40 protein-coding genes and 2 pseudogenes are annotated in these 47,717 nt (G+C 73.5%); 21 read left to right on the top strand and 21 right to left on the bottom strand.

Annotated features, from left to right (window positions below):
• Positions 1–160 precede the first annotated feature (160 nt).
• The gene (locus EES43_RS01735) at positions 161–1,459 is read left to right on the top strand and encodes a DUF6986 family protein (RefSeq protein ID WP_124271737.1); all 1,299 of its coding nucleotides are present in this window, start codon (positions 161–163) and stop codon (positions 1,457–1,459) included.
• A gap of 20 nt (positions 1,460–1,479) precedes the next feature.
• Here EES43_RS01735 and EES43_RS01730 read toward each other — a convergent pair whose 3' ends face one another.
• Entirely contained in the window at positions 1,480–2,508 is a 1,029-nt protein-coding gene (locus EES43_RS01730) for a LacI family DNA-binding transcriptional regulator (protein ID WP_124267002.1), read from the bottom strand.
• A 196-nt stretch (positions 2,509–2,704) separates the two neighbouring features.
• On the opposite strand from EES43_RS01730, the gene EES43_RS01725 reads away from it, so the two are divergent.
• Positions 2,705–3,634 (top strand): ROK family protein, encoded by a 930-nt coding sequence (locus tag EES43_RS01725; protein ID WP_124267001.1) that lies wholly within the window; start codon positions 2,705–2,707, stop codon positions 3,632–3,634.
• Between the two features lie 140 nt (positions 3,635–3,774).
• Here EES43_RS01725 and EES43_RS30470 read toward each other — a convergent pair whose 3' ends face one another.
• The gene (locus tag EES43_RS30470; protein WP_164493101.1) at positions 3,775–3,945 is read right to left on the bottom strand and encodes a hypothetical protein; all 171 of its coding nucleotides are present in this window, start codon (positions 3,943–3,945) and stop codon (positions 3,775–3,777) included.
• A gap of 226 nt (positions 3,946–4,171) precedes the next feature.
• Between EES43_RS30470 and EES43_RS01720 the strand changes: the two genes are divergently transcribed.
• The gene (locus EES43_RS01720; RefSeq protein WP_124267000.1) at positions 4,172–5,209 is read left to right on the top strand and encodes an NUDIX hydrolase; all 1,038 of its coding nucleotides are present in this window, start codon (positions 4,172–4,174) and stop codon (positions 5,207–5,209) included.
• Between the two features lie 49 nt (positions 5,210–5,258).
• On the opposite strand, the gene EES43_RS01715 is transcribed toward EES43_RS01720, so the two are convergent.
• Entirely contained in the window at positions 5,259–6,623 is a 1,365-nt protein-coding gene (locus EES43_RS01715; RefSeq protein WP_124266999.1) for a dipeptidase, read from the bottom strand.
• 192 nt (positions 6,624–6,815) lie between these two features.
• Between EES43_RS01715 and EES43_RS01710 the strand changes: the two genes are divergently transcribed.
• Positions 6,816–8,030, top strand: a complete 1,215-nt coding sequence (locus tag EES43_RS01710; RefSeq protein WP_124266998.1) for a geranylgeranyl reductase family protein — start codon at positions 6,816–6,818, stop codon at positions 8,028–8,030.
• Positions 8,031–8,173: 143 nt separating this feature from the next.
• Here EES43_RS01710 and EES43_RS01705 read toward each other — a convergent pair whose 3' ends face one another.
• From EES43_RS01705 to EES43_RS01695, 3 genes are all read right to left on the bottom strand, one after another.
• Entirely contained in the window at positions 8,174–9,070 is an 897-nt protein-coding gene (locus EES43_RS01705; RefSeq protein ID WP_124266997.1) for a hypothetical protein, read from the bottom strand.
• A complete protein-coding gene (locus tag EES43_RS01700) occupies positions 9,067–10,323 on the bottom strand; it encodes a glycosyltransferase family 4 protein (RefSeq protein WP_124266996.1) in 1,257 nt (418 codons plus the stop codon). The genes EES43_RS01705 and EES43_RS01700 overlap by 4 nt, the downstream gene beginning before the upstream one ends.
• A gap of 192 nt (positions 10,324–10,515) precedes the next feature.
• A complete protein-coding gene (locus tag EES43_RS01695; protein WP_124266995.1) occupies positions 10,516–10,971 on the bottom strand; it encodes a nitroreductase/quinone reductase family protein in 456 nt (151 codons plus the stop codon).
• Between the two features lie 186 nt (positions 10,972–11,157).
• Here EES43_RS01695 and EES43_RS01690 point away from each other — a divergent pair, with 186 nt between their 5' ends.
• Positions 11,158–11,877, top strand: a complete 720-nt coding sequence (locus EES43_RS01690) for a TetR/AcrR family transcriptional regulator (RefSeq protein ID WP_124266994.1) — start codon at positions 11,158–11,160, stop codon at positions 11,875–11,877.
• Positions 11,878–11,913: 36 nt separating this feature from the next.
• Here EES43_RS01690 and EES43_RS01685 read toward each other — a convergent pair whose 3' ends face one another.
• Positions 11,914–13,035, bottom strand: a complete 1,122-nt coding sequence (locus EES43_RS01685) for an MFS transporter (protein ID WP_124266993.1) — start codon at positions 13,033–13,035, stop codon at positions 11,914–11,916.
• 342 nt (positions 13,036–13,377) lie between these two features.
• On the opposite strand from EES43_RS01685, the gene EES43_RS01680 reads away from it, so the two are divergent.
• Positions 13,378–14,592, top strand: a complete 1,215-nt coding sequence (locus EES43_RS01680; RefSeq protein WP_124266992.1) for an ROK family protein — start codon at positions 13,378–13,380, stop codon at positions 14,590–14,592.
• 80 nt (positions 14,593–14,672) lie between these two features.
• On the opposite strand, the gene EES43_RS01675 is transcribed toward EES43_RS01680, so the two are convergent.
• Together EES43_RS01675 and EES43_RS01670 are read right to left on the bottom strand one after the other, a co-directional pair.
• The gene (locus tag EES43_RS01675) at positions 14,673–15,191 is read right to left on the bottom strand and encodes an ATP-binding protein (RefSeq protein WP_206429976.1); all 519 of its coding nucleotides are present in this window, start codon (positions 15,189–15,191) and stop codon (positions 14,673–14,675) included.
• Between the two features lie 298 nt (positions 15,192–15,489).
• Positions 15,490–15,807, bottom strand: a complete 318-nt coding sequence (locus EES43_RS01670) for a hypothetical protein (RefSeq protein ID WP_124266991.1) — start codon at positions 15,805–15,807, stop codon at positions 15,490–15,492.
• A 229-nt stretch (positions 15,808–16,036) separates the two neighbouring features.
• Here EES43_RS01670 and EES43_RS01665 point away from each other — a divergent pair, with 229 nt between their 5' ends.
• Positions 16,037–17,170, top strand: a complete 1,134-nt coding sequence (locus tag EES43_RS01665) for a PLP-dependent cysteine synthase family protein (RefSeq protein ID WP_124266990.1) — start codon at positions 16,037–16,039, stop codon at positions 17,168–17,170.
• Positions 17,171–17,209: 39 nt separating this feature from the next.
• Here the strand turns inward: EES43_RS01665 and EES43_RS01660 are convergent, their stop codons facing one another.
• The 4 genes from EES43_RS01660 to EES43_RS01645 all read right to left on the bottom strand — a co-directional run bounded on the left by EES43_RS01660 (position 17,210) and on the right by EES43_RS01645 (position 20,901).
• Positions 17,210–17,689, bottom strand: coding sequence for an SRPBCC family protein (locus EES43_RS01660; RefSeq protein ID WP_124266989.1), 480 nt, complete (start codon positions 17,687–17,689; stop codon positions 17,210–17,212).
• A 61-nt stretch (positions 17,690–17,750) separates the two neighbouring features.
• Entirely contained in the window at positions 17,751–19,319 is a 1,569-nt protein-coding gene (locus EES43_RS01655; RefSeq protein WP_124266988.1) for an SDR family oxidoreductase, read from the bottom strand.
• Positions 19,320–19,455: 136 nt separating this feature from the next.
• Positions 19,456–19,899 (bottom strand): SRPBCC family protein, encoded by a 444-nt coding sequence (locus EES43_RS01650; protein ID WP_124266987.1) that lies wholly within the window; start codon positions 19,897–19,899, stop codon positions 19,456–19,458.
• Between the two features lie 165 nt (positions 19,900–20,064).
• Positions 20,065–20,901: a DeoR/GlpR family DNA-binding transcription regulator gene (locus tag EES43_RS01645; RefSeq protein WP_124266986.1), complete on the bottom strand. Its 837-nt coding sequence runs from the start codon at positions 20,899–20,901 to the stop codon at positions 20,065–20,067.
• Between the two features lie 362 nt (positions 20,902–21,263).
• Between EES43_RS01645 and EES43_RS01640 the strand changes: the two genes are divergently transcribed.
• Positions 21,264–23,567, top strand: a complete 2,304-nt coding sequence (locus tag EES43_RS01640) for a hypothetical protein (protein WP_241192600.1) — start codon at positions 21,264–21,266, stop codon at positions 23,565–23,567.
• Here EES43_RS01640 and EES43_RS01635 read toward each other — a convergent pair.
• The 4 genes from EES43_RS01635 to EES43_RS01620 all read right to left on the bottom strand — a co-directional run bounded on the left by EES43_RS01635 (position 23,537) and on the right by EES43_RS01620 (position 28,293).
• Complete coding sequence (locus tag EES43_RS01635) at positions 23,537–25,978, bottom strand: right-handed parallel beta-helix repeat-containing protein (RefSeq protein WP_124266984.1); 2,442 nt, start codon at positions 25,976–25,978, stop codon at positions 23,537–23,539. The genes EES43_RS01640 and EES43_RS01635 overlap by 31 nt on opposite strands.
• A gap of 218 nt (positions 25,979–26,196) precedes the next feature.
• Complete coding sequence (locus EES43_RS01630; RefSeq protein WP_124266983.1) at positions 26,197–26,805, bottom strand: Rv1733c family protein; 609 nt, start codon at positions 26,803–26,805, stop codon at positions 26,197–26,199.
• A gap of 294 nt (positions 26,806–27,099) precedes the next feature.
• The gene (locus EES43_RS01625) at positions 27,100–27,585 is read right to left on the bottom strand and encodes a DUF6643 family protein (RefSeq protein ID WP_124266982.1); all 486 of its coding nucleotides are present in this window, start codon (positions 27,583–27,585) and stop codon (positions 27,100–27,102) included.
• A gap of 309 nt (positions 27,586–27,894) precedes the next feature.
• On the bottom strand, positions 27,895–28,293 hold the full coding sequence (locus tag EES43_RS01620; RefSeq protein WP_124266981.1) for a transglycosylase family protein: 399 nt from the start codon (positions 28,291–28,293) through the stop codon (positions 27,895–27,897).
• 697 nt (positions 28,294–28,990) lie between these two features.
• On the opposite strand from EES43_RS01620, the pseudogene EES43_RS01615 reads away from it, so the two are divergent.
• The 3 genes and pseudogenes from EES43_RS01615 to EES43_RS01605 form a co-directional block, all read left to right on the top strand.
• Positions 28,991–29,329, top strand: a pseudogene (locus EES43_RS01615) (VOC family protein); the annotation flags it as partial.
• A gap of 376 nt (positions 29,330–29,705) precedes the next feature.
• Complete coding sequence (locus tag EES43_RS01610; protein WP_124266980.1) at positions 29,706–30,104, top strand: hypothetical protein; 399 nt, start codon at positions 29,706–29,708, stop codon at positions 30,102–30,104.
• On the top strand, positions 30,098–32,875 hold the full coding sequence (locus EES43_RS01605; protein WP_124266979.1) for a LuxR family transcriptional regulator: 2,778 nt from the start codon (positions 30,098–30,100) through the stop codon (positions 32,873–32,875). The genes EES43_RS01610 and EES43_RS01605 overlap by 7 nt, the downstream gene beginning before the upstream one ends.
• Before the next feature lie 208 nt (positions 32,876–33,083).
• Here EES43_RS01605 and EES43_RS01600 read toward each other — a convergent pair.
• A pseudogene (locus EES43_RS01600) lies at positions 33,084–33,301 on the bottom strand (transposase); the annotation flags it as partial.
• 225 nt (positions 33,302–33,526) lie between these two features.
• Between EES43_RS01600 and EES43_RS01595 the strand changes: the two are divergent.
• The 4 genes from EES43_RS01595 to EES43_RS01580 all read left to right on the top strand — a co-directional run bounded on the left by EES43_RS01595 (position 33,527) and on the right by EES43_RS01580 (position 37,698).
• Positions 33,527–34,324, top strand: a complete 798-nt coding sequence (locus tag EES43_RS01595; RefSeq protein WP_124266978.1) for a hypothetical protein — start codon at positions 33,527–33,529, stop codon at positions 34,322–34,324.
• A gap of 24 nt (positions 34,325–34,348) precedes the next feature.
• Positions 34,349–35,095: an outer membrane protein assembly factor BamB family protein gene (locus EES43_RS01590; RefSeq protein WP_124266977.1), complete on the top strand. Its 747-nt coding sequence runs from the start codon at positions 34,349–34,351 to the stop codon at positions 35,093–35,095.
• A gap of 273 nt (positions 35,096–35,368) precedes the next feature.
• Positions 35,369–36,157, top strand: a complete 789-nt coding sequence (locus EES43_RS01585) for a hypothetical protein (RefSeq protein ID WP_124266976.1) — start codon at positions 35,369–35,371, stop codon at positions 36,155–36,157.
• A gap of 245 nt (positions 36,158–36,402) precedes the next feature.
• A complete protein-coding gene (locus EES43_RS01580) occupies positions 36,403–37,698 on the top strand; it encodes a cytochrome P450 family protein (RefSeq protein WP_241192308.1) in 1,296 nt (431 codons plus the stop codon).
• Between the two features lie 62 nt (positions 37,699–37,760).
• Here EES43_RS01580 and EES43_RS01575 read toward each other — a convergent pair whose 3' ends face one another.
• Positions 37,761–38,942: a glycosyltransferase gene (locus EES43_RS01575; RefSeq protein ID WP_124266975.1), complete on the bottom strand. Its 1,182-nt coding sequence runs from the start codon at positions 38,940–38,942 to the stop codon at positions 37,761–37,763.
• Between the two features lie 58 nt (positions 38,943–39,000).
• Between EES43_RS01575 and EES43_RS01570 the strand changes: the two genes are divergently transcribed.
• The 5 genes from EES43_RS01570 (at position 39,001) to EES43_RS01550 (ending at position 43,727) form a co-directional block, all read left to right on the top strand.
• Positions 39,001–39,786 carry a glutamate racemase gene (locus EES43_RS01570; RefSeq protein WP_124266974.1) on the top strand — a complete coding sequence of 262 codons (786 nt, stop codon included), beginning with the start codon at positions 39,001–39,003 and terminating at the stop codon, positions 39,784–39,786.
• A gap of 69 nt (positions 39,787–39,855) precedes the next feature.
• Complete coding sequence (locus EES43_RS01565) at positions 39,856–40,431, top strand: hypothetical protein (protein WP_124266973.1); 576 nt, start codon at positions 39,856–39,858, stop codon at positions 40,429–40,431.
• 86 nt (positions 40,432–40,517) lie between these two features.
• On the top strand, positions 40,518–42,113 hold the full coding sequence (lnt, locus tag EES43_RS01560; RefSeq protein ID WP_124271734.1) for an apolipoprotein N-acyltransferase: 1,596 nt from the start codon (positions 40,518–40,520) through the stop codon (positions 42,111–42,113).
• A gap of 20 nt (positions 42,114–42,133) precedes the next feature.
• Entirely contained in the window at positions 42,134–42,622 is a 489-nt protein-coding gene (locus tag EES43_RS01555) for an NUDIX hydrolase (RefSeq protein WP_124266972.1), read from the top strand.
• 175 nt (positions 42,623–42,797) lie between these two features.
• Positions 42,798–43,727, top strand: coding sequence for an oxidoreductase (locus tag EES43_RS01550; RefSeq protein WP_124266971.1), 930 nt, complete (start codon positions 42,798–42,800; stop codon positions 43,725–43,727).
• Positions 43,728–43,781: 54 nt separating this feature from the next.
• On the opposite strand, the gene EES43_RS01545 is transcribed toward EES43_RS01550, so the two are convergent.
• Positions 43,782–45,068 carry a low temperature requirement protein A gene (locus tag EES43_RS01545; protein ID WP_124266970.1) on the bottom strand — a complete coding sequence of 429 codons (1,287 nt, stop codon included), beginning with the start codon at positions 45,066–45,068 and terminating at the stop codon, positions 43,782–43,784.
• Positions 45,069–45,266: 198 nt separating this feature from the next.
• On the opposite strand from EES43_RS01545, the gene EES43_RS01540 reads away from it, so the two are divergent.
• The gene (locus tag EES43_RS01540; protein WP_124266969.1) at positions 45,267–46,052 is read left to right on the top strand and encodes an SAM-dependent methyltransferase; all 786 of its coding nucleotides are present in this window, start codon (positions 45,267–45,269) and stop codon (positions 46,050–46,052) included.
• 139 nt (positions 46,053–46,191) lie between these two features.
• Here the strand turns inward: EES43_RS01540 and EES43_RS01535 are convergent, their stop codons facing one another.
• A complete protein-coding gene (locus tag EES43_RS01535; protein ID WP_124266968.1) occupies positions 46,192–47,661 on the bottom strand; it encodes a SulP family inorganic anion transporter in 1,470 nt (489 codons plus the stop codon).
• Positions 47,662–47,717: the final 56 nt, after the last annotated feature.

Here is a 47,717-nt window from a genome sequence, read left to right as displayed (position 1 = left end):
TCCCCCACGCGTACACGCCTCTGGGCCGCACGGTGAACCCCGCCGCGCGGCCCAGAGGCGTTCGGGCGACCGTTGACGCAGGTCCGGCGGACTTATAACTTCACTATACGGATTGTTGATTCCGGTGAGCGGAAACGGCGAGAGCGTGGAGGGTGCGGCCATGGGGCAGCGGGAGAAGGTGGCGACGAGCCTCGCCGGTACGGTCGGCGCGGAGATCAGCGCCTCCCTCACGGCGGTCGACGCGGAGCTGGCCCGCCGCTACCCGGGCGACCCCGGCACCCGCCAGCCCGTGCACACCGTCTACGTGCCCGGCGACGCCTTCGAGCCCGCCACCCTCCGCTCCTGGGGCGATCAGGCGCTGGCCGCCCTCGATGAACACGCCCCCGACGCCGCCGCGTTCGCCGCCGTCCTCGGCATCCCCGAGGAACTGGCCGGGCCGGTCCACGACCGTGTACGCGCCAAGCTGGAGCGCGAGCCCGTGGAGGACCTGCGCATCGACTTCGAGGACGGCTACGGCCTCCGCCCGGACGCCGAGGAGGACGAGGCCGCCGCCCGCGCCGCCCGCCTGGTCTCCGAGGCGTACGCGAACGGCGCCGCCGCCCCGTACGCCGGCATCCGGATGAAGTGCATGGAGGCCGGCGTGCGAGACCGGGGCATCCGCACCACGGACGTCTTCCTCACCGGGCTCATGGCGGCGGGCGGCCTGCCCGACGGGCTCGTGCTGACCCTGCCCAAGGTGACGTACCCCGAGCAGGTCACCGCCTTCGCGCGGCTGCTCGAAGCCTTCGAGCGGGCCCACGGCCTGGACGCCGGGCGGATCGGCTTCGAGATCCAGATCGAGACCAGCCAGTCGATCCTCGCCGCCGACGGGACCGCCGCCGTCGCCCGCATGATCGACGCCGCGCGGGGCCGGGCGACCGGACTGCACTACGGCACCTTCGACTACAGCGCCTGCGTCGGCGTCAGCGCGGCGTACCAGGCCCCCGACCATCCGGCCGCCGACCACGCCAAGGCCGTCATGCAGGTCGCCGCGGCGGGCACCGGCGTACGCGTCTGCGACGGCTCCACCAACGTGCTGCCCGTCGGCCCCACCGCCCAGGTCCACGAAGCCTGGCGGCTCCACTACGGCCTCACGCGCCGCGCTCTGGCCCGCGCCTACTACCAGGGCTGGGACATGCACCCCGGTCACCTGCCGACGCGTTACGCGGCCGTCTACACCTTCTACCGCGAGGGCCTGGAACCGGCCGCCGCCCGGCTCGCCGCCTACGTCGCGAAGGCGGGCGGCCACGTCATGGACGAACCGGCCACGGCCAAGGCCCTCAGCGGCTACCTGCTCCGGGGCATCGACTGCGGTGCGCTGGACACCGCTGAGGTGGCCCGGCTCACCGGCCTGACCCGGGCGGACCTGGACGCGTTCGCGTCGCCGCGCCGGGGCGGCCCGACCGTGGCGGCTCCGTAGCCGGCCAACGGCGAGCGGGCTCAGGCGGGCGGCAGTTCGCCCGAACCGCGCGGGATCAGCGTGGTCGGCAGTTGCACCCGGGCAGGGGCGTGGTCGGCGCCGTCGAGGCGGCGGAAGAGGTGTTCGGCGGCGGTCCGGCCGACCGCTGCCGCGTCCTGCGAGATCACCGTGATCCCCAGCAGGTCGGCCAGCTCGATGTCGTCGAACCCGACCAGGGCCACCGGCCGTTGCCGCTCGGCTATCACCCGGACCGCCGTCACCGTCACCCGGTTGTTCCCCGCGAACAGCGCGGTGACCGGCTCCGGCCCCGCCAGCATCTCCTCGACGGCGCGCCGGACCCGGTCGGGGCCGGTGGTGCCGAGCGAGACCCAGGCGTCCCGGACGCCGATCCCCGCGTCGGCCATGGCCGCGTGATAGCCGCGCAGGCGCTCGGTCGCCGTGTGGATGCGGGGCTGGTCGCCGACGAAGCCGATCCTGCGGTGGCCGTGCGCGATGAGGTGGGCCACGCCCTCGCGGGAGCCCCCGAAGCTGTCGGACAGCACCATGTCGGCGTCGACGTGGCCGGCCGGCCGGTCCACGAAGACCGTGGCGACGCCCGCCTTTATCTCCGGCTCCAGATAGCGGTGGTCGTCGCCCGCCGGGATCACGATCAACCCGTCCACGCGCCGCGCGCACAGGGCCAGGACCAACTCCTGCTCCCGCTCGGGGTCTTCCGCGCTGGAGCCGTTGATGAGCAGCGCGCCGTGCGCGCGGGCCACCTCCTCCACGGCGCGGCTCAGCGGTCCGTAGAAGGGGTCGGCCAGATCCTCCAGGACCAGGCCGATGGACGCCGTACGGCCCTTGCGCAGCACGCGCGCGCTGTCGTTGCGGCGGAAGCCGAGCGCGTCGATCGCCTCCTGCACCCGGCGTTCGGTGTCCGGTGTGACGCCGGGCTCGCTGTTCACCACCCGGGACACCGTCTTGAGCCCCACGCCCGCGCGGGCCGCCACGTCCTTCATGGTCGGCCGGTTGCCGTATCGGGTCTCGGAATGACGGGCGGTCCGGTCCACTGTGCGTTGTCCTGTCGTCGGAAACGGGCGGAATGCGGGCGGCTCCGCGACGGCCGCGGACGGGCTGCGGAGGCAAACGGAGGCTGTGGCGTCGAGCATAGGCCCTGGACAACGTTGTCAACAGGAGGGAGACGGTGCAGACTACTGACGGAAGCCGCAGGTCCCGACACTTCACTCATCCGGAGAACCCACACCGATGCATACCGACCTCGTCGCCGCGCTCGACATCGGGGGAACCAAGATCGCCGGCGCACTGGTCGACGCCGGCGGAACCCTCCTCGCACGGGCGCAGCGGCCGACGCCCGCCCAGCAGGGCGCCGAGGCGGTGATGGGCGCGGTCGAGGACGTGCTGGGCGAGTTGACGGCCTCTCCGCTGTGGGAGCGGGTGGGATCCGCCGGCATCGGCAGCGCCGGTCCCGTCGACGCGTCCACGGGCACGGTCAGCCCGGTCAACGTGCCCGGCTGGCGGGACTTCCCCCTGGTGGAGCGGGTGCGCAAGACGACCGGCGGGCTGCCGGTCACGCTGGTCGGCGACGGGGTCGCCATGACGGCGGCCGAACACTGGCTGGGAGCCGCGCGCGGATACGACAACGCCCTGTGCCTCGTCGTCTCGACCGGAGTGGGCGGCGGGCTCGTCCTCGGCGGGGCACTGCACCCCGGCCCCTCGGGCAACGCCGGCCACATCGGTCACATCAGCGTCGACCTGGACGGCGACCCGTGCCCCTGCGGGGGGCGCGGCTGCGTCGAACGCATCGCCAGCGGACCGAACATCGCCCGCCGCGCCCTGGAAGGCGGGTGGCGGCCCGGTCCGGACAGCGACGCGACCGCCGCCTCCGTCGCGGTGGCTGCCCGCGCGGGCCACCCCGTCGCCCTCGCCTCGTACGAACGCGCGGCCCAGGCGCTGGCCGCCGGAATCGCCGCCACCGCCACGCTGGTCGAGATCGACATCGCGGTGATCGGCGGGGGAGTGGCCGGCGCGGGCGACGTGCTCTTCGCGCCGCTGCGCCGCAGCCTGCGCGACTACGCCACGCTCTCCTTCGTGCGACGGCTGGACGTGGCGCCCGCCGTGATGGGCACGGACGCGGGTCTGGTCGGCGCGGCTGCGGCGGCCATCGCGGCACGCTGAGATCGGGAGGTGCCGTCAGGCCGCCGACTGCCGCGCGGCGGCGGCGGTTCGACGGCGGACCCCGGCGCGACGACGGCGCGGACGCGGCGCGGCCGGGGCGCCAGCGGTCCGCCGGGGGCCGGTCGTGGAGCAGGCAGTCCTCAGCGGTCCGCCGACGGCTGCTCCACGACCACCAGGAAGGCGTCCTGGTCCAGGTTCATCACGACCTCCGCGGCCATGCCCTCGCCGCGCCGCGCCGCCGCGAACTGCTCAGCGGCCCGGCTGCCGCGGGGGTCTCCCGCCGGAAACTGTTCGAGAACCGTCCGCCGCACGGCGCACCTCCCTGTACCCGCGGGCCCTGCCGTCGGCCCGGCGACTGCCTGCTCCAACGACCCCGGCACGTCATCGTTACGGGTGCCCCGAAAGCCCGCCCCGTACCGTGGGAGTGCCCGAAAGAGGCCGGATGACCTCATCGCGGCGAGGCTGTCGCCGCGGCGGGGTTTCCGCGGCAGGGTGTTGCGGGCAAGCCACAGGGGGCTACGGAAGAGGGGGAAAACCGTGATCGTCTGGGTCAACGGCGCGTTCGGTGCGGGCAAGACCAGTGCCGCGGGCGAACTGATCGATCTGATCCCGAACAGCACGCTGTACGACCCGGAGCTCACCGGGGCCGGGCTGCGCGCCCTGCTCCCGCAGAAGCGGCTGGCGGAGGTCGACGACTTCCAGGACCTGCCGATCTGGCGGCGGCTCGTGGTGGACACGGCCGCCGCGCTGCTCGCCGAGGTGCCCGGCGTGCTGGTGGTGCCCATGACGCTGCTGAGACAGGAGTACCGCGACGAGATCTTCGGCGGACTGGCCTCCCGGCGCATTCCCGTCCGGCATGTACTGCTCTCACCTGAGGAAACGATCCTGCGTGACCGGATCGCGGACCGGGTGGAGTTCCCCGAGGACGTCGAGCGCAGCGAGCGGGCCCGGCGATGGGCCTACGAGCACATCGCCCCGTACCGCGACGCCCTCGGCTGGATCACCGAGGACGCCCATGTGATCGACAACAGCGCCCTCACACCGCGCGCCACGGCCGGGCGGATCGCCGAAGCCGTCCGCAGCGGGGCCGCCGGGGCCTGCGAGATAGTGCAGAGCCCCGCACCGACCGCCGAGACGGTCGCCGCCGCCGTGCTGCTCTTCGACGAGCAGGACCGGGTGCTGCTCGTCGACCCCACCTACAAGCCGGGCTGGGAGTTCCCGGGCGGCGTCGTCGAGGCGGGCGAGGCCCCCGCGCAGGCAGGAGTGCGGGAGGTGGCCGAGGAGATCGGGATCCGCCTCGACCGCGTGCCGTCCCTGCTGGTCGTGGACTGGGAACCGCCCTGCCCGCCCGGTTACGGCGGGCTGCGCTTCCTCTTCGACGGCGGACGGCTGCGCTCCGAGGACGCGGCACGGCTGCTGCTGCCCGGCGCCGAACTGCGCGGCTGGCGCTTCGTCACCGAGCAGGAGGCGGCGATGATGCTGCCTCCCACCCGGTACGAGCGCCTGCGCTGGGCCCTGCGGGCCCGGGAACGGTCGACCGTGCTCAACCTGGAGGCCGGTGTTCCGGTGGGCTGAGAACCCGCCCCCGTGGCAGTCGGCCGGTTCCGGTGCGGGCCGGTCCGGATCAGCCCTTCCGGGACTCCGCGTAGTTGCGCAGGAACAACGCCTCGGCGACCGACAGCCGCTCCAGCTCCTCGGGCGACACGCTCTCGTTCACCGCGTGGATCTGCGCCTCCGGCTCGCTGAGGCCGATCAGCAGGATCTCCGCCTCCGGGTACAGCTCCGCGAGCGTGTTGCACAGCGGGATCGAGCCGCCCATTCCGGCGGACTGCATCTCCTGGCCCGGGTACGCCTCGCGCATGGCGTCCGCCATCGCCGCGTACGCCGGGCTCGTGAGGTCGGCACGGAACGGCTGGCCCTGGCCCACCTGCTCCACCGAGACCCGCGCGCCCCACGGAGCGCGCGACGTCAGGTGCGCGGTGAGCAGCTTCGTCGCCTCGGCGGCGTCCTGGCCGGGCGGCACCCGCAGGCTGACCTGAGCCCGCGCGCTCGCCTGCAGCGACGGCGTCGCGCCCACCACCGGCGGGCAGTCGATGCCGATGACGGTGACGGCGGGACGGGCCCAGATCCGGTCCGCGACCGTCCCGGCGCCGATCAGCTCCACCCCGTCCAGCACCTTGGCGTCCTTGCGGAACTCCGCCTCCGGGTACTGGAGGCCGTCCCAGTCGGCGTCTCCGGTCAGCCCGTCGACCGTCGTCGTCCCGTCCTCGGCGCGCAGCGAGGCCAGCAGCTGGATCATCGCGGCCAGCGCGTCGGGGGCGGCGCCGCCGAACTGCCCGGAGTGCAGGTTCCCTTCGAGGGTGTCGAGCCGCACCCGCAGCATCGTCATCCCGAGCAGCGTCGCGGTGACCGTCGGCACCCCGGCCCGGAAGTTGCCCGTGTCCCCGATGACGACGGTGTCGGCGGCCAGCAGGTCCGGGTGCGCCTCCGCGTACCGCTCCAGACCGCCGGTGCCCTGCTCCTCGGAGCCCTCGGCGATCACCTTCACCGAGACGGGGACACCGCCGTTCGCCTTCAGGGCGCGCAGCGCGAGCAGGTGCATGATGAACCCGCCCTTGCAGTCGGCCGCGCCCCGGCCGTACCAGCGGCCGTCCCGCTCGGTGAGCTCGAACGGCGGGGAGACCCACGCCGACTCGTCCAGCGGAGGCTGCACGTCGTAGTGCGCGTAGAGCAGGACGGTGGGCGCCCCGGCCGGGCCGGGCAGGTAGCCGTAGACGGACCGGGTGCCGTCCGGAGTGTCCAGCAGCTCCACATCCGTGAAGTCCTCGGCGCGCAGCGCGTCCGCGACCCAGTCCGCCGCCGCCTCGCACTCGCTCTTCGGGAACTGCGCCGGGTCGGCCACCGACCGGAACGCCACCAACTCGGCCAGCTCCGCCCTGGCGCGGGGCATCAGCGAAGCCACGGTCTCGGAAATCGGACGGGCGGTCATGGGCACGCTCCTCGTGGGTGCGACGTTATGGGGAGGGCGCGTGTACGCGCCCCGGCGCGGCACCGTTGATCCGGCGTCGCGCGCTGGACGGAATCGTGGTCGATCCTCCCACAGGGGGGCTTGGCCGGAACGCGCCGTAGGATGCCGTGAGCAGCTTGGGGCCACTGGTCGGATCGGGAGCAGAAGCACATCGTGAGCAGCGAGAACGCAGACGCCGGACGTGAGCACGAAGAGTCGTTTGTCTGGGACGTCGTCGTGGTCGGCGCCGGACCGGCCGGCGCATCGGCGGCGTACGCGGCAGCCGTCGCAGGGCGACGGGTCCTGCTGCTGGAGAAGGCGGAACTGCCGCGCTACAAGACCTGCGGCGGCGGCATCATCGGGTATTCCCGCGACGCGCTGCCGCCGGGCTTCGAACTGCCCCTGAAGGACCGCATCCACGCGGTGACCTTCTCGCTGAACGGGAAGCTCTCGCGCACCCGCCGCTCCCGGCGCATGCTCTTCGGGCTGATCAACCGCTCCGAGTTCGACGCGGGGCTGGTCGAGGAGGCGCAGAAGGCCGGCGCCGAACTGCGCACCGGGGCCTCGGTGGTGCGCGTGGAGCAGCACGGGCCGGCGGTGCCCGACCGGCGCACCGTCGCCGTGGTGCTGGCCGGCGGCGAGACGGTGCTGGCCCGCGCGGTCGTCGGAGCGGACGGCAGCGCCGGCCGGATAGGAGCACACGTCGGGGTCAAGCTGGACCAGGTCGACCTCGGTCTGGAGGCGGAGATCCCGGTCCCGCGGACCGTGGCGGAGGACTGGGCGGGCCGGGTCCTGATCGACTGGGGCCCGCTGCCCGGGAGTTACGGCTGGGTCTTCCCCAAGGGCGACACGCTGACCGTCGGCGTCATCTCGGCGCGCGGCGACGGCGCGGGCACCAAGCGGTATCTGGAGGACTTCATCGCGCGGCTCGGCCTCGCCGGGTTCGAACCGGCGGTCTCCTCCGGGCACCTGACCCGCTGCCGCAGCGAGGACTCGCCGCTGTCGCGCGGCCGGGTCGTGGTGTGCGGGGACGCGGCGGGGCTGCTGGAGCCGTGGACGCGCGAGGGCATCTCCTTCGCGCTGCGCTCGGGCCGGCTCGCCGGCGAGTGGGCGGTCCGGATCGCCGAGGCGCACGACGCGGTGGACGCCCGGCGTCAGGCCCTCAACTACGCCTTCGCCATCAAGGCCGGGCTCGGCGTGGAGATGGGCGTCGGCCGCCGCATGCTCAAGCTGTTCGAGTGCCGCCCCGGGATGCTGCACGCGGTGCTGACCGGCTTCCGCCCGGCGTGGAAGGCCTTCGCCGGGATCACCCGCGGCACGACCTCGCTGGCCGAACTGGTCCGCACCCACCCGCTGGCGCAACGGGCCCTGAGCGCAATCGACCGCTAGGGATCCGTCGGAGGTCCCCCGCGGTGCGGGAGGAGGCGCAGCTCCCTGCACCGACGACGAAGCTGCGGCCCGGCGGTACCGCTCTCTGCTCTCTGCCCTCGTCTCTCGTGCGGGAGCGGACAGCCGCCGCCGGGCGCCGGCCTTCACCGGGTGCTCGACCGGGCGACCTCCACGGACAGGTCGTTGTCGACCGTGTAGTACGGGCGCGCCGTCATCCCGCCGAGGACGGCGGCCGGGTAGACGAAGACGGCCTTGCGGTCCGCCATGTCGTCCAGCAGCCGGGCCACCCGGATGCGCGGTGCGCCGGCGGCCGGGCGGACGTCCACGTCCCAGACGGCGGGCCCGGCGTCGTCCGCCAGCAGCTCCCGGAAGCCGACGGTGAACGAGAAGTCCTGGCCGCCCTCGGGCCGGAGCGCGGTCTGCCGTACGGCGGCCTCCTGGCCCCGTCGCCGCAGGACCGCCGCCGCGCCCTCGCCCAGCCGGGCGCCGAACAGCCGGGCCGTCACGGTCATCGCGTCGTCCGAGAGGACGATCCTGCCGGCCTCCGCGTGCGCGGCCCGCAGCCAGGCCCGTACGGCGAGCCGGCCGTCCTTGGTGGCGTACGGGATCCGGACCGCCAGCGGGACGGCCCGGCCGCCGTTCCGGCCGGGCCCGCCGTACGCGCCGGGTCCGCCGGGTCCGCCGTCCGCGCCGTCCGCGCCGGACACGAGCGCGCGCAGATCGCGCAGACCCGGCAGCAGCGGTGTGCGCTCGTCCTCGGGCGCGCCGACGAGGTAGGCGTCCCAGCGGCCTTCCTCCAGGGCGGGGGCCGTCTCCAGCACGGCCCGCCACTGGCCCCGGCCCTCGGGCTCCAGTGCGAGGAGGCGGCCGGTCTTCTCCGGCTTCCCCTTCTTCGGGCGCGGTTGGAGCAGCAGCCGGGGGTGTTCCGGGGCGGGGTGCGGCAGCCGTAGGCGGACGGTGAGCCGTCCTTCCTCGTCCACGGTCACGTCCGCGCGGGGCTTGTCCACCGGTGCGTTCCTGTCGTCGTCGATGCCGCTCATGGGCGCGCCTTCCGTACGGTCCTCACGACGCTGCTGGCCGCGACCAGCACGGTGTCCCTGGCCGCGTAACCGCCGCTCACCAGGGCGTGGTCCGTGCCGCGCGACACCGGCCGGCGCTCGCTCCGGGCCGCCAGCAGTTCCTCGAAGAGCCGCTCGGCCTGGGCCACGACCCGGTCGGGGGCGTAGCGCCGGGAGTTGTCCAGCGCGGTGCGTCCCATGCGGCGGCGCAGTCCGTCGTCGCGTACGAGGTCCAGCAGGGCGCCGGCCAGCGCGTCCCGGTCTCCCACGGGGACCAGCCGGCCGTCCTCGCCGGGGGCGATGATCTCGCCGGGGCCGTAGGCGCAGTCGGTGCTCACGACGGGTAACCCGCAGCGCATCGCCTCGACGATGGTCATGCCGAACGGCTCGAAGTTGGACGTGGCCGCTCCGATGGAGCCCTTGACCCACTCCGCTTCCATCGGGGTCACCGCGCCCATCAGGAACACGTTGTTGTACAGCCCGAGCCGGTCGATGAGGGCGCGCAGCCGCTCCTGCTCCTCGCCCTTGCCGTAGATCCGCAGCTTCCAGTCGGGCCGCTCGGCGGCGACCGCGGCGAAGGCCTCGATCAGGAGGTCGAACCGCTTCACCGGCACCAGGCGTCCGGCGGCCAGCACGACGCGCTCACGGCCGTCGGCCGGCGGGAGGGCCGGGGCCGGGACGCTGTTGGGCAGTGCCTGCACCCGTACGCCCGGCAGCCGCATCTTGCGCCGGTAGGCGCGGGCGTCGGCCTCCGTGACGGGGGTGATCGCGTCGAGGCGCGGATAGGCCCGGCGCAGCGCGTTGCGCAGGCGGGGCGGGTGGTTGTCGAGCGTGAGGTGTTCCTGTCCGACCCGGACCGTCCGCTCGGGGGCCTGGAGGGCCAGGTGGACGTTGAGGCCGGGGCGGGTGCCCACGACGACGTCGGCGTCGAGCGACGCCAGTGCCTCGCCGATGCGTTCGTCGGTGAGCGCGCTGTACTGCCGGTAGCGGTATTCGGACGACGGGAAGACCGTCGCCGGAGTCAGATGCCGCGGGTCGTTCTTCTCGTACCGCAGATCCACCAGGGGCCGCAGCCGCACGCGCGGGTCGGGGGTGAGGTTCGGCCGCTCCCGGTGCCGGAGGGCCGAGATGATCTCCACGTCGTGCCGATCGGCCAGCGCTCGGGCCAGGTTGAACGTGGTGGTGATCGTGCCTCCTATTCCATACGCGTTGTGCAGGAGAAACGAAATCTTCATACCGTGTACGACGGGATGTGCCCGAGGAAGGTTGCCTGCGCGACCCCGTGACGAGGACGGGGTTCCCCGGCTGTGGTCCGACGGCCGGCCGGTCACCTGACGCACTGTCGGATCCGGTCGGCGGCCGGGCGTCGGCAGCGGTGCCGTGGCGCGGCCGGCAGTGGTGCCGGGATCGGTCTGCTTCCGGTGGTCTCAGGGCTCGACTGAGATGCGGAAGACCGGGTGGTCCGGGCAGGCGGCCAGGATCTCGGCGTCCGTCGACTTCGCCGTGATGCCCTGGAAGTACTGGTCGACCTCCCAGCCCCAGCGCTCCAGGTAGGCGCGGACGATCCGGGCCTTGCGCTCGTCGTCGGCGATCTCCGCGGCGGAGAAGGCGCGCGTCCTGCGGCCCACGCGCAGTTCGCCGCCGCCCGCGACGCGCATGTTGCGCACCCACTGGGAGTGGCCCCGGGCGGATACGAGGTAGCGCTCCCCCTCGTAGGAGTGCGGGTTGACCGGGATGCGCTGCATCCGGCCGCTCGTGCGCCCGCGCACGGACAGCTCGGCCGTGCCGAGGAGGCTGACGCCGTGCCGGGCCATGCGGCCGACGAGGCCGTTCAGGCGGACGGTGAGACGGCTCGCCCGTCGGTAGTACGGCTGCTGAGACATGGTGACCCCACCGTTCGTCGTCCGCCGCGCCCGGCTCCCGGGCCGACTGACGCGGGACGGTTTCGCACGGATGATTTCGAGAGCACTGCTCTCGCTTGAGATCAGTGTGCAGGAGATCGGTGACCCAAATCAAGAGCGCCGCTCTCGATATTGGTCAGTGCTCCACCCGCATGGCAGACTGATCGTATGAGCACCGTCCGAGGGGCCAGGGAACGCGCCCGTATCGAAGTGACCGCCGCCATCAAGGACGAGGCCAGGCGGCAGCTCGCCGCGGAGGGCGCGGCCAAGCTCTCGCTGCGCGCCGTCGCCCGCGAACTCGGCATGGTCTCGTCCGCCCTCTACCGCTACTTCCCGAGCCGGGACGACCTGCTCACCGCGCTGATCGTCGACGCCTACGACGCCATCGGCCAGGTCGCGGAGGAGGCCCGCGCCGCCGACGACCGGTCCCGGCCGCCGGGCCCGGCCCGGACCGCTGAGCGCTGGGTCGCCGTCGCCGCCGCGCTGCGGGCATGGGCCCTGGAACACCCGCACGAGTACGCCCTGATCTACGGTTCGCCCGTTCCCGGCTATACCGCCCCGGTGGACACGGTGGGGCCCGCCTCCCGGGTGGGGCTGGTCTTCATCGATCTGGTCCGCGAGGCGTTCCGGGCCGACGGGCTGGCCTTGGCGCCCCTCGCGCCGGAGTCGCGCGCGGACGCCGAGCGGATGGCCGCCGCCCTCGCCCCGGATCTCCCGCCCGCCGCCGTCACCGCTCTGGTCGCGGCCTGGGCCCAGCTCTTCGGTCTGATCTCCTTCGAGCTCTTCGGCCAGTTCGACCGGGTGGTCGAGGCGCGCGAGCCCCTGTTCCGGCAGGCCGTCGCCGAACTCGCCCGCTCGGTCGGCCTGCGGGTCCACCCGGCACGCTGAACCGCGCCACGCCCCCGGCCGCGGCTGCTCGGCCTGTCACGCGTGTGCGGCGTTGCGGGCCCCGTACCCCAGTACGGCGGCTGCCGCGGCCAGCAGTGCCACGGTCGTCAGCGCCACCGGCAGGGAGAACCAGTCGGCGAGGAAGCCGATCGCGGGCGGTCCGAGCAGCATGCCGCCGTAGCCGAGGGTCGAGGCCGCGGCGACGCCGCTCGGGCCGGCCAGTTCGCCTGCCCGGCCCACGGCGACGGGGAAGATGTTGGCGAGGCCCAGGCCGGTGACCGCGAAGCCGGCCAGCGCGAGCCAGACGGTCGGCGCCAGCGCGCCCAGGAGCATCCCGGCCGCCGCGGTCGCCCCGCCCAGGACGAGTGTGCGGGTCTGGCCGAGGCGCTCCAGGAGCAGGGTCCCGGTCAGCCTGCCGATCGTCATGGTGAGGGCGAACAGCGCGTATCCGGCGGCGGCGAGACCGGGATGGGCGTCCAGATCCTGCTCCAGGTGCAGTGCGCCCCAGTCGGCGAGTGCGCCCTCGCCGTACGCCGTGCACAGGGCGATGACGCCGAAGAGGACGACGATCCGGCGCGCCCGAGGGTCGAGCCGCCGGCGCGTCAGCCGCTCCGTACGGGACGGGGCGGCGGGCGGGGCCGGCCGGTTGCGCAGCAGGACCGGGCCCGCCGCCGCGGTGACGAGCAGGCCGACGGCGGCCAGCAGGAAGAGGTGGTTCGCGGCCGAGAGCCCGCCGGCGACCAGCCCGCCGAGACCGGCGCCGACCATGCCGCCGAGGCTGAACGCGGCGTGGAAGCCGGGCATCACCGGGCGGCGCAGCTCGGCGACCAGATCGACCGCCGCGCTGTTCATCGCCACGTTCATCCCGCCGTACGCGGCCCCGAAGACGAGCAGGACCAGTCCGAGCGCGAGTGCCGAGTGGGTCTGCGCGGGGAGGGCGATGCTCAGCGGGAGGAGAACGCCGCAGACGACGGTCACCGCGTGGCTTCCGTGGCGTCGGCAGAGCCGGCCGGTGAGCATCATGGTGATCACGGCGCCCGCGGAGACGCCGAGGAGGGCGAGGCCGAGCGTGGAGGCGGAGGCGCCCGTCTGCTGCTTGATGGCCGGGATGCGGACCACCCAGCCGGCGAAGAGGAAGCCGTCGAGGGCGAAGAACACGGTCAGCGCGGTACGGAGGCGTGCCGAGGAGGGTGGGGCGGTGTCTCCGCCAGGTCCCCCCGGTAGGGCCGTCCGCAGTTTGTTTAGTTGCGGCACAAACTCAGCATAGGGGCGCGCGGACGGCGGACGCAAGACGGCCGGCGCACGGGCGTTCGGGTGACGGGTCGTCGGATGGGCGGCGCGGCGGGGGAGGTACCTGCGGCGGGGCGAGGGATGGGCGTTCGGCGGGGCGAGGGGAGGCGCGAGCGGTGCGGTGGGGGAGGCGCGAGCGGTGCGGCGGGGGCGGAGGCGACCGCTCCCGTCGCGTCCGGGGCGCCTGCGGATCATGGGAGACTCGGCCCTATGAACGGCAAGGCGACCACCACCCGGACGAAGTTGGAGCGGGGCCGCAGCGCGCTCGGGCCCGCACTGGAACTGGTCCACACCGGACGCGCCCCCACGCGCGCCGTCCTCACCTCCGAGCTCGGCGTCACCCGCGCCACCGCCGGGGCGGTCGCCGCGGAGCTGGAGGCGCTGGGGCTGATCCGGGTCGACTCCAGCCCGGGGTCGGCGGCCGGTTCGCAGGGCCGTCCCTCGCACCGGCTCGCCGTTCTGGACACCGGCCCCGTCGTCCTGGCCGCCCAGGTCCACGCCGACGGATTCCGGGCCGCGCTGGTCGGGCTCGGCGGGCGTATCGTCGCCACCTCCCCGGGCTGCGTCGCCGTGATGGCCGACCCCGCCCAGGTGCTCGGCGAGGTCGTGCGCGCCGGGGCCCGGCTGCTGCGCGAGTGCGGGCTGCGCTGCGTCGGAGCCGGTCTGGCCGTGCCCTCGGCGGTCGCCGAACCCGAGGGCACCGCGCTCAACCCGCTGCACATCGCCTGGCCCGCCGGAGCGCCGGTGCGCGACATCTTCGCCGCCTGCGTGCGCGAAGCCGGTATCACCGGACCCGCGTTCACCGGCAACGACGTCAACCTCACCGCGCTCGCCGAGCACCGGCACGGCGCCGGACGCGGCGCCCAGCACCTTCTGTGCGTCGCCACCGGCCACCGGGGCGTCGGCGGGGCCCTGGTGCTCGACGGCCGCCTGCACAGCGGGAGTTCGGGCCTCGCCCTGGAGGTGGGCCATCTCACGGTGAACCCGGAGGGGCGGCCCTGCTACTGCGGTGGCCGCGGCTGCCTCGACGTCGAGACCGACCCGCTCGCCTTCCTCGCCACCGCGGGCCGCGAGCCCGGTCCGGAGGAATCGCTCCTCAAGCAGGCCGGCGACCTGCTCCGTACGGAGTACGAGGACGCCGCCGTCCGCGATGCCGCCGACGCGCTGATCGATCGCCTCGGCCTCGGCCTGGCCGGGCTGGTCAACATCCTCAACCCGGACCGCATCATCCTCGGCGGACTCCACCGCGACCTGCTCGAAGCGGACCCCGAGCGGCTGCGGGCCGTCGTCGCCGACCGCAGCCTCTGGGGCCGCAGCGGAAGCGTCCCGATCCTGCCCTGCACCCTGTCCCACAACAGCCTGGTGGGCGCGGCCGAACTGGCCTGGCAGCCCGTCCTCGACGACCCGCTCGCCGTCCTCGCCTGACCGGGGGGCCTGACGGCCCTTCACGCGGCGCGACGGGAGCTGTCGGCACCCGCAACGCCCGCGCCCGGGTTCCGGCCGGATCAGCCCACCGCGGCCGAGCGGGCGGGGACAGCCGCGAGGTCCGCGGTGCTGAGGAAGACGGAACCGAACGGCCCGTCGGTCATCGACCCGTACACGGCCGGCGGCGGCAGGGTCGAGGTGGCGCGGGCCGCCGCCAGGGTGAACCAGACGGCCTTCCCGGCCGGACCGCTCGGCCGGACGCCCCAGCTCTGGCTGAAGGCGGCGATCAGGGCCAGGCCCCGGCCGGAGGTGGCGAAGGAGTCGGCCTCGTTCACCATCGGCAGGCGCGGGTCGTGGTCGTGGACGGACACCGTCAGCCGGTCGAGCAGCAGCTCGATGTCGACGGTGCATGACTTGTCCGGCTGAGCGTGCCGGAGGACGTTGGTCAGAAGCTCGGTGACGCCCAGGGCCGCCTGGTCGATCAGAGGATCGAGATGCCAGTAGCGCAGTTGCGCCGAGATGATTCTGCGGACTTGACCGATCCGCGACGGCAGGGCCTGGAGCTCCACCGTGCAGTGCCTGCTTGGCTCGCTGATCACGGCTGCGACTCCCCGAATAGGTCCGGAAGAAGACGAAGGAACGAAACCGGCCGATCACGCGCCGCTGGTCCCGCTCTGCACTTGTCGTGTCTGCTCGTGTCTGCTGGTGTCGCGCGGCCCGCCCCGGGGGAGCGAACCGCTCCGTCACCGAGGGTGCACCTTCGGTGACGTGGATCCAGCGTGGCCCAGCGGTTACTCCTCCGCAACTCGGACGGCGACGCCTCGCGGAGCCGCGAGGCGTCGCCGTACCGATGGCGTAGCCGGCCCCGTACCGGCGCGCGGTACGGGGCCGGCGGCCTCAGCCCATGCGACCGCGATCGGTGCGCAGCGCCTCCAGGAACCGGCGGACCGGGGCGGATCCGTCGCGTCTGCGGTTGCGCTGGCCCATCGTCAACCGGTAGCGCACCCCGTTCACCCGGGCGATGGCCGAGTCCGCTGCCGCGAACCACCGCTTCCCGGCGCTGACCGTGCCCACCGGGGCGCTGTCGATCTCCCGGCCGTTGCTCGTGAGCAGAGAGACCCGTCCGTCCTTGACCACCACCTGACCAGCCCTGGTCAAGGATCTGGTCCACCGTTCGATCCTGACCCCCGTCGCACTGAACTCGACGTCCGTCATCGCAGCTTCGCCCCCCTTCGTCACGTCTTCTGCTGTGCAGTGTGCCCGGCCGCGGACCCCGCCGCCAGAGCGCGTCCGCGCACGGCGCGCGCCCTTCGCCCCGCCCGCCCCAACCGTCCCGCGTGCCCGTGCCAAAGGCAGCGCTATGGAAGATCAAAGTCAACGTTTGCGCAGGTGGGGGGAATATCGTGGAGGGAGGTCAGCAGAGGGCGACGAACAGGAGCACGCCATGGACACCAGCGAGCGCGAACGTGACCGGGGGGCCGTGGCGACCGTGGACGTCGACCGCAGCGACCCGGAGTACCGGGCCTGGCTGAAGGAGTCCGTCCGCAAGGTCCAGGCGGACGCGAACCGTTCGGCCGACACGCACCTCCTGCGCTTCCCGCTGCCCGACGCGTGGGGCATCGACCTCTACCTCAAGGACGAGTCGACGCATCCCACCGGAAGCCTCAAGCACCGCCTCGCGCGCTCGCTCTTCCTCTACGGGCTCTGCAACGGCTGGGTCAGGCCCGGCAAGCCGGTCATCGAGGCGTCCAGCGGCTCGACCGCCGTCTCGGAGGCGTACTTCGCCAAGCTGATCGGCGTGCCCTTCATCGCCGTGATGCCGCGCACCACCAGCCCCGAGAAGTGCCGGCTCATCGAATTCCACGGCGGCCAGTGCCACTTCGTCGAAGACGCGCGCAGGATCTATGCGGAGTCGGCCGCGCTCGCCGCCGAGACCGGCGGGCACTACATGGACCAGTTCACCTACGCCGAGCGCGCCACCGACTGGCGCGGCAACAACAACATCGCCGAGTCGATCTACCAGCAGCTGCGGCTGGAGCGCTACCCGGAGCCCGCCTGGATCGTCGCCACCGCGGGGACCGGCGGCACCTCCGCCACCATCGCCCGCTACGTCCACTACCTCCAGCACGACACCCGCGTCTGCGTCCCCGACCCGGAGAACTCCTGCTTCTTCGACGGCTGGACCCGGCACGACCCGCTCGCCTCCAGCGACCGCGGTTCCCGGATCGAGGGCATCGGCCGGCCCCGTATGGAACCGAGCTTCGTCCCCGGGGCCATCGACCGGATGATGAAGGTGCCGGACGCGGCCAGCGTCGCTGCCGTGCGCGCCCTGGAGCGGGCCATCGGGCGCAAGGCGGGCGGCTCCACCGGCACCGGCCTGTGGAGCGCCTTCAGGCTGATCGCCGAGATGGTCGAGCAGGGCGAGAGGGGGAGCGTCGTCACGCTCCTGTGCGACCCGGGCGACCGCTACCTGGACAAGTACTACTCCGACTCCTGGCTGGAGGAGCAGGGCCTGGACATCGCCCCGTACACCGCGGCCATCGAGCACTTCCTCACCACCGGTCGGTGTCCCGGCTGAGGCGCGCCGCCGGACCCGGCTCCGGAGCCGGACGGACGGTCAGGCCGCCGGAGCGGCCAGGCGCGCGTCGAGCCGCCGCACCGCGTCCCGGAAGGACCGGCCCACGCCCAGCCGCCCCAACCCGAGCACGAGGCGGAACAGCGCCGACCCGTCGGCGGCGAACGTCCACTGCACCCGGGTGCCGGTCGCGTCGGCGGTGAGCCGCCACTCCTCCAGCAGGGCCAGCAGCCCGGGGGCGTTGGACTCGTCGGCCCGGTAGACGTACCGCTCGCCCGGCTCGGCCGCCAGGATCGTCTCGCGGAAGCGGACGCCCCCCTTCAGCCGTATCTCGCGGCCCGCGCCCGCCTCGGTGGGCGCGGCCCGCGTGACGGCCGGGAACCAGGACGGCCAGTCGGCGACGTCCTCCGCGAGCGCCCGGTACACGACGTCCGGAGGCGCCGAGACCTCGGCGGCGAACACCAGACGTATCGGCGCGGAGTCGACGAACTCCACGCCCACAGTGCGGAGTCGGCGTGCCATCGCGTGCACCTCCCGGCGGTCTGCGGCATGGGGAGCCGCGCACACGATAGCGGCCGGGCAGTCAGTTGTCTGTACCACTGTGCGTCATCGGCCCGCGCTTCTCGCCGGGGGACGTGCCCCGCGCCCCGGTACGGCTCCCGGCCGAGGCGGCGGCCTGCGTGATGTTGCGTGCCATCCCGCCGAACACCACCGAGTGGAAGGGCCACACGCTCCACCAGTAGGCGTGTCCGAGCAGCCCCTGTGGGTGGAACAGCGCCCGCTGCCGGTAGACCGTACGCCCCTGCTCGTCGCCGTCCACCGACAGCTCCAGCCAGGCCAGGCCCGGCAGCCGCATCTCGGCCCGCAGCCGCAGCAGGCTGCCCGGAATGATCTCCTCCACCCGCCAGAAGTCCAGCGAGTCCCCGACGCGCAGCCGCTGCGCGTCACGCCGTCCGCGCCGCAGCCCCACGCCGCCCACGAGTCGGTCGAGCCAGCCGCGCACCGCCCAGGCCAGCGGGAAGGAGTACCAGCCGTTCTCACCGCCGATGCCCTCGATCACCCGCCACAGGGCGTCGGGCGGGACCTGGACCCGCAACTGGCGCTCGTCGCGGTAGAGGCTGCCGCCCGCCCAGTCCGGGTCGGTCGGCAGCGGGTCGCTGGGAGCGCCCGGGAGCGAGGCGGATGTCCAGCGGGTGTCGACCCGGGCCTCCTGGATCCGCTGGAGGGCCAGCTCCACCGCCCGGTCGAAGCCGATGGCGCCCTCCGGGGGATCGGGGACGTACCGGGTGATGTCGTGCTCGTGGCAGACCACTTCGTGGCGCAGCGACTCCGTGAGCGGACGGGCGATGGAGCGCGGCACCGGGGTGATGAGCCCGATCCAGTGGCTGGACAGCGTCGGTGTGAGCACCGGGACGGGCATGATCAGCCGGCGCGGCAGCCCCGCCACCCGGGCGTAGCCCTGCATCATCTCCCGGTACGACATGACGTCGGGGCCGCCGATGTCGAACGTGCGGTTCACGTCGGAGGGCAGGGCGGCGCTGCCCACCAGGTACCGGATCACGTCCCGCACCGCCACCGGCTGGATCGAGGTGCCCACCCAGCTCGGCGTCACCATCACCGGCAGCCGCTCGGTCAGATAGCGCAGCATCTCGAACGAGGCGGACCCCGAACCCAGGACGATCGCCGCCCGCAGCACCGCCGTCGGCACCCCGGAGTCCAGCAGGATCCGGCCCACCTCGGCCCGCGACCGCAGGTGCGGGGACAGCTCCTCCTCCGGCACCCCGGCCGGGGTCAGCCCGCCCAGATACACGATCCGGCGCACTCCGGCGGCGCGCGCCTGCTCGCCGAAGGTCCTGGCGGCCCGGCGGTCCGTCTCCTCGAAGTCCGATCCGGAGCCGAGCGCGTGCACCAGGTAGTACGCCACGTCGATGTCCCGCATCGCCTCCACGAGCGAGTCGGCGTCCGTCACGTCGCCCCGCACCACCTCGGCCCGCCCCACCCAGGGGTAGTCGCGCAGTTTCTGAGGCGTACGCGCCAGGGCGCGGACCCGGTGGCCGGCGTCCAGCAGCGCGGGCGCCAGTCTGCCGCCGATGTAACCGGTCGCACCGGTGACCAGGCAGCGCAGCTCGGCCTCGTCGCGAAGATCCGTCATCTGCCGAGTCTCGCACCGGATCGACGGGACTGCTCAGTGGAGCGCCGGGAGCGGACCCCGGCCACGCGCCGAAGTGCCCCGGTCCCCGAGCGCGCCCCACCGGCACGCGGGCGTCTCAGGCCCGGCAGCGCGCGCCCTACCGGCCCGCCGGAGCCGCGAGCAGCGCGTCCAGCGCCCCGCCGAACAACCGGCGGCCGGCGGAGGCCAGCAGCGGATCGCCCCACCGCGGAACCAGCCGCACCCGCAGCTCCTCCACCCACACCACATGCGAACCGGAATGCGTCGGCAGGACGTCGATCGAGGCCCGGCCGAGCACCACCGACCCCCGCTTCTCCAACCGGCACACCCCGGCCCGGCCGCCGGCGGGCGGCGTCCAGCGCACCACTTCCATCGGATCGTCGAACGCCAGCGGACCCACGCCCGTCCGGGCCGTGAACACCGTGCCGACCCGCGTCGGGAAGCCGTCCACCGAGATGGCGGTCAACGGGACATGCGCGGCGTGCCGTTCCCAGTCGGTCACCCGGAGCCAGGACTCGGCTGCGGGGAGAGGGGAGAAGCGCTCGATCCGGAAGACGGCCACGAGCCGATCCTACGGCCCGGTCCGGCACTCCCGGCGGACGTGCGACGGCGGACGTGTGACGGCGGACGTGCGACGGCGGACGTGCGACGGCGGACGTGTGATGAGGGAGGTGCGACGGGGGACGTGCGACGGGGGACGTGCGACGGCCGTCCGGGCCGGGCTTCGTCAGGCGGCGTCCTCGGGCTGCTCGCCCGCCACCACCAGGCCCGGCAGATACTCGGCGATCTCCTCGCGCACCCCGGCCGCCAGCCCCGCGTCCGTCACGAACGCGTCCACCTCGTCCAGCCCGGCGAACGAACTCAGCCCGACCGTGCCCCACTTGGTGTGGTCGGCGACCACGACGACCCGGCGCGCCGAGCGGACGAACCGGCGGTTTGTCTCGGCCTCCGCGAGGTTCGGCGTCGACAGCCCGGCCTCGACCGAGATCCCGTGCACGCCGAGGAACAGCACATCGAAGTGGAGGGAGTCGATGGCCCGGTCCGCGACCGGCCCGACCAGCGAGTCGGAGGGCGTGCGCACCCCGCCCGTCAGCACCACCGTCGCCGCCCCCGGCCGCGAACCACCGCCCGCCGCCGCCCGCTGCGCGTCGTGGAACACGTCGGCGACCCGGACCGAGTTGGTCACCACCGTCAGGTCCGGCACATCGACCAGATGGCGCGCCAGCGCGAAGGTGGTGGTCCCGCCGGACAGGGCGATCGCGCTGCCGGGCGCCGCCATCCCCGCCGCCGTCCGCGCGATGTCCTCCTTGGCGCTCAGCTCCAGCGCCGACTTCGCCTCGAACCCCGGTTCGTGCGTGCTCGCCTCGACCACCGGGACCGCGCCGCCGTGCACCTTCTCGATGACGCCCTGCCTCGCCAGCGCGTCCAGATCCCGACGGATCGTCATGTCGGAGACGTTCAGCTTGCGGGTCAGCTCGTTCACCCGCACCCCGCCGCGCCTGCGCACGTCGTCGAGGATCAGGGCACGTCGCTGCTCCGCGAGCAGGTTCTGATTCTCGCTCAACGCCGGGTCCGGTCCTTCCCTCTGGCCGTACGGTCCGCAGCGGTCTGCGACACCTGTTCATCCTGCCACGCAGGCATGGCGCACGCGTCACTGGGGAGATTCGGTGAGAGGGCTCACGCGTCCGCCCCCGGCTCCGGGATCCTGGGACCGGGCCCGGCCCTGAGCCGACCGCTCCCCGCCCCTCGCACCCGTCCCCTTCCCCGTCACGTCCTCCCGTCACGTCACTCCCCTCGGCCGCGAGGCCGACGCTCCCCGAGAGAGAGCCCCCCTTGGCTGCCGGCACCCCGCCCCCGACCCCGCGGAACGGCGGGGCAGCGCTGGAACTGCTCGTCCACGGCGTCGGAGGCGCCACCCCGCAGGACATGCTCGGCGATCCCCGAACGGTCCGGGTCACCGGCGACGCCACCGCCGCCCTGTACCGGCGCACCGAGGACGCACACGCCGAGGAGCACCCCGGGAAGCACCGTGACGAGCCCATCGCCGAGGCGTACTGCTGGTCGGGGCTCACCTCCGGCAACGGCTCCCGGGCCCTGTGGCTGCTCCTCCTCCCGTTCATGGTGGTCAACCTCGCCCACTGGATGCGCCCCACCGCCGCCGGCCGCACCCGCGCCGTGCGCCTCTACGGCGTGCTCGTGCGGCTCGTCGCCCTCAGCCTCACCGTGCTGCTCACCGCGGCGGCCTGCGAGGTCGCCCTGGACCTGGTGGCCTGGCAGTGCGCCGGCACCCCCGCCTGCTCCGAACGCCGCTCCTGGCTCGGCTTCCTGTCCAGCGAGCAGGGCGGCTGGTGGTCGCAGCCCGGACGCCGCCTCGCCCTCGCCGCCAGCGTGCCCGCGGCCCTGGTGACGCTCCTGTGGTACCTCTCCAACCGGACGTGGAGCGCGTACGAGTCGCAGCGCCCGCTGGACGACACGGACGTCGCCATCGGCGAGGACGACCCCGGCGCGGACCACTCGGCCCCCGGCCCGAACGCCCCCCGCGGCCCGGGCGCCGTGCGGCCCGCGCTCGGCAGGCCCGGCTTCTGGTACGGCCGCCGCCTGGTCGCCCGGCTCCGTGCGGCGCACACCGCCGCCGGCTTCCTCACCGTCGCCGCCTGCGTCAACGCCGCGGCGGCGCGCCACGACCGGACCGCCGGCGGCCCCGTGCCCGAGGTCCTCGGCGCGGCCATCACGGCGGGCATCGTCCTCGGCGCCCTGGTCGCCGTCCGGGTGGTCTGCCGCCGCGGACGCAGCGAACGGATCCGCGACACCCGCCTCGACGGCGCCCTCATCACGTACCTGCCGGGCTCCGCCGTCGTCCTGCTCGCCCTCGCCGTCGTCCACGCGGCCTGGTCCCGGCCCGGCTGGGAGTCCTCCGGCAGCCTGCCCGGCGACACCGCGTTCCGGCTCCTCGCGCTCGGCCAGGCCGTCCTGGTCGTCGCCCTCGCCTCGGTCGCCGCGGGCCTCTACCGGCGCAACCCCGAACCCCGCACCACCCTGTACGGACTCGGCGGACCCGCCGTCGCGACGCTGGCCTGCGGCCTCGGCGGCGTGATGAGCGGCGGGGTGGCCCAGCGCGTCGCGGACTGGCTCGACGGGCCCGGCACCCCGGGCATGGGGCGCGGCGCGGTCATCGAGGGGCCGCCGGTCCTCCTCAGCTGGCAGGCGTCCGTCATCCCGGTGCTCCTGCTGCTCCTGATCGTCCCCGTCCTCCACCTGGTGGTCCGCACCGCCCGCACCGCCCGTCGCCTGGGACCGGCCGTCGAGGCCGAGTACGCCCCCGAACCGCCCGACCCGGCCCGCACCCGGCGCATCGCCCGGACCCGCGCCACCGCCGAACTCACCGACTCCGCGCCCGGAATCGTCGCCGTGGTGTCCGCCGCCACCCTGCTGCTCGGAGCCGCCGCCGTGGTCGGCGCGTGGGCCTGCGGCGAGGTCCCGGGCCTCGCGGCGGACGGAGCCGGGCCGCTCGTCGAATCGGCCGCCGAGGCCGCCCAGTCGACGGGCTCCTGGCTGATCGGCTTCGGCTTCATCCTGTTCGTCGCCGGAGGCCGCCGCGCCTACCGCGACCCGTCGGCCCGGCGCACCATCGGCATCCTCTGGGACGTGGGCACCTTCTGGCCGCGCGCCGCCCACCCGTTCGCGCCGCCCTGCTACGCCGAGCGCGCCGTCCCCGACCTCGCCTCCCGGATGTCCGCGTGGACGGCCACCACCCGCGGCCGGCTCGTCATCTCCGGCCACTCGCAGGGCAGCGTCCTCGCCGCCTCCGCCGTCTGGCAACTGCCCGCCGCCACCCGCCGCCAGGTCGCGCTGCTCACCTACGGCTCGCCGATCGAGCGGCTGTACGGGCGCTGGTTCCCGGCCTACTTCGGCCCCGTACCGCTGCTCGGACTGCACCGCTCGGTGCACTGCTGGCGCAACCTCTGGCGGGCCACCGACCCCATCGGCGGACCCGTCCGCATCGCCACCGACCAGGACCCCGGCGTCGACCGGGGCCCGCTCAAGGACCCGCTGGCCTACGGGCGCACCACCAGGCTCCCGCTGCCCGAACCGATACTCGGCCACTCCGACTACCAGGCCGATCCGGCCTTCGCCGAGGAGCGGGCCGCCCTCCTCGCGGAGCTGGGCCCGCTCGTGCCCCGGCAGGCGGAGCCGGACGCTCAGACGAGATCCGGCAGGTCCTCCGGATAGAGCAGGGTCAGGTCGTCCGTGCTCGTCTCGGCGAGCTGGGCGACCCGGCCCGCGTGCCGCTCCACCATCGACTCGAACGTCTGCCGGGCCGTGCGGCCGTTGCCGAAGGCGGGGCCCTTGGGGAGCGCCGTGAAGTACTTCAGCAGCGCCTCGCCCGCCCCGTCGGCCAGGCTGTACTCGTGTTCCTCGGCCTGCTGCTCGACGATCCGCAGCAGCTCCTCGGGCTGGTAGTCGCCGAAGGTGATGGTCCGTGAGAAACGCGAAGCCACGCCGGGGTTGACCGTCAGGAACCGCTCCATCTCGTGCGTGTAGCCGGCGACGATCACCACCACCGCGTCCCGGTGGTCCTCCATCAGCTTCACCAGCGTGTCGATGGCCTCCCGGCCGAAGTCGCGGCCGGAGTCCTCCGGCGACAGGGCGTACGCCTCGTCGACGAACAGCACTCCGCCGCGCGCCCGGTCGAACGCCTCCTGGGTCCGGATGGCCGTGGAGCCGATGTGCTCGCCGACCAGGTCCACCCGGGACACCTCGACCAGGTGGCCGCGCTCCAGCACGCCGAGGGAGGCCAGGATCTCCCCGTACAGCCGGGCGACCGTGGTCTTGCCGGTGCCGGGGGAGCCGGTGAAGACGAGATGGCGGCGGACGGAGGCGGCCTTGAGCCCCGCCTCCTGGCGGCGGCGGCCGACCTCGATCATGTCCGTCAGCGCCCGCACCTCGCGCTTGACGCTGTCGAGGCCGACCAGCGCGTCGAGTTCCCCGAGGACGGCGGTGGAGTCGCGGGCCGGCTCGACCGGAGCGGCCGGCTCCGCGGCGGCCTCCGCCGCGCGCAGAGCCGGCATCGCGCCGAGCAGGCCCGGCGTCGACTGGGCGGCGGTGAGCACGGCGGGCGGCGGCGCCGACGGCGTGCGCAGCGCGCTCTCGTCGCTCGTGCAGTCCTCCACCACCGGGCCGGTCGAACCGGACCCGTCGCCCTGCCCGCCGCCCGGCTCGCCGAACTCGTAACCGCCCCGGGCGCACCGCTCGGTGCGGCAGCGGGTCAGCGTGGAGCGGCAGCCGTCCATGACGTGGAACCCGTAGCCCTCGCTGCCCGTCACCCGGCAGGCGTGGAAGGTGCCCCGGCCCTCGGCGGAGACGTAGAAACCGGCCTCCGCGGGCGAGGTGACCGTGCAGCGCTCGATCGTCGGGTCCGCGCCCTTGGTCACGATGACCCCGGTCTGCGCCGCGTCGATGGTGCAGTTGTTGAGCGTGCCGCCGCTGCCGTGGTCCCGGAACCAGGCGCCGGTCGACGCCTCCCGGATGCGGCAGTCGTCCAGTTGCGCGGTGGCCCCGTCGCTCACCGACACGGCCGTGTTGCGGATCTGCGTCAGATCGCTGTCCACGACGTCGGCCCGCGACCCCCGGTCCAGGACGAACAGCGCGTCGGGCACGTCGTGCACACGGCAGGCGTCCAGTATCACCGTGGCCCCGTCGCTGACCCAGACCGCCGGATAGTCGCCCGTACTGTCGTGGATCTCGCACTGGTTGGCGTCGACCCTGGTCCCCGGATCCCAGACCGAGAGGCCGTTGCGCCCGAACCTGCGGACCGTGGAGCGGGTCAGTGTGAGCACCGAGCGCGACCGCAGGTCGATCGCGTTCTCCGGGATGTCGTGGATGTCGCAGTCGGCGAGCGTCAGCACCGCGTCGGTGTCCAGCGTGACGCCGTCCGCGGACGTACGGTGCACGGTGCAGTCGGTGAGGTGCGCGGCACCCCGGGCGGTGACCTGGACGCCGCTGCCCTTGACCTCGTACACCTCGCAGCCGACCGCCTCCAGGCCGCTCCCCTCGCCGCTGACGCCGATCCCGGCGCCCGACGCGTGATGGACGCGGCAGCGGTCCAGCCGCGGGTGGCCGCCGTCGCGCACGGAGATCCCGGACTGGCCCGCCGAGACGACCTCGCACTCCTCGAAGACCCCTCCCGCGCCGTCCAGGACGGCGATGCCGACCCCGGCCGGATTGTCGACCGTGCACCGGCGCACGGTGGGCCTGGCCGCGCCGCGCACCTCGATGCCGGCGGCGGAGCGCGTCACGATCCGCAGATCCGAGAACTCCGGTGTGCCGTCCTCGACCAGCAGCGCGGGCGCCGCCGAGTCCTGGCCCTCGATGTGGATGTCCTGGACGACCGCGGAGGCCCGCACCGTCAGCGGCACCCCGTCGACCGGCGCTATCCGCACCGAGCCGACCGGCCCCTCGGGGCCGCGCAGCGTCACCGCGCGGTTCAGGACGAGGTTCTCCCGGTACGTGCCGGGCGCGACGGTGAGGACGTCGCCGTCGGCCGCGGCCTCCAGGGCCGCGGAGAGGGAGGCGTACTCGCCCGTGCGGCGGCGCCATCGCGATGTGCCGGTGTGCGTCACCTGGACCGTGCCCTGTGCCATGGCGTTGCTGTGCCCCCACCTCGTGCTGTGCGATCCCTCGGGCCCGTCCGCCTGCCGAGGAGACGGGCGGGTCGGACCACCGTAGCGCGCGGGAGGCGGGGGAGTTGACGAGTCGGCCCGCCGGAGGGAAGTCACCGGCCCCGGACGCCCGCTCCCGTCGGGCCGGTCGGCGCCCGCCGGGCGGGGCCGGGGGCGACTGCCGGTTCAGGGGCCGGAGGTCAACTGCCGGTTCCTGCCCTGCCCCAGTCGGGACCGGCCTCGGCCCACTCGCGGTCCAGCCGCGCGTAGCGCCGCCGCCTCATCCGCCCGACGACCAGCCGCCTGACCGCCTCGACGCACGCGGCGGCCAGCAGGGACGTACCGATGCCGCCCAGCACCGCGTGGGTGCGGGCGGTGCGCCGGGACATCGGCGGCTCCACCGGCCTGCCCGCGCGATCCGTCCAGATCCGCACCCGCGAACCGGGGCCGGCGGCCCGCGACGCCGTGCCCACCGTCCCGGTGCACGGGCTGCCGTCCGGCGCCCGCCAGGCCGCCACCACCGCGCCGTGCCCGCCGCGCCCCCCGTCGGCCTCGGGATCACCCGCGTACGCGTGCCCGCCCGGCAGGCGGCGCACCACGACCGCCTCGGTGACGCCGCGCCCCTCGTGCTGCGCCCGGACCGATCGCCGCAGGGCGTCATGCGCCAGCGAGCCGCCCGCCCAGCCTGCCGCGGGCGCGCCCAGCAGCGTCAGCAGCAGTGCGCCGAGCGCCAGCCACGCCTCGTGGCGATCGGTGGCACGCCGCAGCGGATTGCGCCGCCACCGCAGAACCCCGGCCGCCGTGCGCACCCCCCGTACCCCCCTTGTCCCCTCCCGGGGACGTGCTCCTGCCCGCCTCCGCCGTCCTCAGGCGGGCCCTGCCCTCGGCGCGGACCCGCCCGAGGACCCGGACGGGTCCCCGCAGCCGGCGCGCCGGGCCGCTGGTGGCGATCAGGCAACGCCCGTGCGGTGTCGGGGCGGTGCACCCGGCCCGGGCACGCGACCGTGCCCCGCCCGCGCCCGACGCGCAAGCGAGGCACCCGGTCCGACCGCCCTCCCGGCATCGTGAAGCCGGTGTCAGTTCCCCCGGTTCCGTCCTGCGGGTCAGTACCCCCGGCCCTGGTACGGCCGGTTGTACGGGTCCTCGTACGGCGACGGGGCCGGAGCGGGCCGCGGCGAGGCCGGACGCATCGACTCGTACCCGGTGCCGGGCGCGGGCCGCGCCGGCTGGGGCTGCTGCGGATAGCCGCGGGCCGTCGACGGCTGCTGCGGGATGTAGGGCGCGGGCGCGTGCTGCAGTTGGGCGGGCTGCATGGGCGCGTGCTGCGCGGGAGCCTGCTGGTACTGCGGCATCGGCTGCTGCTGCGGGTAGCCGTAGGCGCCCGCGGGCTGCGACGGGGCGGCGGGCAGGGCCGGAAGCGCCGACGGGAGGGCCGGGAGGTAGCTGTTGCCCGTGTCGTACGCGGCAGGGACGCGGATCGGCGCGATCTGCGGGGTGCCCCGCTCCGCGACCAGGGAGTCGTAGATCGGAGTGTCGGGGAACGACGCGGCGTAGTAGCCGCCGCCGAAGGTGGAGCGGGGGGAGGTCATGACACCTAAGTTAAGCCCACGATGTGCCGGTTGGGGAGCCCCCATCTCGGAGTCATCTGTTTTAGGCGCCTTCTGCCCGCCTGACCTGCCAGAACCATGTAAAGGCCGCGTTAACGGCGGGCGGCGAACTCGCGTGGAGGCACGGGGGATTCGCGCCCGACCGCCCGTAGGGCCACCGAGGGGACACGGCCTCGGCCGCCGCCCGCTTCCTGGCGGGACGGCGGCCGAGACGGGTCACCCTTCATCGTCCGGAGGGAGGGAAACAGCCCGTTCGACGACCGTCGAGGTGACGGCGGTCGACTGCTGCGATCAGGCCATTCCCGCGACCTTGGAGCAGACCGGCCACGCGCCCGGGCCCTGACCGGCGAGGACCCGCTCGGCGACGGCGATCTGCTCGGACTTCGTCGCGTTGTGGGCCGCCGACGCGTACGAGTGGCCGCCGTAGGCCTTCCACGTCGAGGGAGTGAACTGGAGCCCGCCCGCGAACCCGTTACCGGTGTTCGTGGTCCACTTGCCACCGCTCTCGCACGCGGCGAGCCGGTCCCAGCGGCTCGCGTCGGCGGCCTGGGCGGACGTCGCGGCGAGACCCGTCACACCGAGTGCCACGGCGCCCGCGGTCGTACCGACGCGCACGGCCCACTTACGGCCTGCGGTTCCGCGCAGGGAACGGGCGGAGCGGGAGGAGACAGCAGAAATGAAAGAGTTCATGGTCTTCCTGTCAGTCGTGGAGGATCGGGCGGCCCGCTGCGATACAAGGGGCGCGGCTTCTGTGGCCGGGCCATCGCGGTACTTCCTGCGTTCCTGAGGAACGGGGTGGGCGCGCGTCGTCGTCGCGCTCCGGGGGTTCCGCCCGCGAATGTCATCAGACTCCACCCACGCTAGAGAGACCGCTCAGCGCGGGCACCAGGGAATAGCCCTAGTGCTGCAACGGTCCTTGTCGTGACGGTCGGGCGGTGTGCGGCCGCGTCGCCGGTGGGACCAGTGCAGGACGTGGTCGACCGGCGCCGGGCCGCGGTGGGTGAGGCGGTGGATCAGGCGTCTGAGCTCGGGGAGGCTGAGGGGGACGAGCCCGGGTGATCCGTTTCTGCCTTCCCGGAGTCGAGCCCGCGGGCTCGCAGGACGGTGAGGCAGAGGTCCCGGGCGGGGATGTCGGCAGGCAGGTCGGACCGTCTCTACGGCTGCTTGACCGGGCTTCTGGGACGGCTACGAGGTCCACCTCACGGAGACCTGCGGGCCGGACAGCCCCGAACCTGATCTCACACGTCGCCACCACCGACTCCACCGTCCAGGACGTGCGCCTGGCCGGCCCGATCCACGAAGGCTTCTCCCAGGCCGACTTCACCATCGGCTGGGACAACCGGCGGGTGACCTGCCCCAAGGGGAACACCACCCGTAGCCGGCGGGAAGACGGCTCCCAGCCTTCATCGCAGCGATCCTGGGGCTGAAGGTCGGCGCCCCCTTCGGGCCGTTTCTGCCCGTCGGCCTGGGCAACGGCGTGACGCTCGACTACTACGAGAAGCGCGACGAGCCGATCCCGTCGCAGCACTACGCGTTCCTCGTGCCCGACGATCAATTCGACTCCATGATCGCCCGCTTGGCAACGGTCGGGGTCACCTACTACGCCGACCCCAGCCACACCGAGCTCGGCCAGATCAACCGCCTCTTCGGCGGTCGCGGCGCGTACTTCGACGACCCGGACGGCCACAACATGGAGATCATGACTCGCCCATACATCCGGCCGTAGCAGCCTCCGAGCGGCGCGTCGGGTCTTCCACGCCGTGTGATTTCCCCAGCCATCTCGCCCCGAGCCGACGCCTGGGTACCCGAGGTAGCCGGGGAGCCCTTTCGAAGTCACATACGGGGAAGCCAGCAGGCCGGGATTCGCCAACGGTCTCATTCGCGTGCCGGGGGCGAGGCGTTCTTGGCCGGGCGGTCAGCCCATGGCGGTAACGATGCGGCGACGCAGGTCCCAGTAGGTGGCGTCGAGGCGTCGAGGCGTCGAGGCGGGCAGGGTTGGCCTTGCCGCGAACAGAACGACCCGGACTTCACCCCATCGGCCCGCCGGGTCGTGGGATACGCCGCTCAGGAGGAAGATGGCGGGTGAGGTCGAGGAGGTGCCTATGTCGACGTTCACCCACCGCGCCCGCCCTCTGGTGGCCGATGCGGCGTACTATCCACGCGTCGCGCCGGCCGTGCCGTCAGCAGGCGCGGTACGGTCCCAGGTGATCACGCCCAGCCCGCTCCGCCTCCTGGCCCAGCTCGCCGGCTGCCCGGACGGCTGCATGTGCGTCTGCCGCGACATCGGATACGCGGTCGACAGCGGACGCACCCTCGACGACTTCCACGGCATCGACATCAGCGACCAGATGTCGTCCTGGGTCGATGAGGCCACCTCCCGCTACTGCGGGGACCCGGACATCAACTACAGCGGCACCCGCTCCACGAGAAAGGCGGACATTGCCTCGGACGCCGTGAATACCGAGAGCAATGACATAGCCTCCGCTCTCCAGCCATGCTGACCGGAACCGGGGACGACCGGGGAGCGCCCGGGGCGCCCTTTCTGACCGGTCGCGAGGAAGAGCTGCGGATCCTGCTCGCCTCCGCCGCGAGCGCCGAGAAAGGGGAGTCCCGGACCGTCTTCCTCGGTGGGCCGACCGGCATCGGCAAGTCCGTCCTCACCACGGCCCTGGGCCGGAAACTGCCAACGTTCCGCACGCTCGGCATCTCCGGCGTCGCTCCGGAGCGTCAGATCGCGTTCGCAGCTGTGAACAGACTGATCCAGTCCGCGCAGGATGGCAGTCGGGCCACCAGCCGCCGGACGCCGCCCGTCCCGTCGGACAGCAGCGCCATGGCAGCCGGCGGCGACCTCATCTCCGCTGTCGACGACTACCAGGGCGACGCACCACTGTTCCTGCTCATCGAGGACGCCCATCTGCTCGACACCGCCTCGCTCCAGACCTTCGGATTCATGCTCCTGCGCACGACGCACGACCACCTGCTGACCGTCGTCAACACGGAGCACCTGCACGAAACCCGTCAGGCCATGGGCCTCAGCGGGAGCCTTGAGCGCGTCGCGCAGCTCGAACTCGACGGGCTCGACGTCGCGGCGACCCGCTCGCTCCTGGACCACCACGAAGTGACCGGCCTGGCGGAATCCCAGGTCCACCAGATCACGCGATGGAGCCACGGCAACCCCCTCTACATCACAGCCCTCGCGAGAACCGCGGACGCGGAGCATCGCCTCCCCGCACGCCTCGTCGCCGCCGACATCGCCCCGTCCCTGGCCGAGACCGTACGGGAGTGGTGCGCGACCTTCACCCCGGGTGCCCGCCACGTACTGGAAGCCCTGGCCGTGCTCAACGCGCCCGCCACCGAACGCACGCTGGGCCTCATGGCACCGGACGCCGAACTGGAGCCGGAAGTGAACTCCCTCGTCGCCGGGGGAGCGGCCCGGTGGGCGCCTGCATCGGCCAACCACCCGACGCTGGAACTCACACACGCGGCCCAGCGGCAGGCGCTCTACTCCGCCATCCCCGCCATCCGGCGCCGGGAACTGCACGGCAAGGCGGCCGACCTCCTCGCCCCTCCAGAGAACTGGCTCCACCGGATCGCAGCCCTCGACAGCTACGACGCGGCACTCGCCGCCCAGTTGCGCCAGATCGCCCGGCTGGAGGCACAGCAGGGCGACCCGTCCCTCGCCGCCGAGTACGAACTGGGCATCGCTACCGTCGCCCCCGATCCGGACGAGCGCGGCGAAGCCACCCTCAGAGCCGTCCGGCTGATGGTGACGAGCGGCCAGTACGACGCGGCACTCGGCTACGCTCCCTTCGTCGACGCCCAGGCCGCCTCGCCATCCAAGAGCGAGGTACTGGGACTCCTCGACTACGCCCGGGGCCACGACACCGGCGCCGCCGAACACCTCAGGGCCGCCCGCGAGGGCTTCGCCGCCCACCACGACGAGGACGCGGCACGCGTCTCCGCCCAACTCGCCTCCCTGCAACGTTCGCTCGGCCTCGGAAAGCAGTCCCTCAGATCCGCCCGGTACGCCCTGGCCCGTACATCCAACCCGCAGGTCATCGGGCACGCGCAAGCGAACATCGCGTACGGCGTGGCGCTCAGCGACGGACCGGCCGCCGGCTTGGCACAACTGAGGCACCTGCGCGAGAACCCCACCGGCACCCCTGCGGCGGACATGGAACAACTGGTGTGCCGGGGTGTTCTGCGCGGCCTTTCCGGCGACCTGTCGGGCGCGGTGGACGACCTGCGCTACGCCACCCGCCGCCAGGCGCAAGGACTGATTTCGCGCAACAGTACCGAAGCGATCGACAACACCGCCCTCTGCCTGCTGATGCTCGGCGAGGCGGACGAGGCGAGGCGGACCCTGTCCCTCGCTTTCGACCACGCGCAGGTCTCGGGGCGGGATGTGGACTTCGCTGTGATCCACTCCATGAGCTCCACGATGTACGCCTGCCAGGGACGCTGGGAGGCCGCCGAGGCGGACCTCGAGCAGGCGCGAGCCATCGCCCAGGAGCCGGACTTCGGAGGGCCGGACTTCCATGTTCGCCAAGCAGCGGCCGTCATCGCTTTCACCCGCCGCGAATGGCACGGTGTCCTTGCCGAACTGGGGCCGGCGCTCGAAGACTCAGGCAACAACGAGCGAGCCAGACTCTTCGGCCTGTGGTTCCTGCCCTTGCTCGGTGTCGCCGGCGCCAAGGCGCACGACATCACGGCAGCCGCGCAAGCCCACGAAGCACTGACATCCCTCGAACCCACCGGCGCACTGCCGACCATCGCCGGGCACTGGGTGCGCGGCTGCATCCTCCTCGCCGAGGGGGACGCCCACGGCGCCGCCCGAGTGCTCCGTGACGGACTGGCCGTCCCGGCCGGCGGTGGGGAACCAGTCATGCACCGTTCGATGGTGCGCTGCGAACTGGCCCGCGCGTTGGTGGCCACCGACGAGCGCGAGGAGGCGGTAGCACAGGCAGCCGCCGCCGAAAGAGCGTTCACCCGGCTCGGCGCGCAGCCATTCGCGGCCTGGTGCCGCGACGTACTCGGCGGCATGAGGACCTCGGAGCGAACCACAGAAGCAGAACGCTTCTGGGGCGAGCTGACCGACCGCGAAAGGGACACCGCCCGGCTGGTGGGGCGGGGCTGGACGACCAAGGAGATCGCCGCCGAACTCTACGTGAGCACCAGCACGGTCGAATTCCACCTGAGCAATATCTACACCAAGGGAGGCTTCAGGAACCGTCGCCGACTGCGCGACATGGTGCAGGCACTGGAACGCTGACCAACGAGAGGGACCCGACTGCATCGCCGCCCGCACCGCGGGCCTGGACCTGGACTTGGACCTGAAGTAGTGCACCGGCCACACCGTTTCGGCCACGCGCAGCCCACCGCCGTCATCGGCGTCGCCCCGGACCGCTTCGGCGCGCAGCACCCCGGCGAGGTGGCTTCCCGGTCGATGCCGACCAGGGGCAGGTCCACCTCACCCGCTTCGCGGCTTCCGCGATCAGGCCCTCCAGCAGGGCCTCGAAGACACCGGCGTCAGGCCACTGCCGGAAGCGGTTGCGGACGTTCGGGACCAGGCACCGAACTCCGTCGGCATCTCCCGCCACTGCCCGCCCGTCCGGAACCGCCAGATCACGCCCTCGACGTGCTGGCGCAGCCGCTCGGGATACGGGTGGTACTCGCCGATCGGCAGGTGCGGCCCGATGAACGCATCGGGCTCTGGCCGCCGAGGCGTGAGGCGGTCTGCGGTGTCGACCCGCGTCTACTCCTCCTGTCATTCTTCTCCTGAGCGCGCCTGACCTACCGTCTGGGTCGATCGCCGCTCGCTGGGGGAGAATTGAGGAACCGGACCACGCTCCGCGCGCGTACGCGGCTCCGCGCGCGGCGTCCCACCCCGTCGGACGCGGCCGAGCCGTGGTGGAAGCGTCACGTGCGGTTGCTCTGGCTCGGCGCGGGTATACCGGTTCTCGGCGCGGTGCTGACCGCGCTGGTTCTCCAACTGCTGAGCCTGGACGGCGAGTCCGAGCCGGGTCCCGCGGCCACCGCGTCGGGGGCGTCCTCGGCCGGCGGCCCCTCGGCGCAGCCGTTCGCCGTCACCGCCAGGCAGGAGGACGAGGCCGGCTGCACGGCTCTGCCGCGTCGGGTGTCCGCGCCCTCGGACCGTGCGGAACTCGTGTCCGGCGGCGACGTGCACGCCGTCGTCCGGCGCAACCAGGGCGCTCGCGCAGGAGAGTTGACGGTCGGGTTCACTCTCGAAGGGGGAGACCGGTCCCTCACCGTCACGTCGATCGACATCGAGCCGAAGTCGCCCCGCGCCGCCGCTCCCCTCGCCGGCACGCTGCTGTGCGAACCGGGCGCGGGGGGCGAGCCGAAGATCCAGCTGTTCGCGGACATGGACAGCCCGGATCCCGTCTTTCTCACGGGCGGGACATCCACCCGGCGCTACTTCAAGGAGAACGTCATCACGCTCGCTCCGGGAGAACAGGTCAATCTGACGGCGACCTTCGTGGCCGAGAAGGGCTCGCGCGAGTTCGGGCTCGTCCTTCGCTATGTGCGGAACGGGAAGAGCGGCAAGGCGCCGGTCCCCGCTCCCCACCGGGGACGGTATGCGGTGACCGGCTATGCGCCTCGGTACGGCGCTGTCTACGAGGGATCCTCCGGCGGCGGATACCGCCGGGTCGAAGATCCGCGGCCGTGCCCAGGGGCGCCCGCGGCGCAGGGGTGCTGACCGAACTCCACGAACGGGGGCGGCATGGTCTCGACATTCACGCGCGTGGTCCGGCACACCTGGTGGGGAATCCTCCTCGCCGCCTGCCTTCCGGCGCTGCTGGCAGGCGACGGCGGTCCGCCGGGAAAGCCGCTCGAACGCCCGAACGCGCTGGACGTCGCCTGGACCTTCCGAACCGACGGCAGGGCGCTCGACGTCTCGGACACGGCGGCGGCGATGAACGACGCGATGCTCGCGATCCCGCAGGGCCCGACGGTGAGCGTGGTGGACACGCGCACCGGTCGTCTTCTCTCCACGGTGAAGACCTCCGCGGGCCGGATCACGCCAGTCGGGTTCTCGGGTGGGGTGATGCTCGCTGTGGAAGAACGAGACAGCGGCGAGAAGTCCCTGAACGGCTACGATCCCGCGACCGGGGGGAAGCTGTGGCGTCGGACCCGGAGTCCGGGAGCCCGGCCGGAAGAGGGAGACGACTGGCTGCGGGCGACGCCACTCCTGACCGGGCCGGGGCCTGTCGTCGAGACGTCCGGCGGCCGGCTCGTGGGTCTCGCGCCGCGGACGGGCGCGGTCCGCTGGAGCAAGCGGAATCCCGGGCTCACCCGGTGCGAGCAGCCCGACCCCGGCGACGTCGGCCTGCCGTCCCCCTCGGACACCGTGGGCGCGACGACACGCCGGATCGCCCTGCTCGACAGATGTTCGGGCCCGGACGCGCACCTCGTGCTGCTCGATCCACGGGACGGCGACACCGTCCGGCGGGTGAACCTGGGCCCCTGACGGGATTCCGTCGGGCTCAGCGCCGCCGGAGACACCGTCGGTGTCGAACTCGACGACGAGTTGCGGGTGTTCACCGATTCGGGCAGGGAACTGCTGCGGCGAAAGGCAGCCCGGAAGTCCGAGGTACGGCTCGCGGGCGCGGACGGCGGGACGGTGTACCTCTCCGAATCCCACTTCGCTGTGGAGTCGGACCCGGGGTCGCTCCGTTCGCGCACGCTGCGCGCCGTACGGGTGGGGAGCGGGAGAACCGTCTGGAAACTGCCCCAAGAACCCATGACCTTCGGGAACGACCTGACCGCCGGAGTCATCGTCAGCGACGTGGAGACCGCAGGCGGTTACGGAGGCGACGTCCGCTGGTCCGTCGGGGACGCGCGCCTCCAGGGCCCCGGCGCCAGCAGCCTGACGGACCTCGCGGGGAGGCGCAGCGCACGCGTTCCCTGGCCGGTGGCGGGGACGTTCGTGGGAGTGAGCGGGCCCGTGCTCGTCGTCCGCAGCGAGGAGAGGCGGGGGACCCGCTACACCGCCCTGCGGCCCGCGCATCGCGCCGTGGACGCGCGACGGCCCGCCGCGCTCGGAGGGGCCGGGCGGACGGACTGGCCCGACGCCTGTGCGCTGGTCGGCGCGCAGCTCCTGGCGGAGACCGGCCGCGACTACGTCGAGCTGCCCGTGTCCCTGAGCCGTAAGGCGATGGGCGTGGGACTTCCGCACCCGAGCGTGTGCCGCTTCGCCGCCGAACGCGGCTCCGACAGCGACATCTTCTCCGTGACCGTGCGATGGGTGGCGCCCGACGCGGAGGCCGCCCGCACCTATGCGACGAGCGTCGTTCCCTGGGGATGCAACCCGTCCTTGGGCGGGTGCGTGACGGCCGGGGTCGAGCAGCCGCGGCGCGATGTCCATCTGTACACGTACAGAACGGGCTTGCGGCAGAGCCCTGTCGCCCACGCGACCGTGACGGCGGGCCGATACGTCTTCGGGGTCAGCGCGGGGAACGACGAAGCGCGGGCCAGGAAGCTGGTACGAAGCGTGGCCCTCTACCTCTCGCAGTACGCCGTCGCCGGGTGAGGCGCGGCGGGAGCGCCCGCCCCGGCGCGGGAACGTGCGTCCCGTCGGCGCGCCGTCCTGCGCCGTCCCGCGCCGCCCGTCGCGTTCTCGATCACGCGCACGGGGCACACACGACCCAAGGCGGCACCCCGATGAGCGGCCGGTCCTTCCTTCGGGGGGATTGGCGACGCCGCCGGCGGGTGGGGCGCGATGCGGGCGTGATGATGCCGTCACCGAACCGCCGCCCGTTCTCTGGAGGCCCCGACGTGACCGCGCAGGACCAGGACACCCCCACCGAAGCCCACGACGAACCGCTGGACCTGGCCGATGAAGAGCTGGTCCGTGACCCGTTCACCGCCTACGCCGCCGTACGCGAACGCGACCACATGGCGCGGGGGCGTGTAGAAGGCGTCGACCCGATGTGGGTGGCCACCCGCCACGACGACATCCGCCGGGTCATGAGCGATCCGCGCTTCACCATCGACGCGACCGCCGTCCCCGGTGCGTCGGTGGCCCACCGCACCGAGCAGACCTGGCAGGCCCGCGGCATGTTCGCGGGGCACGAGAAATACCTGCGCGCCGGGATCTTCGACGCCGACGGCCCCGACCACCGCCGTCTGCGCGGCCTGGTCACCGCCGCGTTCTCCCCGGGCCGCGTGGCGGCGCTCCGCCCCAGGATCGAGGCCATCGCCGGGACACTGCTCGACCGCCTCCCGGACCACGCCGACCACGGCGTCGTCGACCTGATCGAACACTTCGCCCGACCGCTGCCCATCACCGTCATCTGCGAACTCATCGCCGTCCCCGAAGCCGACCGCGACCGCTGGCGGACGCGGAGCGCCACCCTGACCGCAGGGGTCTGCGGAGACGAACTGGGCGCCGCGCTCGCCGGCATGGTCGAGGACGCCCACGCCCTCGTCGACCACCACACCGCCCACCCCGGCGACGACCTGATCTCCGAACTCCTCGCACCCCGCCGGCGCGACCGGCTGAGCAACGACGAACTCGTCGCCCTCATCACCAATCTGGTCGTCGCCGGGCACATCACCACCGTCAACCTGATCGCCAACAGCACCGAGGCCCTCCTCGCCCACCCCGACCAACTCGCCCTGCTGCTCGGCGATCCCACGCTCATGCCGTACGCGGTCGACGAACTCATGCGCTACTGCGGCCCGGTCGTACGCGCGCTGCCCCGCTACGCCACCTGCGACACGGTGGTCGGCGCGACGCCGGTGCGCACCGGCGAGGCCGTCCTCCCGATCGTCTCCGCGGCCAACCGCGACCCGGCCGCGTTCACCGCCCCCGACCGCCTCGACCTCGCCCGCACCCGCCACCGCAGGGAGCCCCACCTGGGATTCGGACACGGCGCGCACCGCTGCCTGGGCGCCCATCTCGCCCAGGAGGAGACGGCGGTCGCGCTGACCGCGCTGCTCGACCGCTTCCCCGGCCTGCGGCTCGCCATCGATCCCGAAGACCTCCCACGCGGCGCCAACCCCGTCAACTGGCACCTCACGGCCCTCCCCGTACGCCTCCGGCCCGCCGCCCCCGGTCGACAGCCCTAACGCCCGCCCGACCAGCCGCCCGCGCCGCCCGCCCGCACCCGCCGCCCCGCCCGCGCGGGGCGTCACCGGTCGGGCGCCGCCTCCGGCCGGGCGTAGGTACGCCCCTTCCAGGCGGAACCCCGGCCCCGGTAGTGCTGCACGGCCGAGTCGACCGTCATCAGCAGGTACAGCACCGCCGTGAACGGCAGCAGCGGCCCCAGCCACAACGACTGCCGGTAGTACGCCAGCATCGGCAGGTACGTCGCCGTCATCACCGCCCACGCCAGGCCGCCCGCCCACGCCGCCAACGCGTCGCCCGTCACCACCCCCGCCACCAGCGTCCCCGGCGGCCCCAGGTAGACGAGCGCCAGACCCGGGACCGTACCGGCCAGCAGCAGCGGGCTGTGCCGCAGTTGCGCGTACGCGCTGCGCGCCACCATCCGCCACAGATCCGCCAGCCGGGGATACGGGCGCACGCTGTCCACCCGCTCCGCCAGCCCCAGCCAGATCCGGCCCCCGCCGCGCCGCACCTGGCGCGCCAGCGACACGTCGTCGATCACCGCCTGCCGGATCGACTCCGGGATCCGCGCCCGCACGGCCGCCTCGGTACGCAGCAGGACGCAGCCGCCCGCGGCCGCCGCCGTCCGCGAACCCGCCCGGTTCACGCGGCGGAACGGATACAGCTGGCCGAAGAAGTAGACGAACGCGGGCACCACCAGCCGCTCCCAGACGCTCACCACCCGCAGCCGCGCCATCTGCGAGACGAGATCGAAGCCGTCCGGCCCCTCGACACCCGCCGCGGCCACCAGATCACGCAGGCTGTCCGGCTCGTGCGCGATGTCGGCGTCGGTCAGCAGCAGGAAGTCCGGCTTCTGCTGCCGGGCCAGCGCGATTCCGTGCCGCACGGCCCACAGCTTCCCGGTCCACCCCGGCTCCGGCTCCCCGGGCGATACGACCGTCAGCGGAAGGCCGCAGTGGCGCGCGGCCAGGTCGCGGGCCACCTGCCCTGTGCCGTCGCCGCTGCAGTCGTCGACGAGGATGATCCGGGCGTCCCCCGGATAGTCCTGGACGAGCAGCGAGGGCAGCGTCAGCGGCAGCATGTCCGCCTCGTCGCGGGCCGGCACGACCACGGCGACCGACGGCCAGCGCTCCGGGTCGGTGCGCCGGGGCAGCCGCTGGTCGGTCCGCCAGTAGAACCCCTGCCCCAGCAGGAGCCACACCCACGCGATCAGCGAACCCACGGCGATCCAGGCAACGGCGCTCATCCGCCGCAGTCTGCCCCACTGAGCCGAAGCCGCAAGGGCTGTCGACTATGGTGACCGGGTGAAGATCGCGCTCATGGACTCCGGAATCGGCCTGCTGGCGGCTGCCGCCGCCGTCCGTCGGCTGCGGCCCGACGCCGAACTGGTGCTCTCCTGCGACCCCGGCTCGATGCCCTGGGGCCCCCGTGATCCCGAGGACGTGACCGCCCGCGCCCTGGCCGTGGCGCGCGCCGCCGCCGCACACCGGCCGGACGCCCTGATCGTCGCGTGCAACACCGCCTCCGTCCACGCGCTGCCCGCGCTCCGCGCCGAGCTGGAACCCGCCCTGCCGGTCATCGGCACCGTGCCCGCCGTGAAGCCCGCGGCGACCGGCGGCGGAGCCGTCGCCATCTGGGCCACCCCGGCCACCACCGGCAGCCCCTACCAGCGCGGACTGATCGCCGACTTCGCCCGGGACGCCGACGTCACCGAGGTCCCCTGCCCCGGGCTCGCCGACGCCGTCGAGCACGCCGACGAGGCCGGCATCGACCGGGCGGTCGCCGCCGCAGCCGCCCTCACCCCGCCCGGCGTCCGGGCCGTGGTGCTGGGCTGCACGCACTACGAACTGGTCGCCGAGCGCATCCGGGCCGCCGTACGGGCCCCCGGCGCCCCCGCGCCCGCCCTGTACGGCTCCGCCGGCGCCGTGGCGGCCCAGGCGCTGCGCCGGATCGGGGCCGACGCCGCTCCGACGGCCGAACCGACGGGCGCCCTCACGGTCCTCCTCGGCGGACGCCCAGGCGTCCTGCCGGACCCCGCGCTGGCCTACGCGGAAGGCCGGATCCTCTCCGCCGGCGCGCCCGTGCGCTGACCGCCCGGATCGCCCGGACGGGGCCGCGTACCCCGGCCACCCGCCAGGAACGTGGGTACGCTGCTGAATATGACGGACCACCCCGAGAGCGCGCCGCACGGCTCGACCCAGGCGCCGTCCACCGTATGGACCGGCCGCGCCACCAACCGCCTCCAGTGGCTGCTGGCCGTCATCGGCGCGGGCTGCTTGGCGCTGGGCGTCGACCTCGCCATCGAGTCCGCGTGGTCCTCCGGCATCGCTCCGCTGCTGATGTCCGTGATCGGCTGCGTCGCCGCCGGACTGCTGATCCTCTTCGGGACCCTCGCCTTCGTCCACGTGGCCGTCAAGGTCGACGGGGACGCCCTGGAGGTGCGCTGCGGCCACGCCGGACTGCCGCGCCGGCGGATTCTGCTCACCCATGTGGTGGGCGCCGAATTCGTGCCCAAGGTCAACCCGCGCCAGTGGGGCGGCTGGGGCTACCGCTGGCGCCCCGAGCAGGGCACCGCCGTCGTCGTGCGCAAGGGCGAGGGGATGGCGCTGCTCCTCGGCGACGGCCGGACCTTCACCGTCACCGTCGACGACGCCGAAGCGGCCGTACGTTTCATCCGCCGGCACCTGCACCTGGCCCCCACCAGCACCTCCACCGGCACCCGGACCCGCGACTGACCCGCACGCGGCGCGGCCGACCGCACCGCGGGCCACCGCCGCCCCGCACAGCCGGCCACCGTAGACTCCGCCGGGTGAGCGCCACTATGACACCCGTCGACGATCCGCCGCCCGCCCCGGCGCCGAAGGCCGCCGGACCGCTGACCCGGCTCCTGCGTCCGGGCGCCGCCGCACTCTCCGGCGCGCTGCTCTACGCGAGCTTCCCGCCCCGGCCGCTGTGGTGGCTCGTCCTGCCCGGATTCGCGCTGCTCGGCTGGGTCCTGTACGGACGCCGGCTGCGGGCCGCGTTCGGCCTCGGCCTGCTGGCCGGGCTCGGTTTCATGCTGCCCCTGCTGCACTGGACCGGCGAGGACGTCGGCCCGGTGCCGTGGCTCGCGCTCGCCGCCGCGGAGGCGCTCTTCATCGCGGTGGGCTGTGTCGGCGTCGCCGCGGTGACCCGGCTCGCGTACTGGCCCTTCTGGGCCGCCGCGGTCTGGACCCTGGACGAGGCCGTCCGCGCCCGCATCCCGTTCGGCGGCTTCCCCTGGGGCAGGATCGCCTTCGGCCAGGCGGAGAGCGCGTTCCTGCCGCTCGCCGCGCTCGGCGGCACCCCGCTGCTCTCGTTCGCCGTCGTCCTGTGCGGCTTCGGGCTCTACGCGGCCGTGCGCGGGTTCCGCGCGTACCGCGCCACCGGCAGGATTCCGCGCGCGGCCGTCGCCGGGGCCGCCGCGAGCGTCCTCGTCCCGGTCGCCGCCGCCCTCGCCGCGCTGCCCCTGGTCGACGACTCCGCCGAGAACGGGACGGCCACCGTCGCGGCGATCCAGGGCAACGTCCCGCGCCTCGGACTCGACTTCAACTCCCAGCGCCGCGCCGTCCTGGACAACCACGCACGGCGCACCGAGCAGCTGGCCGAGGAGGTGCGGACGGGGAAGGCCGAGCAGCCCGACTTCGTCCTCTGGCCCGAGAACTCCTCCGACCTCGACCCCTACCTGAACGCCGACGCCCGCAAGGTCATCGACGACGCGGTGAAGGCCATCGGCGCCCCCACCGTCATCGGCGCCGTGGTCGAGCGCGGCCCCGACGCCCTGCGCAACACCCTGATCGAGTGGAACCCGGACAAGGGTCCCGTCGACACCTACGACAAGCGGCACATCCAGCCGTTCGGCGAGTACATGCCGATGCGGTCGGTCGCCCGCTTCTTCAGCGAGGACGTCGACCGGGTGCAGCGCGAGTTCGTCCCCGGTACCGAGGTCGGCGTGTTCGACCTCGCCGGCACGAAGGTGGGACTCGTGACCTGCTACGAGGCCGCCTTCGACGACGCCGTGCGCGACACCGTCACCCACGGCGGACAGATGATCGCCGTGCCCAGCAACAACGCCACCTTCGGCCGCAGCGAGATGACCTACCAGCAGCTGGCGATGTCGCAGGTGCGCGCCGTCGAGCACGGGCGGTCCGTCGTCGTGCCCGTCACCAGCGGGGTCAGCGCGGTGATCAGGCCGGACGGCACGATCGTCGAGAAGAGCGGGATGTTCACCCCCGACGCCCTGGTCGACGAGGTGCCGCTGCGCTCCTCGCTCACCCCGGCCACCCGGATGGGGCCGCTGCCCGAGGGCGTCATCGCGCTGCTGGCCGTGGCGGGACTGGGCTGGGCGGCCGTCGCCTCGGTCCGCACCCGCCGGAAGCCGCTCACCGACCGGGGCTGATCGACACGTAGGCTCGGATCATGGCTACTCCTGACTTCATCCGTGACATCCGCGTCACCGCCGGACACCAGTTGCTCCTGCTGCCCGGGGTGACGGCGATCGTGTTCGACGACGAGGGCCGGGTGCTGCTCGGGCGGCGCGCGGACACCGGCGAGTGGTCGGTCGTCGGCGGCATCTCGGAACCGGGGGAGGAGCCGGCGGCCACGGCGGAGCGCGAGGTGCTGGAGGAGACCGGGGTGCACTGCGTGGCCGAGCGCCTGGTGCTCACCCAGGCGCTGCGGCCCGTGCAGTACGCCAACGGCGACCGCTGCCAGTACCTCGACCTCACCTTCCGCTGCCGCGCGACCGGCGGCCAGGCCCGGGTCAACGACGACGAGTCCCTGGAGGTCGGCTGGTTCTCCCTGGACGCGCTGCCGCCGCTCGCCGAGTTCGCCCTCTTCCGGATCAAGCAGGCACTGACGGAGGGGCCGGCCTGGTTCCAGCCCACTTCCGCTTCCGGGAACGCCTGACCTCGCCCGCACGCCACCCGTTTCTCCGCTACCTGACAGGGTGGATGGCAGCGGATGGCAGTGGATGAGGGCGCGCACGGGAGAGCGCGTTCGTACGGCGGGCGAGTTGCGCGCCACGTCAGGATCCGGACCTCCCCGTACGTGTGCCCCGCCCCTCACCGGGGAGGCGGTGACCATGCACTCCTGGAACTTCGACGACATGCCCGACCTCTCCGGCCGGACCGCGGTGGTCACCGGCGCGAACAGCGGAATCGGGGCCGTGACGGCTCTCGCGCTGGCCCGCTCCGGCGCCCGCACGGTCCTCGCCTGCCGCGACCCCGAGCGCGGGCAGCGCGCCCTGGACGCCGTACGCCGGGCCGCTCCGCGCTCCGACAGCCACCTGGTCCGCCTCGACCTGGCGGACCTGGCCTCCGTGGCCGAGGCCGCCGGGACCATCGCCGAGGCGGTGGACGGGCGGCTCGACCTCCTGGTGAACAACGCCGGCGTGATGGCGCTGCCGCCGCTGCGCACCGCCGACGGCTTCGAGATGCAGTTCGGCACCAACCACCTGGGCCACTTCGCCCTCACCCTCCGGCTGCTGCCGGTGCTCGGCGTACGCGGCCCGGCCCGCGTGGTCACCGTCTCCTCCCTGGCGCACCGCTTCGGCCGCATCGACCTCGACGACCTCAACGCCGAACGCGCGTACGGCGCATGGCGCGCCTACGGCCAGTCCAAGCTCGCCAACCTCCTCTTCACCGCCGAACTGGACCGGCGCGCCCGCGCCGAGGGCCGCGACCTCCTCTCTCTGGCCGCCCATCCCGGTCTGTCCGCCACGGAGCTGGGCCAGGCCGGTCCGCGCCTCGCCGGCCGGAACTGGGCCGCCCGGCTGGAGCGGACGACGCGGCTGTTCACACAGCCCGCGTCGGCCGGTGCGCTGCCCACCCTCTACGCGGCGACCCTGCCGGGCGCGCCCGGCGGTTCGTACTACGGCCCCGGCCGCCTGGGCGAGACCCGGGGAGCCCCGGCCCCGGCCCGGAAGTCGTCCCGGGCCCGGGACGGGGACATGGCGCGCGCTCTGTGGGACGTGTCGGCCCGCCTCACCGGGACCGGTCCCGGCCTGGTCTGATGCGGACCACCGTGCCGACGGGTCGGGCCGTCGTCGGCGTCCGAGGCCCCGCCGTCAGGTCCCCCGCCCGCCGAGCTCCTCCAGCATCCGCCGCTGGTGCCGGTGGCCGATCGTCTCGTAACCGACCACGGTGACGAAAGGGGCTGCCATGATGACGAGCAGGCAGGCCGCGACCGGCGCGCCGACCGCGGCCATCACGACCGCCGCGGCCAGCACGGCGAGCGTGAGGGAGATCAGCAGCAGGTGGAAGCGGTCGGCGGCCGAGAGCAGCAGCGTGTGGAGCAGGTAGACCATCAGCAGGTACAGGCCGACGGGAAGCGCCAGGGACAGTACGACGGCGCTCTCGCCCAGCTCCGCGTGGTGCTCCAGGTGCAGGCCCGCCACATGCAGGCCCGCACCGGCCCCGGCGATGGCCAGGAACAGCAGGATGTGCCCGTAGCCGAAGAGGTAGCCGCGCTCACGCCGGTGGACGAGGACGTCGCCGAACGGGGTCGTGAAGTAGACCCACCACATGCCGAAGGTCAGCCCCACTCCGGCGACGACCACGGCAACGGCGTTCCCCGTCCACCGCGTGCCGTCCGGGCCGCCCAGGAGCCCGCCCGACGAGGCGACCGTACCCACCACTCCCTCGCCGAGCGTGATGATCGCGAACAGGCTGTACCGCTCCGCGACATGGTGGGGATGCCAGGGCGTGCCGCCCGCTGAGCCCTGGGTGATCATCGGCAGAGCCAGCTCCAGCGTCCCGAGGACGATGAAGGCGGTGAACACGGCTGCGAGCGGCAGCTTCACGAAGGCGACGACGATCCATCCGGCCTGCACGGCCACGGTCCAGCGGATCGTGGCCATGCCGACCTTGCGGAAGGCGGGCGACTCCCGGGCCGCGCGCCACCACTGCAACACCATCGCGATCCGCATGACGACGTAGCCGAGCACCATCGCCCGCAGTTCGAGACGGCCGCCCTCCGCCACCGAACGGAACATCGCCGGAAGGCCGAGCGCGAACACGACCACGCCGATCATCTGCACCATCGTCAGAGCGCGGTAGAGCCAGTCGTCGGTGGCGAAGGCCGACGCGAACCAGCTGAAGCTGATCCACGCGACGCTGATCGCGAACATCGCCAGGACGAACGCGGCGACCGCGTCCCCGGGGTCGCCCTCCGCCAGCAGCTCGGCGAACCGGGACGCCGCCGTGCCGACCGCGACCACGAAGGTCAGGTCGAACAGCAGCTCCAGCGGTGAGGCGACCCGGCCGGGCTCGTCCGGATCACGGCCGGTCATGGGGACCAGGCGATGGGCGCGGGCGCCCCGCCGGGCGGCGCCGGAGGGCGCGGAGTCGCTCATGCGCCACATGATGCGGTGCGACGGCGGTCGGGCGGGGGTGCCGCGCGCATGCCGTGCGGACGCCGGCCCCGGAAGGACGCGGCCTGCCGCGGATCCGCCCGTGCGGTGGCCGGGAGGGCGATGTACGGTCACCGTCAGGGCTCCGACCGGCGGTTATCCGGTCAACGGCCCTCTACGGACAGTGAGTAGAGGAGAGACATGAGCGACGACGACGTTGAGTTCCGCCGCAGGATCCGGTCGGACGTTCCGCATTCGGCGCGGGTGTGGAACGCCTGGCTCGGCGGCAAGGACAACTACCCGGTGGACCGGGAGCTGGCCGACGTGGTCAGCGCGGCCTACCCGCAGGTGGTCGACATCGCCCGTGCCTCGCGCGCTTTCCAGGTCCGAGCCGTCCGTCACCTCGCGTCACTGGGCGTACGCCAGTTCCTGGACGTGGGCACCGGCCTTCCGGTGGCGAACAGCACCCACGAGGTGGCCCAGAGCGTCGTGCCCGACGCGCGGATCGTCTACGTCGACAACGACCCCATCGTCCTCACGCACGCGCAGGCCCTGCTGACCAGCTCACCGGAGGGCCGGACGGCCTACGTGGACGCCGATCTCTCGCAGACGGACGCCGTGGTGGACGAGGCCGCCAAGACGCTCGACCTCAGCCGGCCGGTCGCCGTGCTGCTGCTCTCGACCCTCGGGCATCTGAGCCCGGCGGACGGCATCGAGGTCGTCCGGCGTTACCTCTCCCGCATGCCGTCGGGCAGTTACCTGGTGCTCTGCGACACCGTGAAGACCCCGCAGACGCTCGCCGGGCAGGAGGCGTACGCCTCCGGTGAGAACCCGCCGTACCTGGTGCGCGAGCCGGAGGAGATCACCGCGTGCGCCGAGGGCCTGGAACTGCTCGAACCGGGCTTCGTCTCGATCGCCCTGTGGCGGCCGGAGGAAGAGGACCCGCTGCTGGTGGACCAGTGGGGTCTCGTCGCCCGCAAACCGTGAAGAACGGCGCGGCACGCAGGAGACGGGTGGTCTCCTGCGTCCGCGCTTTCGCTGATCATGTGTCAGGAATGGTGGTGGCGGGCGGGCTTGTGCGTCAACACGGAAGGCCCATCATGGACTGCCCGTCACCACCGGTCCGTCACCGGCGGATCGTGACCGGTTCGACCTCGGCGTCGTTGTGCCGCAGGGCCCAGTTCTCCAGTGCCAGCCGGCAGGCGTGGTCGAGGTGGCGCAGCCCGGTCAGGTCCAGCTCTATCGGCTGATCCTGCGGCAGCTTCTCCAACTGTTCCAGGATGCGCGGCAAGCGCAGGAAGGTGGCGTTGCCGGTGAGCGTCACCACGGTCCGCCCGCCGGTGAGGTGGTGGGTGCCGAGCTGTACGTGGGAGGTCTCCCAGGCCGCCTTGACCACCGCCAGCAGCAGGCCGAGCACCACACCCTCGAAGAGGTTGGTCACCACGATTGCCAGGGCGGTGACCGCCAGCAGAACCGCCTCACCGCGGTGCTCCCGCCACAGCGGCCCGAACTCCTTGACGGGGACGAGCTTGCACCCGGCGTGGACCAGCACCCCGGCGAGCGCGGCCAGGGGGATGATGCCGACGGCGGCGGGCAGCAGTGCCGCGAAGAGCAGCAACCACAGACCGTGTGCGACCCGGGAGAGCGCGGTGGTGGCCCCGGCCTGCACGTTGGCCGCGCTGCGGACGATCACGGCCGTCATCGGCAGCGCCCCGAGCGCGCCGCACAGTGTGTTGCCCACGCCCTGGGCCACCAGCTCCTTGTCGTAGTCGGTGCGCGGCCCGTCGTGCATCCGGTCGATGGCCGCCGCGCTGAACAGGCTCTCGGCGGAGGCGATGAGGGCGAAGGCGAGGACGGTGCCGATCACGGCGACGTCCGCGAGCCGGCCGAAGTCCGCCAGGCCGGGCAGGTCGATGGCCTGCAGCAGGCCGTTCACATCGGCCACCGCGGGCCGTAGCCCCGCCAGCGAGGCGACGGCGGTGGCCAGGCCCACGGCGGCGAGCGGCCCGGGGACCATCCGGGCCGCGGCGGGCATCCTGGGCCACAGCACGAGGACGGCGACGGTGCCGGCGCCCAGGGCGAGGGCGGTCGCGGCCTCGCTGTCGGAGAAGACCGAGGCGACCAGCCCCGGCAGTCCGGCCAGATTCCGCAGCCCGCTGCCCGGCTGCTCGGCGTCGGCCATCGCGTAGACCTGGCCCAGCACGATGACCAGGCCGATGCCGGCGAGCATGCCCTGCACGACCGAGACGGAGATGGCGCGGAACCAGCGGCCGAAGCGCGCCGCTCCCAGCACCACCTGGAGGAGTCCGGCGGCCAGGACGATCGGGCCGAGCGTGCTCAGCCCGAATTCCTTCACCGCCTCGTACACCAGGACGGTGAGTCCGGCGGCGGGTCCGCTGACCTGGAGCTTGCTGCCCGGGAGCAGGCCGACGACGAGCCCGCCGACGATGCCGGTGACCAGGCCCAGTTCGGCCGGTACGCCCGAGGCGACGGCGACGCCGATGCACAGCGGCAGGGCGACCAGGAAGACGACGAGTGACGCCAGCAGGTCGCGTCGTACGACGTGGGGGTTCTTGAGATCCTTGGCGGAGATCACGGGTGACGATTCCCTTGTTGGTGCGGTCGCGCCCGGCCGGGGGCCGGGCGCGTGGG

This window comes from Streptomyces sp. ADI96-02 (assembly GCF_003846185.1).
Classification (GTDB): Bacteria; Actinomycetota; Actinomycetes; order Streptomycetales; family Streptomycetaceae; genus Streptomyces.
Note: the sequence above shows the minus strand (reverse complement) of the source record. Positions and strands in the feature narration are given on the sequence as shown.

Bases quoted from the DNA above. Each gene is read 5' to 3' on its own strand.
- EES43_RS01725 (WP_124267001.1), top strand. From the start codon at position 2,705: ATGCATACCGACCTCGTCGCCGCGCTCGACATCGGGGGAACCAAGATC.
- EES43_RS01625 (WP_124266982.1), bottom strand. From the start codon at position 27,585: ATGACCTCCCCCCGCTCCACCTTCGGCGGCGGCTACTACGCCGCGTCG.
- EES43_RS01620 (WP_124266981.1), bottom strand. From the start codon at position 28,293: ATGAACTCTTTCATTTCTGCTGTCTCCTCCCGCTCCGCCCGTTCCCTG.
- EES43_RS01545 (WP_124266970.1), bottom strand. From the start codon at position 45,068: ATGAGCGACTCCGCGCCCTCCGGCGCCGCCCGGCGGGGCGCCCGCGCC.
- EES43_RS01670 (WP_124266991.1), bottom strand. From the start codon at position 15,807: ATGACGGACGTCGAGTTCAGTGCGACGGGGGTCAGGATCGAACGGTGG.
- EES43_RS01655 (WP_124266988.1), bottom strand. From the start codon at position 19,319: ATGACGGATCTTCGCGACGAGGCCGAGCTGCGCTGCCTGGTCACCGGT.
- EES43_RS01540 (WP_124266969.1), top strand. From the start codon at position 45,267: ATGAGCGACGACGACGTTGAGTTCCGCCGCAGGATCCGGTCGGACGTT.
- EES43_RS01695 (WP_124266995.1), bottom strand. From the start codon at position 10,971: ATGTCTCAGCAGCCGTACTACCGACGGGCGAGCCGTCTCACCGTCCGC.
- EES43_RS01550 (WP_124266971.1), top strand. From the start codon at position 42,798: ATGCACTCCTGGAACTTCGACGACATGCCCGACCTCTCCGGCCGGACC.
- EES43_RS01585 (WP_124266976.1), top strand. From the start codon at position 35,369: ATGACCTTCGGGAACGACCTGACCGCCGGAGTCATCGTCAGCGACGTG.
- EES43_RS01660 (WP_124266989.1), bottom strand. From the start codon at position 17,689: ATGGCACGCCGACTCCGCACTGTGGGCGTGGAGTTCGTCGACTCCGCG.
- EES43_RS01590 (WP_124266977.1), top strand. From the start codon at position 34,349: ATGGTCTCGACATTCACGCGCGTGGTCCGGCACACCTGGTGGGGAATC.
- EES43_RS01555 (WP_124266972.1), top strand. From the start codon at position 42,134: ATGGCTACTCCTGACTTCATCCGTGACATCCGCGTCACCGCCGGACAC.
- EES43_RS01575 (WP_124266975.1), bottom strand. From the start codon at position 38,942: ATGAGCGCCGTTGCCTGGATCGCCGTGGGTTCGCTGATCGCGTGGGTG.
- EES43_RS01640 (WP_241192600.1), top strand. From the start codon at position 21,264: ATGCTCGGCGATCCCCGAACGGTCCGGGTCACCGGCGACGCCACCGCC.
- EES43_RS01735 (WP_124271737.1), top strand. From the start codon at position 161: ATGGGGCAGCGGGAGAAGGTGGCGACGAGCCTCGCCGGTACGGTCGGC.
- EES43_RS01715 (WP_124266999.1), bottom strand. From the start codon at position 6,623: ATGACCGCCCGTCCGATTTCCGAGACCGTGGCTTCGCTGATGCCCCGC.
- EES43_RS01705 (WP_124266997.1), bottom strand. From the start codon at position 9,070: ATGAGCGGCATCGACGACGACAGGAACGCACCGGTGGACAAGCCCCGC.
- EES43_RS01610 (WP_124266980.1), top strand. From the start codon at position 29,706: ATGTCGACGTTCACCCACCGCGCCCGCCCTCTGGTGGCCGATGCGGCG.
- EES43_RS01690 (WP_124266994.1), top strand. From the start codon at position 11,158: ATGAGCACCGTCCGAGGGGCCAGGGAACGCGCCCGTATCGAAGTGACC.
- EES43_RS01605 (WP_124266979.1), top strand. From the start codon at position 30,098: ATGCTGACCGGAACCGGGGACGACCGGGGAGCGCCCGGGGCGCCCTTT.
- EES43_RS01680 (WP_124266992.1), top strand. From the start codon at position 13,378: ATGAACGGCAAGGCGACCACCACCCGGACGAAGTTGGAGCGGGGCCGC.
- EES43_RS01700 (WP_124266996.1), bottom strand. From the start codon at position 10,323: ATGAAGATTTCGTTTCTCCTGCACAACGCGTATGGAATAGGAGGCACG.
- EES43_RS01635 (WP_124266984.1), bottom strand. From the start codon at position 25,978: ATGGCACAGGGCACGGTCCAGGTGACGCACACCGGCACATCGCGATGG.
- EES43_RS01665 (WP_124266990.1), top strand. From the start codon at position 16,037: ATGGACACCAGCGAGCGCGAACGTGACCGGGGGGCCGTGGCGACCGTG.
- lnt (WP_124271734.1), top strand. From the start codon at position 40,518: ATGACACCCGTCGACGATCCGCCGCCCGCCCCGGCGCCGAAGGCCGCC.
- EES43_RS01565 (WP_124266973.1), top strand. From the start codon at position 39,856: ATGACGGACCACCCCGAGAGCGCGCCGCACGGCTCGACCCAGGCGCCG.